At 38.1% G+C, this 57,671-nt stretch carries 39 protein-coding genes and 2 pseudogenes (1 of these 41 only partly in view); 8 read left to right on the plus strand and 33 right to left on the minus strand.

Features of this window, described 5'->3' with window-relative positions:
• Positions 1-96: 96 nt before the first annotated feature.
• Positions 97-1,341: an MDR family MFS transporter gene (locus BLR86_RS08965; protein WP_090760479.1), complete on the minus strand. Its 1,245-nt coding sequence runs from the start codon at positions 1,339-1,341 to the stop codon at positions 97-99.
• A gap of 101 nt (positions 1,342-1,442) precedes the next feature.
• On the opposite strand from BLR86_RS08965, the gene BLR86_RS08970 reads away from it, so the two are divergent.
• Complete coding sequence (locus BLR86_RS08970; protein ID WP_090760481.1) at positions 1,443-3,098, plus strand: ABC transporter substrate-binding protein; 1,656 nt, start codon at positions 1,443-1,445, stop codon at positions 3,096-3,098.
• 35 nt (positions 3,099-3,133) lie between these two features.
• Here BLR86_RS08970 and BLR86_RS25975 read toward each other — a convergent pair whose 3' ends face one another.
• The 12 genes from BLR86_RS25975 to BLR86_RS09025 all read right to left on the minus strand — a co-directional run bounded on the left by BLR86_RS25975 (position 3,134) and on the right by BLR86_RS09025 (position 21,256).
• Positions 3,134-3,310 carry a hypothetical protein gene (locus tag BLR86_RS25975; protein ID WP_175492832.1) on the minus strand — a complete coding sequence of 59 codons (177 nt, stop codon included), beginning with the start codon at positions 3,308-3,310 and terminating at the stop codon, positions 3,134-3,136.
• 63 nt (positions 3,311-3,373) lie between these two features.
• Positions 3,374-5,176, minus strand: coding sequence for an ABC transporter ATP-binding protein (locus BLR86_RS08975; protein WP_090760483.1), 1,803 nt, complete (start codon positions 5,174-5,176; stop codon positions 3,374-3,376).
• Positions 5,173-6,912 carry an ABC transporter ATP-binding protein gene (locus BLR86_RS08980; RefSeq protein ID WP_090760485.1) on the minus strand — a complete coding sequence of 580 codons (1,740 nt, stop codon included), beginning with the start codon at positions 6,910-6,912 and terminating at the stop codon, positions 5,173-5,175. The genes BLR86_RS08975 and BLR86_RS08980 overlap by 4 nt, the downstream gene beginning before the upstream one ends.
• A 130-nt stretch (positions 6,913-7,042) precedes the next feature.
• Positions 7,043-7,732, minus strand: a complete 690-nt coding sequence (locus BLR86_RS08985; protein ID WP_090760487.1) for an ABC transporter ATP-binding protein — start codon at positions 7,730-7,732, stop codon at positions 7,043-7,045.
• Positions 7,732-9,375, minus strand: coding sequence for an ABC transporter permease (locus tag BLR86_RS08990; RefSeq protein ID WP_090760489.1), 1,644 nt, complete (start codon positions 9,373-9,375; stop codon positions 7,732-7,734). The genes BLR86_RS08985 and BLR86_RS08990 overlap by 1 nt, the downstream gene beginning before the upstream one ends.
• A gap of 1 nt (position 9,376) precedes the next feature.
• On the minus strand, positions 9,377-10,456 hold the full coding sequence (locus BLR86_RS08995) for a Fe(3+) ABC transporter substrate-binding protein (protein WP_090760492.1): 1,080 nt from the start codon (positions 10,454-10,456) through the stop codon (positions 9,377-9,379).
• Positions 10,457-10,683: 227 nt separating this feature from the next.
• On the minus strand, positions 10,684-13,050 hold the full coding sequence (locus tag BLR86_RS09000) for a polyprenyl synthetase family protein (protein ID WP_090760494.1): 2,367 nt from the start codon (positions 13,048-13,050) through the stop codon (positions 10,684-10,686).
• Positions 13,051-13,211: 161 nt separating this feature from the next.
• A complete protein-coding gene (locus BLR86_RS09005; RefSeq protein WP_090760496.1) occupies positions 13,212-14,417 on the minus strand; it encodes an ABC transporter permease in 1,206 nt (401 codons plus the stop codon).
• Positions 14,414-15,094: an ABC transporter ATP-binding protein gene (locus tag BLR86_RS09010; RefSeq protein WP_090760498.1), complete on the minus strand. Its 681-nt coding sequence runs from the start codon at positions 15,092-15,094 to the stop codon at positions 14,414-14,416. The genes BLR86_RS09005 and BLR86_RS09010 overlap by 4 nt, the downstream gene beginning before the upstream one ends.
• Positions 15,078-16,301 (minus strand): efflux RND transporter periplasmic adaptor subunit, encoded by a 1,224-nt coding sequence (locus BLR86_RS09015; protein ID WP_090760500.1) that lies wholly within the window; start codon positions 16,299-16,301, stop codon positions 15,078-15,080. The genes BLR86_RS09010 and BLR86_RS09015 overlap by 17 nt, the downstream gene beginning before the upstream one ends.
• A 189-nt stretch (positions 16,302-16,490) precedes the next feature.
• The gene (locus BLR86_RS09020; protein ID WP_090760502.1) at positions 16,491-17,960 is read right to left on the minus strand and encodes a protein adenylyltransferase SelO; all 1,470 of its coding nucleotides are present in this window, start codon (positions 17,958-17,960) and stop codon (positions 16,491-16,493) included.
• A 434-nt stretch (positions 17,961-18,394) separates the two neighbouring features.
• On the minus strand, positions 18,395-21,256 hold the full coding sequence (locus BLR86_RS09025; RefSeq protein ID WP_090760503.1) for a sensor domain-containing protein: 2,862 nt from the start codon (positions 21,254-21,256) through the stop codon (positions 18,395-18,397).
• 317 nt (positions 21,257-21,573) lie between these two features.
• Here BLR86_RS09025 and BLR86_RS09030 point away from each other — a divergent pair, with 317 nt between their 5' ends.
• Positions 21,574-22,770 carry a DUF4085 family protein gene (locus BLR86_RS09030; RefSeq protein WP_090760505.1) on the plus strand — a complete coding sequence of 399 codons (1,197 nt, stop codon included), beginning with the start codon at positions 21,574-21,576 and terminating at the stop codon, positions 22,768-22,770.
• Between the two features lie 106 nt (positions 22,771-22,876).
• On the opposite strand, the gene BLR86_RS09035 is transcribed toward BLR86_RS09030, so the two are convergent.
• The 9 genes from BLR86_RS09035 to BLR86_RS09075 form a co-directional block, all read right to left on the minus strand.
• A complete protein-coding gene (locus BLR86_RS09035) occupies positions 22,877-24,106 on the minus strand; it encodes a sulfite reductase subunit alpha (RefSeq protein WP_302847213.1) in 1,230 nt (409 codons plus the stop codon).
• 202 nt (positions 24,107-24,308) lie between these two features.
• A complete protein-coding gene (locus tag BLR86_RS09040; protein ID WP_090760509.1) occupies positions 24,309-24,776 on the minus strand; it encodes a GreA/GreB family elongation factor in 468 nt (155 codons plus the stop codon).
• A gap of 228 nt (positions 24,777-25,004) precedes the next feature.
• Positions 25,005-25,370, minus strand: coding sequence for a monovalent cation/H(+) antiporter subunit G (gene mnhG / locus BLR86_RS09045; RefSeq protein WP_090760511.1), 366 nt, complete (start codon positions 25,368-25,370; stop codon positions 25,005-25,007).
• Positions 25,348-25,632, minus strand: a complete 285-nt coding sequence (locus BLR86_RS09050; RefSeq protein ID WP_090760514.1) for a Na(+)/H(+) antiporter subunit F1 — start codon at positions 25,630-25,632, stop codon at positions 25,348-25,350. The genes mnhG and BLR86_RS09050 overlap by 23 nt, the downstream gene beginning before the upstream one ends.
• The gene (locus BLR86_RS09055) at positions 25,629-26,108 is read right to left on the minus strand and encodes a Na+/H+ antiporter subunit E (RefSeq protein WP_090760516.1); all 480 of its coding nucleotides are present in this window, start codon (positions 26,106-26,108) and stop codon (positions 25,629-25,631) included. Before BLR86_RS09055 ends, BLR86_RS09050 begins: the two co-directional genes overlap by 4 nt.
• A gap of 31 nt (positions 26,109-26,139) precedes the next feature.
• Entirely contained in the window at positions 26,140-27,636 is a 1,497-nt protein-coding gene (locus BLR86_RS09060) for a Na+/H+ antiporter subunit D (RefSeq protein WP_090760518.1), read from the minus strand.
• Positions 27,629-27,967: a Na(+)/H(+) antiporter subunit C gene (locus tag BLR86_RS09065; protein ID WP_090760520.1), complete on the minus strand. Its 339-nt coding sequence runs from the start codon at positions 27,965-27,967 to the stop codon at positions 27,629-27,631. The genes BLR86_RS09060 and BLR86_RS09065 overlap by 8 nt, the downstream gene beginning before the upstream one ends.
• Positions 27,967-28,392: a Na(+)/H(+) antiporter subunit B gene (locus BLR86_RS09070; protein ID WP_090760522.1), complete on the minus strand. Its 426-nt coding sequence runs from the start codon at positions 28,390-28,392 to the stop codon at positions 27,967-27,969. Before BLR86_RS09070 ends, BLR86_RS09065 begins: the two co-directional genes overlap by 1 nt.
• The gene (locus tag BLR86_RS09075) at positions 28,376-30,793 is read right to left on the minus strand and encodes a Na+/H+ antiporter subunit A (protein WP_090760525.1); all 2,418 of its coding nucleotides are present in this window, start codon (positions 30,791-30,793) and stop codon (positions 28,376-28,378) included. Before BLR86_RS09075 ends, BLR86_RS09070 begins: the two co-directional genes overlap by 17 nt.
• 146 nt (positions 30,794-30,939) lie before the next feature.
• Between BLR86_RS09075 and BLR86_RS09080 the strand changes: the two genes are divergently transcribed.
• A complete protein-coding gene (locus BLR86_RS09080) occupies positions 30,940-31,632 on the plus strand; it encodes a universal stress protein (RefSeq protein ID WP_090760527.1) in 693 nt (230 codons plus the stop codon).
• 58 nt (positions 31,633-31,690) lie between these two features.
• Here the strand turns inward: BLR86_RS09080 and BLR86_RS09085 are convergent, their stop codons facing one another.
• The 3 genes from BLR86_RS09085 to BLR86_RS09095 all read right to left on the minus strand — a co-directional run bounded on the left by BLR86_RS09085 (position 31,691) and on the right by BLR86_RS09095 (position 34,024).
• Positions 31,691-32,254, minus strand: a complete 564-nt coding sequence (locus BLR86_RS09085; protein ID WP_090760529.1) for a tyrosine-type recombinase/integrase — start codon at positions 32,252-32,254, stop codon at positions 31,691-31,693.
• 237 nt (positions 32,255-32,491) lie between these two features.
• Positions 32,492-33,331 (minus strand): aldo/keto reductase, encoded by an 840-nt coding sequence (locus BLR86_RS09090; RefSeq protein ID WP_090760531.1) that lies wholly within the window; start codon positions 33,329-33,331, stop codon positions 32,492-32,494.
• Positions 33,332-33,361: 30 nt separating this feature from the next.
• Complete coding sequence (locus BLR86_RS09095; protein WP_090760533.1) at positions 33,362-34,024, minus strand: bifunctional 4-hydroxy-2-oxoglutarate aldolase/2-dehydro-3-deoxy-phosphogluconate aldolase; 663 nt, start codon at positions 34,022-34,024, stop codon at positions 33,362-33,364.
• A gap of 169 nt (positions 34,025-34,193) precedes the next feature.
• Between BLR86_RS09095 and BLR86_RS26785 the strand changes: the two are divergent.
• Together BLR86_RS26785 and BLR86_RS09100 are read left to right on the plus strand one after the other, a co-directional pair.
• Positions 34,194-34,331 (plus strand): annotated as a pseudogene (locus BLR86_RS26785) (helix-turn-helix domain-containing protein); the annotation flags it as partial.
• Positions 34,332-34,418: 87 nt separating this feature from the next.
• Entirely contained in the window at positions 34,419-34,946 is a 528-nt protein-coding gene (locus BLR86_RS09100; protein WP_254782283.1) for an IclR family transcriptional regulator, read from the plus strand.
• A 100-nt stretch (positions 34,947-35,046) separates the two neighbouring features.
• Here the strand turns inward: BLR86_RS09100 and BLR86_RS09105 are convergent, their stop codons facing one another.
• The 7 genes and pseudogenes from BLR86_RS09105 to BLR86_RS09135 form a co-directional block, all read right to left on the minus strand.
• Entirely contained in the window at positions 35,047-35,997 is a 951-nt protein-coding gene (locus BLR86_RS09105) for a sugar kinase (protein WP_090761079.1), read from the minus strand.
• A gap of 359 nt (positions 35,998-36,356) precedes the next feature.
• A complete protein-coding gene (locus tag BLR86_RS09110; protein ID WP_090760537.1) occupies positions 36,357-41,921 on the minus strand; it encodes a 5'-nucleotidase C-terminal domain-containing protein in 5,565 nt (1,854 codons plus the stop codon).
• A 795-nt stretch (positions 41,922-42,716) separates the two neighbouring features.
• Positions 42,717-44,954: an ATP-binding cassette domain-containing protein gene (locus BLR86_RS09115; protein ID WP_090760538.1), complete on the minus strand. Its 2,238-nt coding sequence runs from the start codon at positions 44,952-44,954 to the stop codon at positions 42,717-42,719.
• A gap of 152 nt (positions 44,955-45,106) precedes the next feature.
• Positions 45,107-46,375, minus strand: a complete 1,269-nt coding sequence (locus BLR86_RS09120) for a mechanosensitive ion channel family protein (RefSeq protein WP_090760540.1) — start codon at positions 46,373-46,375, stop codon at positions 45,107-45,109.
• Positions 46,376-47,133: 758 nt separating this feature from the next.
• A pseudogene (locus tag BLR86_RS09125) lies at positions 47,134-47,244 on the minus strand (TasA family protein); the annotation flags it as partial.
• A 148-nt stretch (positions 47,245-47,392) separates the two neighbouring features.
• Positions 47,393-47,959, minus strand: a complete 567-nt coding sequence (sipW, locus tag BLR86_RS09130; RefSeq protein WP_090760544.1) for a signal peptidase I SipW — start codon at positions 47,957-47,959, stop codon at positions 47,393-47,395.
• Positions 47,960-48,090: 131 nt separating this feature from the next.
• Positions 48,091-48,537: a hypothetical protein gene (locus BLR86_RS09135; protein WP_090760546.1), complete on the minus strand. Its 447-nt coding sequence runs from the start codon at positions 48,535-48,537 to the stop codon at positions 48,091-48,093.
• A 1,686-nt stretch (positions 48,538-50,223) separates the two neighbouring features.
• Here BLR86_RS09135 and BLR86_RS09140 point away from each other — a divergent pair.
• The 3 genes from BLR86_RS09140 to BLR86_RS09150 all read left to right on the plus strand — a co-directional run bounded on the left by BLR86_RS09140 (position 50,224) and on the right by BLR86_RS09150 (position 55,834).
• A complete protein-coding gene (locus BLR86_RS09140) occupies positions 50,224-52,884 on the plus strand; it encodes a M14 family metallopeptidase (RefSeq protein WP_090760548.1) in 2,661 nt (886 codons plus the stop codon).
• 230 nt (positions 52,885-53,114) lie between these two features.
• Positions 53,115-53,690 (plus strand): TasA family protein, encoded by a 576-nt coding sequence (locus tag BLR86_RS09145; RefSeq protein ID WP_090760550.1) that lies wholly within the window; start codon positions 53,115-53,117, stop codon positions 53,688-53,690.
• A gap of 503 nt (positions 53,691-54,193) precedes the next feature.
• Positions 54,194-55,834 (plus strand): M28 family peptidase, encoded by a 1,641-nt coding sequence (locus BLR86_RS09150; protein WP_217642373.1) that lies wholly within the window; start codon positions 54,194-54,196, stop codon positions 55,832-55,834.
• 497 nt (positions 55,835-56,331) lie between these two features.
• Here BLR86_RS09150 and rlmD read toward each other — a convergent pair whose 3' ends face one another.
• Positions 56,332-57,671 carry the 3' portion of a 23S rRNA (uracil(1939)-C(5))-methyltransferase RlmD gene (rlmD, locus tag BLR86_RS09155; protein ID WP_090760555.1) on the minus strand. The gene runs 49 nt beyond the window's last position, so only the last 1,340 of its 1,389 coding nucleotides appear in the window; the start codon falls outside the window, past its right edge; the stop codon is at positions 56,332-56,334.

The raw sequence follows: 57,671 nt of genomic DNA on the forward strand, positions 1-57,671 counted from the left end.
CCTTCGTTGATCGTTTCCAAATCATATGATCTTGACCTTGGACCCAATAATCCTTTACTAAATAATCAGGTTCTACAATTTTCGACACCTACTGCGTCATGCTGAAATATTCTTTTGTACACGAATTTTATTTGCAACAAAAAGTCCACTATATAGCAGGAATGTCCCAGCCATTAAAATAATCCCTACGAAAACAGACATCATGGTTGGTACCAAAAAAGCCCCCAATATGATCGCACCACGTGCGATTAAATCTGCGCCGCTAAAGCTTAAGTTAGAAAAGGCCGAGTAGGAGCCACGCTTGTCCTCCGGCATCATATTTGCTTTTTCTGCATTCATAATTGGAGAGTAAATCAGCTCTCCAATAGTGGCCAGCGCATTAAATAAAACAAGAACATACCAAATATTCGCCGAAGTGACAATCGTGTATCCTGCACTATATAGCAATAATCCTAGCAAAAGCATCTTCCGTTTTGAGAATTTATCCGTTATTTTTGTAATAAAAAAGGTAAGCGCTACTACCATCAGCATATTTTCGATATTTAGAAAACTCAACATCCTTACCCCTGCGATTTCAAAATTCCCAACAAATACCGATTTGAATTCCTCTGCTAATCGTACTCCGATATAACTATTTAGTGAAAATTCGGCCGCAAAAATAAACATTGACCCAGCAACTGCCATGACGAATGGTTTATCTTGAAATGCGACTTTGTAGTTTTGAATGAGATCCACAAAAAGGTTTTCATGCTTTTTTTCCAATAGCTTAACACGTGTATCTTGCAGCCATATGCCATAGGCGATTGGCAAGCTAATAGAAACAATCGTTAACGCAATGAAAAGTTCTATTTGATGGTTCACATACAAAAGTCCACCTAAAGCTGCACCGATTGCCATCGATAAATTAGTAAACCAATATTCAAGTGCATAGACACTCTTGCGATTTTCCGGTGTGGTGGAGTCGATAATCACGGCATGAATCGCGGGCCTTCCTAGACTGCTCGTTATCGTGAATACTACATAACTGATGGCAAATAATACAATCCATTTTTGGTCAGGCAATAAGCTTACAGTCATAAGAGCAAACATAAGCGCACTTGCCGCTGATGAAAGAATAATAATCTTTTTCCGAGGAAAGCGGTCTGAAATATAGCCACCGATAAAGTTAATAAAAAAGCCTATTATTACCGTAATCGCTAAGAAAATACCTGCCCAAACCGCACCTTTGTGCTGTGCAAAAAAGAGCGCCATAAACGGCATGACAGAGCTGAAAATCGCCCGGCTAAAAAACGAGGTGATCAGTCGAACCTTAATATTTTGAGGATAGTCTTTCCATGCCATATTTAACAACACCTTTCATACTATCTATAGTAAACTAGACGTAATAATAAAAAAATGACCAATTTTCAAAAATATGTCTACTTTTAAAGGGGAATGAGCAGATGGACCACTATTTATTAGCATTATGGAATACAACCTCTTCTGGGGAGGTTAAAGTTAAACAGCTGGCAGAAAAATTAGCTCTTAGTACAAAGCAAACCCGCCGGAAACTGAATCAATGGCAGGAAGAAGGCTGGCTGAACTTTCAGGCTGGAAGAGGCAGAGGAAATGATTCTAAACTGTGCTGGATTAAGGAAGTGGAAACAGAGTATGAACAACAATTTTTATCTCATTTAGAAAAATACTCCATTGAACAAGTTAGTAAACTACTATTATATAAATGGTCAGCGGAAACCAAACAGCGGTTAATGACCAAGTTTCAATCCAAATTTGGGTTTCATCAAGAAGGGCAGGACCGGTTAATTATTCCGAGATTTTACCGTTTCTTAACATATCACCCATTAAAGGCTGCGGACGTCCATAGCGCAAACTTAATAGCAAACTTATATAACAGGGTTGTTGCATTGAAGGAAGATAATACAGTCATGCCTGAACTTGCACATAGCTGGGAAGTAAACGATAAGCGGTTAACCTTGTATCTAAGAAAAGATGTTACCTTTCATGATGGTTCAATTTTAAAGTCGGAGGACGTCGTTCAAACTTTTTTGCGTATGAAGCAGGATGAAATCTATGCTGAACTCTGGAAACCTATTAACAGAATATCTTCTCCTGCACCACTAATCGTAGAACTTGAATTTCCACATGGCTGTACCTATATTTTACCGCTTCTTAGTATGATCTCCGCGAGTATTTATAAGGAAACAACAAACGGATCAATTATCGGAACAGGCAGCTTTTATTTGGAAAAAGATACGGAAGAAAAAACGATTTTACATGCTTTTAAACATTATTACGGTGAGCGTCCGCTGTTGGATACGGTGGAATTTATTCAGGTTTCAAGAGAATTTGGAAATGTCTATTATGGCGCTCATGAATCTAAAGAAGTCGGAACCTTTGAAGTGGAGAGTGATTCAGGCTTTGGTATCGTCGTGATGAATGCTTTTCGTCAGACCGATATTGCTAGAAAGGAAGTAAGAGATTACATTCATATGCTGATAGATAAACATCGCACAGAAATTTCAACAATTGATGCGCGAATATCGGAAAATTCCAATGGCTGTTTAATTGGTTATTCGAAGACTTACTCGATGCCTAACATACCAAAACCGACCCTTACAAAGCCATTACGGATGAAGTATACTGGTTATTCAAAGGACGCATCCTTTTGGTTAAAAAACATCCTTGATGATGCTGGACTCAGTATAGAATTAGAAGAAGTCTCGTTTCACGATGCCCTGTATCATGACCATTTAAAAGGTGCGGCAGATTTATTTATTCATGGAGAAATTTTTGAGATGAACCAATGCTTTTCCTATTTTAATTTTATGAAAAACACCGTTTCACCACTCCGTAAATTAACACAAAGTGATGACCGATTGCAAAAATTAATCCAAAACTACGATTTAATCCCCTTTGAAAAATGGATGGATCAGCATTTAAAAATAGAGGATTATTTGATAAAAAATTCTCTCTGTATTCCACTCTATTACTCAAAACGGCAGATACCGTTTTCCATTAATCTAATGAACGTCGAAATAAAGCATTTTGGTTATGTTGATTTATCGAAATTATGGATGAAGCCAAAAAAGGAAGCCTGACTTTGCTCGTCAGGCTTCCTTGCCATTATATAAAATTAATCCTGATATCCAGTGAGTTGGTCCTGCGCGGAGTTAAGCGAATTAATAGCTTGTTGGATTTTGTTTTTGTTCTCTGGTTTTTCAGCATTGCTTAGGGCTTGCTGCAGGGTGTTAACTGTATTTTGTACAGAAGACATACTTTGATGTACGTAATCTTTTGCGTTTGGCATCATTTAGCACCTCCTTGTTAATGTCAAGGATAGTATCTACATATATTGGAAAAATATGAGCAAGATTTATCTCGCATGAATACTAGAATTACTAATTGTTTCTTCACCCATTTCGGCTTCTCTTCCAAACAATCTTGCATAGACACCATTGTTATTCTCGAGCAAATCAGCGTGCCTACCTGTTTCTACAATTGTTCCATTTTCAAGAACAATGATTTTATCTGCAGAAAGTACCGTAGATAAGCGGTGAGATATAATTAATATCGTTTGTTTTTTTCCTGTTTTTAAAACCGCATCATTGATTTGCGTTTCCGTAATTGGGTCGAGAGCGGAACTTGCTTCATCAAGAATAAGGATAGGTGCGTCTTTTAAAATAGCCCTTGCCAGCGATAACCGCTGCTTTTGTCCCCCAGAAAGCAGGCTTCCTCTTTCTCCAACCTTTGTATTCAAACCTTCCGGCAGACTTTCAACCAATTCATCCAGCCCGCTATCGTGTAACGCCTTTCGTAACTCTTCCTCTGTGGCGTTAGGTTTTCCAATTCTTAAATTATCTGCAAGAGAACCATTTCTCAATTGAACATCTTGGGTCACGATCGCCATTTGCGAACGAAGCCAGCCTGTATCCCACTTTGTTATGTCTCTGCCATCGACTTCAATCAAACCATTATTCGTATCATAAAGTTTAAACAGCAGATCGACAATCGTTGATTTACCAGAACCACTTGGTCCGACTAAGGCCACTTTCTCCCCAGCATGAATGGCAAAAGAAACACCTGACAAAACATTCTCTTCTTTTTCTGGATACGCAAATGTTACTTCTTTTAGGCTTACATCCCCCCTAGCTCTACCGCCGCGAATCCCCTCCACTGTTTCCGCCTTGGATGGCAGATAGGCGAGAAGAATATCTGAGCGATCAAGTGCCGGTCCTGTTCTTCTAACAGAAAGCCAATTCCGCAAGAGTCTTTGCATTTCGTTCGCAGCTATCGTTACTAAGCCCCCAGCGGTAAGCATTTGTCCGCTAGTCAAACTATCGTTCCAAATTAATAACGTACTAATAAAATAGACTATCCCTAATGCAAATCCATTATAGCTGGCAATGACGACAACAGACTGCATTCTTGCCTTTAGTTCCTTAATTGAATGCTTTACAAAGGAATTTCGGATGGCAATAACACTTTCCACTTCATTTTCAGAAACACCCATGACTCGTGACAAATGAATTCCCGTAACCGATTCCCTTAGCCTTTCAAGATAGCGGGAAGCCTCCATCCTCGCGTCAGCGGAAGCAGCTCTCGTTCTTGCTCCCAAATAATTGGAGGCCCAGTAAAAAATAACACCCAAAATAACACTCGTAATCATCAAATAAGGATGAATCCATAGCAACACCAAACTATAAATGATAACCCCCTGGACACTTGCCATGAATGTCGATCCTTCCCACGCCAGGAAATTATGGAGTGTATCCGGGTCATCCGAGACTCTTGCCAAAAGTTCTCCAGATGAATTGTTATGGTAAAAGGAATAGGGCAGCACTTGTAAATGACTAAACAGCCGGAGCTTTTGCCAATTGGTTACTGTCTTTGCTGTTTGATGGCAAAAATATTCGTCAATGACCATCATGACTAAATCAAAGACGGCAGAAAAGACTAGCAGCCACATTAACCCCCATAACCAAGAGTGATTTTCATTCGGAATGATCGTATCAACGAGCCAGCTAAAAGCTAAGGTTGGGATTAATGCTGAAAATACCTGACTAATCGCAATGACAAATGAGTCAGCAAAAACCCACTTTTTATAGGGTCTTAAAAATGCGAGGACCCTTCTACCATCACGATTCTTTTTTGGCTGGGAGACAGTATTTACATTCATCCAATCATCTCCTTTTCCAACTCGCTATATTGCGCTTTGTATAATTCATAATACTGACCTTTTAATGAGAGAAGTTCTTCATGTGTCCCCGCTTCCGCCACCATCCCCTGGTCTAAAAGGAGAATTTTGTCTGCATTTCTGACCGTCACAAGCCGGTGAGCAATCGTTATCGTCGTTCTTCCTGGAATTAGTTGTTCCAGGGATTCCTGGACTTTTTCCTCTGTTTCCCCATCTAAGGATGAAGTAGCTTCATCAAAAATCAGGACTGGCGGCTGGCGCAGAATCGCCCTAGCAAGTGCCACCCTTTGCCTTTGTCCTCCGGAGAGCTTTAAACCGCGTTCGCCGACAATCGTTTCATACTTTTCTTCCAGTGACTCGATGAGCTCTTTTAAGCCAGCTGCATCCACTGCTCGATGTAACTCTTCATCGGTAGCATTAGGCTTTCCATATAAAAGATTATTCCGAAGTGTACTATTTAATAGAAATGTTTCTTGGGAAACAACCCCTACCTGCTGTCTAAAGCTATTTCGATTGTAGGAGAAAAGGTTCTTTCCATCGATAAGCACAGACCCTTTTTCAGGTTCATATAAGCCTAGTAGAATTTGGATAAGTGTACTTTTCCCGCCTCCACTTGTGCCAACAATCCCAATGTGGTTCCCTTGTTCCATTGAGAGCGAAACGCCTTTAAGGATTTTTTTATCGCTATTAGGGTACGTAAACCAGATGTTCTCTAAATCTATTTTTCCTGCTATCTTTCCAAACGAAGGCAGATTTTCTTCATGTTCTTCCGGTAAATCAAAATATTCGTAGATTCTCTGCAAAGCCGGTATTGCCTGTTGGATGGTCAGCGCATTTTCAGCCAACGAGCGGACAGGTAAAAACATAATAGGGATAAAGTTTAGACAGGCAATCAGGGTTCCAATCGTAATCGTCCCTTCCCATATGGAAAAGCCTCCGACCAGCATGACAACGCCAGGAGTTGCGATATTAAATAAATTCCCTAGGCGCCAATTTACCTTTCCAATCAGGGCTGCACGAATCGAGTAGTTTTTCCATTCTGTTTGTTTTTTGCGCTGTGTTTCAATTTCCTTTTCTTGTGTCTGGAACGTCCTAACGAGCCTAGTGCTTTCAATACTTTCTTGCAGATGCTGGTACATATCTGCACTCATATCCCGTTGGACGGCACTCATTTTCCGCATCGTTTTACCGAGCTTAAATGATGGAAGTATGTAAATAGCGAATACAGCAAACATGACAATGGCTGCTGGCCAGTATAACGCAAATACTGCTGTAAATGCGGCGACTGCACCAATCACTTGCTGTAATATACGTGGAACAACCGTATTATTTAAGTTTTGAACAGACTCGACATCATGCGTTAACCGATACAACATATCCCCTCTAGGTGTCGTTGTAAAAAATGACATTGGGGTCCGATGGAGCTTTTTAAAGGCCCGAATCTGCATATCGGTTATAACATCGAGCCCGATTTTCACCTGCACATATTCCTGTAACGTCTCAAATAGTGACTTCCCTAGAAAAGCGACAAGAACACCGGCGACAAGCCATAGCAAAAGGGTCGTCTCTCTAGCCCCAATTACTTCGTCCACTAATTTCCCTGCCAGTATCGGAGGCACAATCGTTAATGCACCACCTAATAGTGAAAATAACAAAGCTAACAGCAATTTCCTCCAATATGGTTTAAAATGCAATAATGTAGTTTTTAATAAGTTCATAAATATCCCCCTCGCAAAAGTTTATTTTATTACAAATAATAGAAATATTCATTACTATTTGAAAAATTTTTTTCTATTTACCTCTTGCAAAATAGAAATGCCTCAATTCCATATAGGAATTGAGGCATTTCTACTTTATATTCTTGAATTTTTCTCTATTAAAGCTAGTAGGAACATTCAACTGGCCAAGCATAATACTATCATTACATATCGCCTCAACATCATTTCGGTCATGTGTGACTATGATACAAGTCATGTTGGCTTTTTTTAAAATCACTCCTAGTTCCTCTCGAATCGACGCTTTTAAATCAGTGTCTAAATTGCTAAATGGTTCATCCATTAGCAACAAATTCGGTTTTGGTGCCAGCGCTCTAGCAAGTGCAATCCTTTGTTGCTGCCCACCACTTAATTCATGCGGGTATCTTTTGTGAAAATCCTCCATTTGAACAAGCTGCAGCATCTCATCTACACGGGATTTCCGCTCTTTTCTAGGTAAACGTGATAAACCAAAAAGAATATTATCCTTTACCGTCATATGAGGGAAAAGGGCATAGTCTTGAAAAACCATCCCCACTCCCCTTTGCTCCGGCTGAATAAATACACCTTCACTTACAACTGTAGTACCAGCAATTTTAATGGTTCCTTTTTTCGGCATTTCCAGTCCCGATATCAAACGGAGTAATGTACTTTTTCCACTTCCACTTTGTCCTAAAATGCCGACAATTTCCCCTTTATTCGCAGAAAAAGAAAAATCATTAATTACTGGTTTCTCTTTTCGAGAAAATGAAAAAGTAAGACCCTTAATTTCGACAAAATTCATTATTTCACCCTCTTACCTACTGTCTGAAAAATGATTACAGATAAAATACTTATTACAATTATTAGAAGCGAAGAAATAGAAGCCTCATGTATTTGCTCATCGTTTGCATATTGAAAGGTCTTTGTTGCTAATGTTTCAAAATTAAAAGGTCTCAACAACAAGGCCAATGGTAATTCCTTGCAAATTTCAACAAACGTTAAAATAAATCCACTAATTAAAGAGCCTTTTATTAAAGGAAGGTCCACTTTAAAGAACGTTTTTGTCACACCCAACCCAAGCATTCTTGAAGCTTCCATATATTTTGTTCCCACTTTCTCAAATCCCACTTCAGTAGCATTAAAACCAGTCGCCATAAAACGAATAAAATAGCCAACAATTAACATTATTAAAGATAGACTTAGGATGAGAGGTGAATCACCCATCCCCATAAAAGAGTATACAGGAGCGAGCCAATTATCAAATGTAATAAACATTGCCAGTACACCAATTGCAATAATTGGGCCAGGAATGGAATAACCTGCGGTTACGAATTTTGATAAGATGAAAGAAAATGTTGAATGAGATCGGCAAACGTTTGCGACAACAACTGCAAGAACAAGAATAAGCAAAGTAGCTATTACGCCTACATAGACCGTTTGGTAAATCAAAGTAAAAAATGAAGCATCCCAAACTTTATGAAACGTCATTTTTGCCCATGCCATCAACTGAATGAATGGAATGAGAAATCCGAGCAGAAATATGATTCCACAATACATGAAAGCGGCTGTTCCAGCTATTCCTGTCAATTTCATCGGTACAAGGGTACGCGATTTATTGCTTAAATGATATCGTCGCCGGTGCCTAAGAAATCTTTCTAAAAAAAACATACCAATGATGATAACCATCAACCAAGATGCGAGTCTCATGGCTGAATTCACATCGTACATCCCGAACCAGGTTTGAAAAATAGCTGTTGAAATGGTATGAATGCCAAAAAAGCTAGTGACTCCATAGTCACCCAGCACTTCATAAATTACTAATATGGTCCCCCCAACAATAGCTGGCCTTGAAAGAGGAAGTACTACTTTAAAAAACACTGCTAATGGTTTCCGTCCTAACAGTCTTGCATTTTCTATATAGGATGTACTTTGACTTTCAAGGAAAGCTCTCGTTATGATATACACATACGGGAATAGAAATAGAGTGAAAATAAAAACTGCACCTCGTATTCCTGAAATCGTTAACCATTCAGCATTAATATGATAATTAAAATGATTCCTTAACGTTGATTGTACGACCCCAGTAAAGCCTAACATCGTTCGATAGGTGTAGGCAGCGATAAAAGTCGGGATCGATAGTGGCAAAATTAATCCCCAACGAAAAAAACGTTTCAGTGGAAAATCGTAAGCTGCAATCAGCCACGCCAAGGTTACACCTAAAAAGGATGTAAAAATAGCTGTTAGAACCACAAGGATGATGGTGTTTGAAACATAATTTTTCAGCAAGTACTGGCGAATATGAAGCCAGTTTTCAGTTGGCTCTTGGAAAATGGAAGAGAAAACAAAAAGGATAGGCAGTAGAATAACTACTGCCCCAATTAAACTAATGATCCACCAACCGTTAATTTCCTTTTTGAAATTACGTTTAATTAAATTTGCCTTCATTTTACTTCCAGCCTGTTTTATTAAAGATTTCGATAGCCTTTTTATTATTCTTTCCTAAAGTATCAAAATTTAGTTCTTGCATTTTGAAGTCGCCCCAGCTCTCTAGCAATTCTGGTTTTGAAGCCTTAGGGTTTACTGGAAATTCATAATTTTTGGCTGACAACAACTCTTGAGATTTAACATCAGTCATATACTCAATTAGCTTAATCGCATTTTCTTTATTCTTGCTGTGCTTCGTCAAACCAATTCCACTAATATTCACATGAGTTCCATTTGTTTTTTGGTTAGGGAAAAAGACTCCGATACTTTCAGCAACTTTTACTTCTTCAGGATCTTCCGAATTTGCTAGGAGACCAACATAGTAGGTGTTCATAATGGCTACATCGCCAGTGCCTGCAGCAATGGCTTTTGCCTGGTCACGGTCACCGCCATCTGGCTGGCGGGCAAAATTATTTACTATTCCTTTGGCCCATTTTTCCGCTTGTTCTTCTCCGTTTAATTCAATAAAGGAAGCAAGTAATGATTGGTTATATAGACTAGTGGAAGAACGAACTAACAATTTCCCATTCCATTTTTCACTTGTCAAATCCTCATAAGTAGACAATTCATCAGGTGTTACTCTGTCTTTTGAGTATGCAATTATACGTGCTCTTGTTGCCAGTCCAATCCAGTTATTATCAACATCACGAAGGTTCTCCGGCACGTTTTTATCAATAATTTTTGATGTAACGGGTTGTAGGATATCATTTTGCTTAGCGTTAGTAAGGACTCCACCATCTACTGTAACAAATAAATCAGCTTGTGTACTTTTACCTTCACGTTTTAATCTCTCAATGAGTTCTTCTGCTTCCCCTTTTACAACATTTACTTTAATGCCTGTATCTTCTGTAAAATTCTTATAGATCTCATCATCAACCTCGTAATGTCTTGCTGTGTAAATATTTACTTCTTGGTTTTCTGTTGTTTTAGGCTTTGAAGCAACTTTATTTTCTGTTTCAGTTTGATTTGTACCACAACCTGCTAGGACAAGTGTCAGCATCGCACTCGCCATTAAAGGTTTAAATAAATTTGATAAAGTCATGATATGTAACCGCCTCTTCGAAATTTTAAATGATAATGATAATTGTTATCATTTGATATATTTTTATTCTACTTACCTCTATTTCTTTTGTCAACAATATTTTAAAGCCTTCAGAAAATTTTCATAAAACTACTGGTGGAAATAAAAAAGGTGAGCGAAATTTATTCGATCACCACTTCCATTATATTTTTGCTTTATACATTTAACTTCCATTTGATAGTACCTGCTTAATGATCCCGATGAACAATATAATTTAATAAATGCTTCAAAAAAGTAGTATTGAGGGTAACCTCTTTGAGTGAATCCATCGCAAGACAGTAGTGATTCCACATTGCTTTCTTTGCTCCATCCTGTCCCAAGATAGACACAAATGTCGAGGTTTTGTTTTCCAAATCTTTACCAATTTGTTTTCCTATTAAAGCCTGTTCCCCTTCAATATCGAGCAGGTCATCCTTTATTTGAAACGCTATTCCAGCATGATAGGCAAATTTTTTCAATGCTAGTAGTTCGATTTCATTTGTATTTGCGAGAATGGCAGGCATGATTAAGGCAGCTTCGAAAGCAATCCCGGTTTTATAAAAACATAACAAATTCAATTGTTCTAGTGTTAGTTCTTTCCCTCTAGAATCCAAATCCATCGCCTGTCCCTTACACATCTCCCCTGTCATTTGGGCAGAATAGTGAATCACGCTTAGTACAGTTTTTGATTCAAACTGGTCAAGTGACGCCTGCTCTTCAATTGCCTTCTGAGTTAGGAAGAGACCTGTTAATTCAGCTATAGAATTATTGTAAATCACGTGCAGGGTAGAACGGCCTCTCCTTATCGAGGCATTATCTTGAGAAGGTAGGTCATCAAAAATGAGGGAAGCAGTATGCATATATTCCAATGATCGTAGGAGCGGCACAATGGCTGATTTTTTTAATCCATATTCGTTAATTCCCATGATCCAGGTTATGATTGGCCGTAGCCGCTTACCATCGCCCTCTAGGCTATAATTTGCCGCCTCTGTAATCGGTTCTTTCAAAAAGGAATCATTTTTATGGATTGGTAACAGGGTATTAATCTCTGATCGTACTGTTTCGATTGTATCTAAAAATTCTTCCTGTTTTTTTCGATCTTTTTTTAGATTTGAAATCATCTGATCCCGTAGCAGCTTATCAAAAAAATCAACATCATTCGCTTTTGCCACCATTTTTTGTATAAGCGTATTGAATTTAGGGTTTCCAGACGAAAATAATTCCATCACTTCATTGTATTTTTTTGTTCCCATTCGTTCTTTATACCTTTTTAAACCGTTGATCGCCCTGTCTAAAATCACCTCACATGCTTTCGAATCAGAGTGGTATACATTATGAATCAAATGGCTGATGACACTCCAATACAACTCAAAAGGGTTAATGAGGTCGTTGCGTTTTTGATGATAGGTTAGATAGTAGGTATAGGGTGTAACTGCACCATTCTCCAAGTCATCAAACATATCTGCAAAATCATCGGCAAGCTGATTGTATATGCCATAGTAGAAGGTACGGTTGTCAAAGCCCTGATCTTCAGGAACACCACGAACAGAATGAACAATCAATCGTGAAGAAGAGGATTTTAAGATAATCGGTATATAAATATCTTCATTGCTATAGTTGTCATGGGATAGTTGCTTTACACGATCAACTTCCTGAGAGTGAAAAAATACATAGGATTGCTCAAAAAATGAATTCAATGTCTCAGAGCGCTGATTGGACCTAATGAACTCAAAGGCTTCACGAAGTTCTGAATGGATATTTGCTAGCAATTCTACGTTATCTTTAGCCCAATCACCTAATGCCGGAACAGTTCCTGTTATAAGTGTGGTACGAATCAAATCGGAATAGTGTTTTTTCTCGGTAATAGATAAAACATTGGCGTCGAGTAAATCGTCAATAAAGGGATAAGTCAAACCATAGAAATAGCCTAGTCTAATCGCTTTTGCAAGTTTAAAAGAACGCTCTTCGGAGGATATTTCCACACCCATTTCTTCGATTTCTTGCATCACTACCCCAGCAATGATTTTAATGAGTTTTCGCTTGGCATGGTCCTCATCCATCCCTTTGGGAATATAAGCGGATACGGTCTTTAGTTTTTCTAACAGCCAAATTATCGTCGATTCTATGCCCTCTTTTTGAGCCCATTTGTACATCTCAACTACGCCAAACATATCTGTATCTGATGAGTTGGAAGTTGTCAGCCGTTTCTTTAAACTAGCCACGACATTCTGGATTCTTATCTGTGTGCCCTTTGAATCAAGTGCTTTACCTAAGTCACGCATAAAGATGTATGAAATGCTTCGATCCAAGTAAGGAACTAGTTTACCAGTGTAATCGAGATACTTAATATGATTATTAAAATCACGGGTATCTGGTTTTCGCTTACCACTTGAAAATAAAGAGAACAAGGAGTGATGATGAATATGATTGTGTTTCCAGGACTGGAAATCCTTTGTTAAGTTATGGACATACGTCTTTTGGCTGAGCTGAACCTGAAGTGTTTTAAAATAGGTAAGAGCCCTCTCCTCTGCCATCCGGTAACATCTATCTGCGTTTATTACTAACTCCACACTCATCTATACATTACCCCATCTTCGTTTTCTCTTTTTTATCTATGTATTATTAATAATAATACACTTTAGCGGTATCTTTATAACTAGAAAACTCAAATTATTAGACAAAATAAAAATTACCCACAGATTTTTTATCTGCGGGTAATAGAAAGTTGAAATTTTTGTTATTCATATCTCAGTGCATCAATCGGACTAAGTTTCGAGGCTTTGTTCGCAGGAAGTAATCCAAATATAATACCAATCAACGCAGAAAAGCTAACTCCAATTAAAACGATTAATGGACTAATCGTAGCCGTAATGGGTGAGAATTGTGAAACAGCAATACTTCCAATCGAAGCTAGACCGATACCTATCAACCCGCCGATCGAGGTTAAGGTAATAGACTCAATTAAAAACTGTAGAAGGATTTTCCTTCTTGTCGCACCAATGGCTTTTCGGAGTCCAATTTCTCTTGTTCTTTCCGTTACTGATACGAGCATGATATTCATAACACCAATCCCTCCGACCAAGAGAGAAATACCGGCAATACTCCCGATGAGTAACGTGAGTAAAGAAATAACTGTATTTAATTCTTTTTCATAATCCGCAAAACTATTGGTTCTATACTGCCCATCCTCTAGCTTTTTGGTCTCCGTCAATGTTTCAGCAGCCAGTCTTCCTGTTTCAGAAATGTTTTCAGAGTCACTAGCAATGACCGACAATTGTTCGATTTCTCGATTACCAAACATCATTGAAATAACAGAACGCGGCATCAGCATTTCACCCGTTTCCTTATTTCGAAATTGTTCAGGGAGCGGTGATTCATACACGCCCACAATCTTGTAAGGATTATCATTTAAATCTATAATTTCACCAATTGGATTTTCAGTTTCCTTAAAGAACTTTTTCCTGGCGATGGTATCAATAAGGACTACCCGATTCAAACCATCATTATCTGCGACGTATAATGCCCTTCCTTCTACTACTTGAATGTCTCTTGCAGGAAAGAATTCCGCACCCACACCTGTAATTTGCATATCTCCTTGTACTTCATCATGCCTCATCATTCCCCAGCCTTGATTCGTTGCAAGCACAGCTTTAACACCCGGAACCTCTGCGAGCACTTGAACATCATCTGTGGTTAATTCAGGCTCCTGCCAAAACATTCCTTCCTCACCTTCAGGTGGCATGTATTCATAATAAATTTGGATGGCATTCTTATCGGTTGCAAACAATTCATCGGTCATTTGTTTCTTCGTACCTTGTCCAATCGCAACAATAATGATGACAGCGGCCACACCAATAATAATCCCCAGCATGGTTAAAATCGATCTAATCTTATGATTCCAGATGGACGAAAGGGCGATTTTAAAACTCTCCCAAATATTCATGTCGTCACCCTCCGATCATTCGTTATCCTGCCATCTTTTATCGTAATAATCCTTTTAGCATATGCCGCAATTTCTTCTTCGTGGGTAATAATAATAACGGTTTTTCCTTCTTCATTGAGCTGTGAAAATAGTTTCATAATTTGACCGCTTGTTTGTGAATCAAGGGCTCCAGTCGGTTCATCTGCTAATAGAATGGTTGGGTTATTAACCATTGCCCTAGCGATGGCAACACGCTGCTTCTGCCCTCCGGATAATTGATTAGGCAAATGCTTCATCCGGTCTCCTAAACCGACCTTTGTCAGCATGTTTTTCGCCCTCTCCGTTCTTTCCCGTTTGGAAACTCCAGCATATACAAGTGGAGCAGCCACATTTTTTATGGCATTGTCTCTTGGAAACATAAAGAATTGTTGAAAAACAAAACCAATGTGTTCATTCCTAAGCCGTGCAAGGGCACTTTCTTTTGCAGAGTCAATGTGTTGCCCGTTTAATTCAAATGTTCCCGAGGTTGGGTAATCTAAAAACCCGATAATATTCATCAAAGTGGATTTTCCTGATCCGGATGGACCCATGATGGCAACAAACTCTCCATCTTCTATCGTCAAATCAATCCCATGAAGGACAGGCACTTCTAATGGACCTTTCCCGTAAACTTTGGTAATGTTACTCAACTTCATCAAATGAAGTCACTTCCATTCCATCATGCATTTCTGGTGTTGGTGTAATAACAACAAGCTCCTCTGGCTTTACCCCATCCGTTACTTCTATGTAGGCATCGTTCATAACTCCAGTTTGAACTTCTCGTCTTTCAAGCTTCCCATCTATTAAAATATAAACAAATTTGATACCAGCTTCGTCTATTAACGCAGGATGTGGAATCGCAAGCTTTTTATCAGAACTGCCAGCTTTAATTTCTAAAGAAACATGGAAGCCTTGGCGCAACTCAGTGGTATCATCGGTAATGGTAACTTTAAATGGATACATGGTTACATTGCCGCCTCCACCGCCTCCGAATTCTTCGCCACCGCCACCTTCGTTCGGGAATTGTGAAATAGATTCAACTGTACCGTTCCATTCACGATCTTTAAAGACTTTCGGCCGGATAATCACCTGCTGCCCTTGTTGGATTTTGACCGTATCAAATTCACTCATTGTCCCAATCACTTTAAATGGTTGACTGGAAATAATATGGATGATAGGTTCAGAGGCTCCTGTTTCCGTTTTTGCTACATTCTGATTAACCTTTACAATTATTCCATCCATTTTGCTAACAATCGTCATTTCTTTTTTTTGTACATTTAATTCTTTTATATGGTCGTCAGAGGAAGCAATTTCAGATTTAGTACTCTCATATTGCATCTCTAGTTGTACCTTTTCGTTCGAAAGCTGGTTAACGTCTTCTTGTGAAACAAGTTCTTCTGTGACACCTTCTGTTACAGGAGCCTGTGTGCCCAATTTCTTTTTCGCTTCAGCTAATCTCTTGGTAATATCAGCAATTTGGTTTTGTTCCGTTTTGCCTCTACTTTGTAACAAGTCTTTTTGACGAACTGCCTTATTAAGTTCATTATCTATTTTTGAAGAATCATAGACTACTAGAGGATCACCAGCTTTGACGGCTTGGTTTTCTACCACTTTAAATTCATTTATTTCCCCTTTTTCCGGTTCTAAAAAGACCTTCTGCTCACTTTCGGGGACAATTTTGCCCGTTACTAGTATCGATTCTACCAATTCCTGTTCACTAACCTTTTGAACACTTATCCCCATTTCAACATTTTCATTCCCTGCAGTTTTTACATTTGTTTTTCCCAAAAAATAATAACTACCCGTGCTGGCTATAATCAGTATTCCAACAATTGCTGCAACCCAAATCAAGATCTTTTTCTTCACGATATACCCCCATAAATCTATTATTTTATCATCTCTAACTATAACAATAATGGAAATATTTTCAACAAATATACTTTTATATTTCTAGTTTCTAATCGAATTGACACGCGACAAAAGACCTTCCTAAACGAAAGGTCTTTTGTGGTGTGTTATTATTTCTAAATTATAATTAAGTCTAATTTCACCAGATCAAGTACCACAAAAGGTCTGATATGGACGAATAGAAGGTGCAGGCAACGAGCAGTATTCACTCTGTTCCGGAGCGTATGAATAGGGATTTGATAGAACTTTCAGGAGACGCTCCATCACGCTGTAATCTCCACTATTTACTGCCGCCTCCAGTGCCTCTTCTACTCGGTGATTTCGAGGGATTACCCCAGGATTGCTGTTCTTCATTAACTGGATTCGTGCTTCCTTCGATTCCAGCTGTCTGCTAAGTCTTGTCTGCCATAGCTGATGCCACTCTGTGAATTCCGATATTCCATGCAGAACTAATTCTCTTGTTGAATCAGTCGTTAACGCTCTGAATGTATTGGTATAGTCGGCACCATGCTTCTCCATTATTTTGAGTAGGCTTTCAACAAGAGATGCATCCTCTTCCTCTTCATTAAAAAATCCTAGTTTCGCTCTCATTCCCTTAAGGAAGTTCGATTTAAATAAACCAGCAAATTCAGAAAGCTTTTCCTGTGCAAGCGTGACAGCCTGTTCTTGATCCACATGGAGCAGCGGCAACAGGGATTCTGCTAACCGTGCAAGATTCCAAACGCCAATATTCGGTTGATTTCCAAAAGCATATCGTCCTTGTCTATCAATGGAACTGAACACTGTGGCTGGATTATAGGTATCCATGAAAGCACAAGGTCCATAATCAATGGTTTCTCCACTTATCGTCATGTTATCAGTGTTCATCACTCCGTGAATAAAGCCAACCAGCTGCCATTTTGCAATCAGCGCCGCCTGGCTTTTGATCACTTCCCGAAGCAGGGAAAGATATCGATTTTCATCCTCTTCAATTTCAGGATAATGGCGTTTTATCGCATAGTCTGCAAGTTCCTTTAGTTCTTCAGCGGTCCCCCCGCCTGCAGCATATTGGAAGGTTCCGACACGCAGATGGCTGGCAGCCACACGAGTTAGTATGGCACCGGAAAGTTTGGTTTCACGGATAATAGGCTCACCGGTAGTTACTACTGCTAAACTTCGGGTGGTAGGGATACCAAGTGCATACATTGCTTCACTGATAATGTATTCTCGCAGCATCGGACCCAGTGCAGCTCGGCCATCGCCACCGCGGGAGTATGGCGTTCTCCCAGGACCCTTTAGCTGAATATCAAAACGCTCACCTTTTGGTGTAATCTGCTCCCCAAGCAATATAGCTCGACCATCACCTAACATCGTAAAATGCCCAAATTGATGTCCCGCATATGCTTGAGCTAAAGGAGAGGCACCATCTGGTATTTTATTACCAGCAAATACCGCTGTACCATCTTCGCTTTGCAAATCCTTTAACTTCAGCCCTAATGACGTTGCCAATGGTTCGTTGAGAATGATTAATTTGGGTGAACGAACAGGCGTTGGATTCTGACTTGTAAAAAATGTTTTCGGCAGACGAGCATAGCTGTTATCAAGGTTCCAACCCGTTTCGATGAATTCTTTTGTCATTGTATCCTCTTTTCTCTTTTTGTCTTTTTACTTACTAGATTATCCATTTACTATAACTTTATCTTCATACCGTTTTTTTAAAAATAAGGCTGTGTTAAAGGTAAATGTTGATTTCACTCAATTTGAAAAATAGGCGGGGAATTCCGCTTATTTCGGGAAATTCCCATATTTCCCTTAAAATAAGCGGAGTTTTTCCGGTTATACGTTCCAAATCGATGGCTTTTGTCTTATTGTGAACAGTTAGTCGGAATATCTCCGCTTATATCTGCTCCTTAAGCCTCCACTATCGACATTAGCCGGAAATTCTCCGCTTAAAAATTTTACTACACGAAAATCAACAATGAATAATAACAGAGCCTAAAATAAAAAGACCATAAGAAGATGTTCACTTCTCCCCTTCCCCAAGTTGTAGGACTCTCATCTGTCCTTTTATATCATTTTTTGTCAGACTTTTGTGGGGTTTTTATTGTCCGTTTCTTTAACAGTGCAGCGAACTCGTTGGCAGGGACCGGTTTAGAATATAAATATCCTTGAATAGTGTCGCATTTATATTCCTTTAATATTTCCTGTTGTTCGACTGTTTCTACACCTTCAGCAACTACATCCATATTCAGATGATGGGCTAATTCGATAATCGTCTTTGTAATAAAATTTGAACCTTCACTATCTGTTAGCCGTAAACCATTAATAAAGGATTGATCCATTTTTAAAGTATCTATCTTCCCTTTAAATTTCATCAAATAGGAGAGAGAGGAATAGCCTGTACCAAAATCATCAAGCGAGATTCGGATTCCAATATTTCTCAATTCATCTAAAACAGAGAGTACCACTTCTTCATTCGCTAGGAGAAAGGATTCAGTTATTTCAATTTCTAAGTATTTGGGATCGAGCGCAGTTTTCGCTAATATTCTCCCAATATTTACAAGTAAGTCCTTTTCTAGAAAACGATGGGCTGATGCGTTAACGGATATTGGTATCGCTGGTAAGCCAGCATCTTGCCATTCTTTATTTTGGATGCATGCTTTTTCTTTTACCCATTTTCCAATATCTTTAATAATCCCTGTCTCTTCTGCCAAAGGAATAAACTCTCTAGGGGAAATCAACCCCAACTTTGGATGATTCCAACGAACAAGAGCTTCTGCACCCACAATCTGGTTCGTCCTAACATGAATTTTAGGCTGATAATATAATTCCAATTGATTTAATTCCAACACTTTTCGCAAATCTGACTCTAGTGTCAATAGTTTATAGGAGTCTGCATCCATGGAAGAAGTATAGATATGATAGGTATTCCGTCCTTTATCTTTTGCTTTATAGAGGGCTGAATCAGCGTGCATTAAAATTGTTTTAGAATCCTCTCCATCATTTGGAAAGATACTGATCCCAATGCTTGCTGTAACAAATAGCTCATACTTCTGAATAAAAAATGGATCTTCCAAAGACTTTATCATATTTTTGGAATACTCGATAACCCGGTTTATATCGTTGATATTAGGTAATAGAACAGCAAATTCGTCTCCGCCTAATCTGGCAAGTACATCATTTTCTCCAAGAAGTTCTTTTATTCTAGTTGATATTTTTTTTAATAATAGGTCCCCAACAGAATGACCTAGTGTATCATTAATATACTTAAACCGATCCAAATCTATATACATGACAGCTAATTTCGACTGTAAAGTTTTGCTAACATCTAAGGATCGTTCTAATTTTTCCTGGAATAACCTTCTGTTTGGAAGGTCGGTCAAAGGATCATGATAGGCCAAAAATTTATTTAAATCCTCTGTTTTTTTCCGTTCAGTAACATCTTGAAGTGTCCCTACAATTGTTGGTCGGTTATTTTCAAAATAAACCTTTTTTGAATGGGCTTCTATATCGATTAGTACCCCATCTTTCCGTACCATTCTAAAAGAATGATCAACCCCGTCTTCTCCATTTTTCAAGTGATCAAAAATAGATTTCTGACTACGTTGGTCATCTGGATGAATATAATTCCAAATACGTAATTTCTCAGTAAACCCTTCACCCAAAATTTGATAAAATTTACGATTGCCATAACTAATATGACCATCTTCTTCAATAATATAGAGTCCAATGAAGGCCTGCTCTACCATACTTTTAAATTTTAACTCAGTCCGAGTTAGCTCTACTTCAATTTTCTTTGCTTCTGTTACGTCTGTAGCGATTAGGAACATTCCTATCACTCTGCCATTAACGAATGCTGGTATACCTTCGATAAGAATTTGAATGGGTATTCCTGTTTTATGTAAAAATACTGTATTCTCCTGTTTTTGGTCACCAGAAAGAACGGTTTTTATAAATGACTTAAATTTTGAAATCTCACTTGAAGGAATAAATCGTTCCACTGAACTCAAAACGATTTCTTTATTTGAATATCCAAGAGCTTCTAAAAATTGATCATTCGTCTTTACTATGTCCCCATTCGTATCAACAAAGAAAACCATACCGAGGTTATTTTCAAACAGTGAACGGTAAAATTGATCAGAGTCAACTAATTGATGTGCTAATATAAGATCCGAGATTTTCCGATTTTTAATATCTTGAATCATACCAAAAAAGCCTTCTGGAAATCCGTTTTGATCAAGAATAATCTCTGCCGTTTCGTATACGTAACGGATCGTTTGATCACTTCTAAGTATTTTATATTCTAATTCATATCCAGATTTAGTCTTAATGGCATTTTGAATCGTATTATTTACTACATCACGATCGGAAGGATGAACGTAATGTAATAATTCATCAAGTGTAATTGGCTTATTTTTTGCTTCATTCATTTCAAAAAAGTGAGGTAATTGCTTAGAAGCCTGATGTTGATCATTAACGACATCATAGTAAAAATGACAAATATCATTCATGTCATCGAACGTGGCCAGGTTCTTTTTTAACAGTGCTTCTTCTTTTTCCTGTCTTTTTAATTCTGTAATATCTTTTACTATTACAATTATATTAGTTTCAACAGGAAATAATGTTACGTTAATGTCAATGATCCTCTCGTCCTTACATCTGCCTAAGGTATCGAATGATTGCATCTTGCCTAAGATGGCTTTAGATAAAAATTGTTTTTGTTCAGAGGATTCATATTGTATAAAAACATCTAAAAAGGGTTTATCAAAATCGTCCTTATTATATCCAAATTGTTTAGCGAATGCTTGGTTATATGTAATAAGGTTACCGTTCCGATCTAATTTGATAATCGAGTTTAAATGGTCATAAATTTCCGAATTCAAGTTTATTTCATCCATAAATTGTTCCTCTGTCCTCTCAGGATATCTTTTCATTCTATAGATTATCTCCTAACTTATAATAGAATATAGTTATTCTTCAGTTAGATAAAAAATCATCGTATATATTCTTGTTAGCCCATCAGGCTTCCTCGTCGTTTGATAGGGTTTTTCCTACAGTCTCAAAAGTTTTTGTGCACCTTACATATTTCGACATTTTGAGGAGGTATTCCTTTATTTTATAGGAAATTACAGTGAATTTGAAACCAGGGCTAATTTTTCTAAATAGATAGAAAATGCTATGATACCAGTGATTACGTTTTTGTTACGTTAACCAATGAAGTTATAATACCAACCCCTCCTGAGGTGATGTTATGTGGAATCTATCGAAAGAAGTGAAAGAAAAATTCCTAAAATGTACTACTCTACCCATTCATGAATCAGATGAAGACTGGGAATATGCATTAAGGGATGCAAAAGAAGAAGGTGAAGATCTCATTGCGCGTTTAAAAGAGGAGCTTGAAGAAGTAAAAGACGAATTGTTACGCATCTTGCCTAACCGTTTCATTCATTACGTAGATAATGGAACATTAAATCAACCGACATTACCAAAAACAGTGCGGGAAGATTACTTACAATGGGTGCAAGAAGCATACAAGAAATTCGAGCAAATTTTAGATGCTGCATATGAAAATACGAAGCAGAGCGTTACATTTTTATCCTCTGCGGTTCAGGATGTCTTTGCGGAAAGTTTGCATGATTCAACGATTGAGCGAATTGAACGAGAAGGGGATACGCTTCATCTTTACATTAATACAGATGGCGGTTTTTCATCGAAGTCACATGTTCACTTCATTTTTCAAAATGTTAAAGCGGAACAAGTTGATGAACCAATACAAGTTGGCCAATGGTTAATTTACTACGAGTTACAGAAAACGGTTGATGGGTTTGCGTTCCGCGTGTTGTTTGATTGTCCGGATTCAGAGTGGACAATTACACTGAAGAGCATGGATGCCGAGTATTATTATCGTCCTGTTACATATGCGACAATGAATGATGAAGGAAAGGTTGAAGAGACATCATTTGCAGACTATGTTTCACAGTTAAATCCAGATTATCGTTATTGGTTGATAACACCGCATGTGACCTGTGCCATCAAAACATTATCAGAGAATATGACATTAGAAAACGGAAAGATTGAATTCGGACAAAATGAAATGGTTGTTATCACAGGGAATGAACGTTTTACCTATAAATTAGAAGAATACAATCCAATTAAGTTCATTTATACGGACGTATACGAAGATCCTTATGCACATTTTAGTGAACCTGTGCCAAGAGAAGAAATCGAAGCTGCTGCCTTTAGTGATGAGTTAGAATTACAAGTGCGGGCCTGGAATACCATGTATGCAAATCCCGAAGAACTAGCAGAGATTATCAATCGCGTATTATCGAAAATGGAGATTACGGACGAAAATGAAATGATAGTTAGCGTTTATGCTAATCATTTTTATAAAAGGGGGATTTTGACAGAAGAAGTCGTCGAACTGTATCACAAGTTTATTGATTAGCTACATATTTTACGGATGAATAATCTGATTGAATAGAAGCCCTTCGAACCAACCGGAACGAAGGGCTTCATTCTAAAAAGCTTCAAATCTCTCTATACTTAAAGCCTTAATAAACATCGCGTTGATAACGCCCTTGCTTCTGCATATCCTTTAGGTATGCTTCGGCTGCTTCGCGGTCCAAAGCACCTTCTTTTTCAATCACGCAAATAAGTGCTTCGTTAACGTCCTTCGCCATGCGTTCTTTATCTCCACAAACGTAGAAATAAGCTCCATTTTCAAACCACTCAAATAATTCCTTGCTGTTTTCAAGCATTTTATGTTGAACGTAAACTTTTTGATCCGAATCACGGGAGAAAGCAGTATCAATCCTTGTCAATACCCCATCCTGTTGATATTTTTCTAATTCATTTTGATAGAGGAAATCTGACGCTGCATGCTGGTCACCAAAAAATAGCCATGACTGCCCAGTTGCTTCCGTTACTGCACGTTCCTGGATAAATGAACGGAATGGCGCAATGCCTGTTCCCGGACCAACCATTATAATATCTGTTTCCGGTGATTCTGGCATATAGAAATGTTTATTCGGTTGTACAAAGACCGGAAGCGTATCTCCCTCTTGAACACGTTCTGCACATAAGACAGAACAAACACCATTTCGGTCTCGTTCGTTCGCCGTATAGCGTACTGCACCAATGGTTAGATGAACTTCGTCAGGGTTAGCAGTAATGCTGCTTGCGATAGAATAAAGTCGCGGTGTCATTTTCCTTAATAACGAAACGATTTCCTGTGCAGAAGCCTTCCATGGCCCAAAATCACGTAACATATCAAGCAAATCCCGCCCATAGCAATACTCTTTTAGCTGAGTTGCATTTTCAACTAATACAAGTGTTTGTAACTCCTCGTTTTCAGTAAAAGCTGCTGCCTGTTGTAAAATCTTCTTCGTCAATAGTGTAATTTCAAAATAGGTTGTCAGCGCTTCCTTAAGCATTAGTGTTTCACTTTGCTTATTAATCAGTACTGCTGTTTCTTCATCCCATCCCATTTCCTCAAGCAGAGTGGCCACAAGCTCTGGATCATTTGCAGGGACAATCCCTAGTGCATCTCCAGGAACATAAGAAAGTCCTGAACCTTTTAAAGATAGTTCAATATGTCTCGTTTCTTTACTAGAGCCTGTTCCATTTAAATTTATATTTTTAAGAACCTTTGCTTGAAATGGATGGTTCCTAGAGAATGATAGATTGTCACTTTTGGTATTTTTAGGATTTTCCATAGTAAGTTGCATAGCTCTCGACCTCCAAAAGTTAATATAGTTTAAGAATAGCACAGCTATTATCATATCAGATGTATATTTTGACACACAATGTCTAAATTGCTAAATTAAATTGTTCCATTATTGAGAAAAATACCCACCTCTCAATGAATAGTGACCATAAAAAAGGAACAGGTTAATATCCCATTCCCAATTGAAAAATTATTTACAAGTCTCGACGATGAAGACGGCTGACGTCCGCATAGTCACATTATAAAAAAAAAGACGATCATGCCTCTTTTGAATGTTTTTGTTCCATTAACAAACTACCGCCATAGGTAATTTCCTTAATTATCACAGGCACTTCTCCAGTTGGAATTTTTAACAACAACTTTTCATTGATATTCTTTAAGAGAAGCTGCTTGCCTACCGGAGATAAAAACGAAATAAAACCTGTATCAGGATCTGATTGTTCTGGGTAACAAATTACATAATCCTCTGCTTCCTGATCCTCTTCATACCACACTGTTACCTTTGTCCCAATATATACTTTTGGAAAAGATGAAATAATCTTTTTCTTGTTATTGTCTTTTAATAGCTCTTCCACTTCTAGGATGTATAAATTAAAAAAGTGTTTTATGCGTTCTGGCACCGGGGTTGATGAGATATAGAGGTTCGTTAGCTCTTTGATATTTTCATCAATATAGTCAAACTGCTGTACGAAATATTCCTTATTTTGTTCTATACTATGGTTCATAATAGATAACCCCCAAACTTGGATTAATCCTTTTGAAAATCTTTGGAAACCCTTTCATTTTAAATTCCTCCCTATAAAAAAATAAGACCTCCTGAAATAATGGCGGTACATCATTCCTGTTCAGGAATGAAGCAATGGCCTTTTAACCAAGAAAAAGTCTTATGTTAATAGTATCATATTTAGGTTAATAAGTCCTATTTACTACTGATGCAGGTCTATTATAGGTGACTATTTGTGATTATATACTTCTTCCTGCAACACTTCTTTCAAGTCATCTCTAACACTTTCTTTTGCAAGAGGAACATTTGAACGGTAAGCGGCACGGACGATCACATGTGCTGAAACAGGTGCGGTAAGAAAGACAAAGAGAATTCCAAGAAATAATCGGATGCTAAAATATCCATCTATGAAAAAAAAGAAAAATGTCCCTACCAGAATAAACAGAACACCCATCGTTGAACCTTTTGAAAGTGCGTGAGCACGGGTATACAGATCAGGAAGACGAATAAACCCAATTGCACTTAAAAAACTAGCGATTGTCCCAACTAAGATTAAAAAAACGGCAGCCAGTTCAATCTGATTGATTACGTTCAATGACCACACCTCTTTCAATAAATCTCGCAAAGGCAATTGTCCCGATAAAGGAGAGAATTCCTATTAATAAAATCACTTCAAAAAATCCCGTACTTCTTATGAAAACTGAAAATATTGCTACTCCTGATATTAAATTAATTCCTAATGCATCCAGAGCCTGAACCCTATCCAGCGCAGTTGGCCCCTTCACTAAACGGAAGACAGTAACAAAAATCGCAAAACTTAGAAAGGTTAAGGAACATAGTAATATACCTTGTATCATGATCGGGTCACCTTCTTTATCGCTTTTTCAAATTTAATTGTAGATAGAAGAACTGAGTCACTTGATTCCGGAATATCCATCGCATGGATATAAAACTTTTTACTGTTTGAAGCCACTTCAACGACAACCGATCCTGGTGTCAACGTTAACAGTAAAGCGAGTAAAGTTACCTCCAAATCCCCTTCTAACTCCGTTTCGAGTGTAAAGATACCTGGAGTGATATTGATTCTAGGGCGTAGCACCTGACGAATAACTAAAATGCTGGACGTAAATAATTCATAAATAAAAACGAGAATTAGTTGAATAATGGCCAGTAAGGTAACTAAATAAAATTTAGTAGGAAGATATCTTCTCAGGATAAAAAGAACCAATAATCCAAATAGATAACCGCTAAAAAACGTTAATCCACTCCAATCATCCTGAAGAAACATCCAAATAATACCGATAAATAAATTAACTAATACTTGCATGGGCATTGCTACCACCTCTTTCCATCATGCATACTGATTAGTCCATTGCCCTAAACTCGTTACCCAATACCGCCTCAATATAAATACTCGGATTCATTAAGCCCTCAACAGCATGATCAACATAGGTATGAATTCCTTCTGCCCCTAATCCCAGGGCAATCGTTAACATGGTAAGAATTCCAATAGGTAACAATAATCCCTTGGTTGTTCCCTTCTCCATCTCCTCCGTTAAATACGTATAACCCCAAAAGCTATTCATAAAGACTTTCATAATCGAATACAAGACCATAAGGCTGGTAATTAGTCCAATTCCCCCCAACCAAAAGTATCCAGCTACAAAGGTTCCTTTTGAAATGAGTATCTTTCCTAGAAAGCCGCTTAATGGCGGAATTCCTGATAACGATAAAGCAGCTATAAAAAACATCCAGCCTAATCCAGGGTGTAATCGGATAAGCCCACTTATTTCAGAAAGTTTACTCGTTCCTGTAAGGTGGATAATCGTCCCGCCTAATAGGAAAATAAGCGCTTTGACAATCATATCATGGATCAAATAATACATGGCACCTGTCATCCCTTCCGGTGTAAAAGAAGCGACGCCGGCTAAAATAAATCCCACACCTACAATTACGTTATAGGTTAAAATCTTTTTAATATCCCCATACCCGACCGCACCAATTGCTCCTAATAGCATGGTGACAGCAGCCATAATCCCGATTAACAAATGGGTTACTCCTGGATCATGATAAAAGATAAGCGTGAAAACTCTAATAATCGCATAGATTCCTACCTTTGTTAATAATGCAGCAAAAACCGCTGCAATGGCAGGGGGCGGCGCACTATAGGAACCAGGAAGCCAAAAGAATAGAAATAAACCAGCTTTTAAACTAAACACAATTAAAAATAAAATCGCAACTGTATTCATAAGCCCCTCTTGCCCAACCTCTGCCACGCGTATGGATAGATGAGCAAAATTCAACGTTCCAGTCATTGCATATAAAAAGGCAATGGCAACAAGAAAAAGAAAAGAGGAGATAATATTAATCAAAATATATTTAATGGACTCCCTAAGTTGAATTTTAGTCCCACCAAGGGAAATTAACACATAGGAAGAGACGAGCATAACTTCAAAACAAACAAATAAATTAAAAATATCTCCTGTGAGGAATGAGCCATTTACTCCCGCAACAAGGCATAAGAACAACGGGTAAAAGTAGTAAGATTCTCGTTCACTCCCAATAGAGTGAAAAGCAAATAATAAACAGCACACGGAAACGATACAGGTCACGAGAACAAGTACAATTGAAAACATATCCGCCACCAAACTTACACCAAATGGAGCTTCCCATCCTCCTAAATAAAGGATTTGAATCCCCTCTTGGTCAATTTGGACCATCAAGGACATAGCTATGGCACCGACCAACACGGTAGAAAAAATACTAAGAAACCTTTGAACTTTAATCTTCTTTTTCAAAATCACCATGAGCATTCCCATTAGAATTGGAATGATGATGGGCAATATTACTAAATTATTCATCCTCTATACCTCTCAGTTGCTCTGTATCATCTGTGCCTAAGACTTTATAAGCACGGTAACTCAGTACTAGAAAAAGAGCTGTTGTAGCAAAATTTATTACAATCGCTGTTAAAAGAAGAGCTTGTGGCAATGAATCAGCATAGGTTAAATTCTTTATTCCAAGGAGCGGCGGACCACCTTTTTTTAACCCTCCCATCGTGATGATGAGCAAATTAACCCCATGTCCAAGAACTGATGTTCCTAAAATGATACGTAATAAAGTTTTACTCAAGATCAAATACACACCAATGGCAAAAAATATTCCAACAAGGAAAGACATTAAGGTTTCCATTATCGATCATCACCTATAGTCAAAATGATCGTGATAGAAGTTCCAATTACCGCCAATGCTACTCCAATATCAAAGATGACTGCTGTCGCCAGCTCAGTCTTTCCGAAAATAGGAAGGTTAAAATACCCGTAAGCTTGAGTTAAGAAAGGGACATCAAACAACATCGACCCGCCCCCTGTAGAAACAGATATCAATACCCCTACAGCCGCTAGAATTTTAAAATCTAACGGAATATTCTTCCGAACGGTTTCAATATCAAATGAAAGAAATAATAGGATTAAGGCAGAAGAAAAGGCAAGTCCGCCGATAAAACCACCTCCGGGATTATGGTGACCAGAAATAAAGAGATTAATGGCAAACGTAAGGATGATTACCACCGCAACTTTTGACACGCTTCTTATAATTACGTCATTTGGTTTCTTCATTTTGATCCCTCCCTGCTATTCTTAGCTTGATTAAGGTATAAACCCCTAGTCCAGCAATGGTTAAAACGAGAATTTCTAGCATCGTATCAAACCCTCTAAAGTCAACAAGAATGGCATTTACAATATTTTTCGCACCCGCCAGCTCATAAGAGTTTTCATAATAACCCGAAATCGATTCAAATACGCGATTTCCATTTGCAGATAATGCAACGATGGTAACGACCATTCCAACACCAATCGAGATAATAGCATTAACCGCCTTAAATCTTACTGTGCTGATTTCCTTCCGCAGCTGCGGTAAGTGGTAAAAACATAATAGAAATAGGGCAGTTGTTACGGTCTCAACTACTAATTGAGTTAAAGCCAAATCCGGAGCCCTGAATAACACGAAGAAAAATGAAACAAGAAAACCTAGGCCCCCAACTGTAACGATGCTTGTAAGTCTATTTTTTGAAAAAAGAACGGATAATGCTGTAATAACCATGGCAATCATCAATCCTGCTTCAAATAAATTTACAGGTGCGTCATTAGAAGGATCAAAATAAAACCCATCAAAGACCCACATCGTTCCACACGTAAGAAGGATGATAAATAAGAAAATATATACTAAGTAATCACGAATAAATCCTGTCATATAACGATTTGTAAAGAGTCGAGACATATTCTCTACCGTCTCTAAACTTAGATTATAAAAATTATTTAATGTTAGCTCATCTGGATAAATACGATAGATTCTATACCACTTTTTCAAATAAACATACATAAGGGTTCCGATCCCTATTACCCCGATTGTCATAAAAAGCTCTGCATTCCAACCATGCCAAGCACTTACTTTCACATTGAGTTCGCCCGCTTGAGCAAGAGTTGGCAAAACAGCAGCTAAAGCTGGTTTTAACAGATATTGGGACAGGACATTTGGAAAAAAGAATATCACAATAACAAGGGAACCGAGAACAAGCGGGGGAATTAACATCCCAATCGGAGCCTCATGCACTTCCCTGCCCAGTTTTTCGGGCTTATTTTTACCTCTAAAGGTTTTAAATACCAATATCATGCTATACACAAACGTAAATACACTGGCAATCCATGCTACGATAGGAATGAACAGCATAACGTAGTCCACGTTAAAAACAGTCATTTTTGAAGCATTTAGTACTGCTGTAAAGAACATTTCTTTACTTAGAAAACCATTAAACGGAGGAATGCCTGCCATTGCAAAACTGCCAATGACCGTAAGCGTAAAGGAGATTGGCATAAGATGCATTAACCCGCCTAACCTTCGAATGTCGCGCGTTCCCGTCTCATGGTCAATAATTCCGACAACCATAAAAAGACATCCTTTAAATGTTGAATGGTTTACTAAGTGAAAAATGGCAGCAAAAATCGCTATAGCATAAACAGATGAATCATCGCCAATCTTGTAATACAAGGACGCTGATCCTAAACCAAGCAGGCTCATGATTAGTCCGAGCTGACTTATGGTTGAGTATGCTAATAACGCTTTAAGATCCGTTTGCCGTACAGCATTGACAGAGCCATATAATAGAGTGATAATCCCCACACCTGATACCACCCAGAACCATTCTGAGGATCCACCAAAAATTGGTGTTAGTCGGGCAACTAGGTAGATACCTGCTTTTACCATCGTTGCGGAATGTAGGTAAGCACTAATTGGCGTAGGAGCCTCCATTGCGTCTGGTAACCAAATACTGAATGGAAACTGTGCTGACTTTGTAAACGCACCAATAAGAATCAAAATCATTGCCGGAATAAATAAAGGTTGTGATGGAAATATAGCTGCATTGCTCACCATTTCACGGATACTATACGTATCAGACATCATCGCAAGCATAATAAAACCTGCCAGCATTGCCAGTCCGCCAAAAATCGTAATTAACATTGACTTTTGGGCTCCATAACGTGATTTTTCTCGTTCATACCAATAGGCAATTAATAAGAAGGAAGATACACTGGTCAATTCCCAGAATACGTATAAAACAAATATATTATCCGAAAACACCACTCCGAGCATGGCTCCCATAAATAACAGCAGATAAACATAGAAATTATGAAGCGCCTCTCGATGTTTTGACATATAGTAAATAGAATAGAGGATAACCAAAGCGCCGATGCCGGAAATTAACAATCCAAACACGAGACTTAAACCATCCACATGAGTGGTAAAGTTAATATTATATGATGGCATCCAAGGAACACTTTCAGATACTGTATTCCCACTTGATATTTTGGGAATAAAGGTTATTAAATAAGCAACGATCAATAACGGTATGATGAGCACAAACCATCCCGTATGAATCCTTGGAGTAAATTTCTTATAGATGTACGGCACTGCCATAGCAAAAATAAATGGTAGCAATATTGTTATATGTAACCAAGACATCGTAACCCTCCCTTAAAGATGAATATAAAAATGACATTTAATTTAATTGATTGACTGAAACGAAAGCATGCGTTATAGTCATACATAATTATGGTAAGTGGTAGATTACTGGATTTTATTCATATCCAGCCTGAGGTGAACAAATAATGAAAAAGATTAAAGGACGCATGGATGAAAGTATCCTCGTCTGTGTATATTATGGTCCTAATGGTGAGCGTCTCATTCAACGGGGCTGTAAGATTGCTAATATGCTTGATTGTCCTCTTTACATCCTTACCATTGATCCTAAACCGTTTGATGATTTGGATGCTGAAAAGACAAGTTATATTACAAGATGGAAACAATTAGCAGATCAGCATAGTGCTGAAGCCTTTATTATGAAAGATGATGAACACAGACCAATATCAAAGGTAATTGCAGAGGTTGCGAGAGAAAAGAATATTACTCAAATCATTCTTGGGCAAACAGCACAAAGCCGTTGGGAACAAATTGCTAAGGGGTCTATTATTAACTCTTTACTCCGTGAAATTCCCTTTGTTGACCTGCACATTATTTCAGTATCACGGTATCTTAAAAATCCTGATAGACATTTTGAAAAAGGAGTACGTGCTTATCTAATAAAGGAGCACGACCAATACTGCCTTATTTTTAAACATACAAAGGATATTGAATTTGAAGGAATTTTCTTTAAGGAATTTGGAACTGATTTTAATAACGGCATTTTCAAATTTATGAAAGACAAGGAAACATTACAAGTCCAAGTGCATGAGGACATCGTTTCAGACTTAACAAATGTCGAAATGAATACAGACGCAGATACTGATGACAATTACTTATAATAGCTTCCCCCACTTTGGGTGGAAGTTTTTTTGTACTTTTCTTTAGCGATGGGGAGATTCATAAGTTAATATCTACTTTAATAATATATTGGTCATGCTTATCTATCCCTATATAGCGTAATGTTTCTGCGGGGGAAGTATGGTGATAAATATCCTTAATAATTGAAATAGCAATCCCCTTGCGATAGGCATGATATCCAAATGTTTTACGAAGTGTGTGCATTCCTATCTTTTCTTTTATTCCAACCTCTTCTGCCGCATTATGGATAATTCGATAAGCTTGCTGTCGCGTAATGGGTTGATTGTTTTTTTTCGACTTAAATAAATAATCATTTTCAGTAAATGCTAGGTTCCTCAAATACTTTTCTAGCTCGATTCGTATAGCATTACTTAAATAATGCGCACTCGTGTATCCACTTTTTTCATCTTTTAAATATAAAAATTCCTTATTTTGTTCCCCGTCCCATACATCGATAATTTTTAAAGAGAGTAAATCACTAACCCTTATTCCTGTATTGATACCAAATACAAAAAGCAATAAATCTCTTTGTGATTGTTTCCTTAGTATGTTCTTTATGGCATTAATACTTTCTATATCTCTTATGGGATTAACATACTCCATCAGTGTTCCTCCTAGAACAGGTTACATAACTAAATACTAACATAGGTTAAGTAACATTAGCAACGAATAAACATAGCATACTATTCAAAGAATTTATCCAAAAAGGAGCATATCTATGCGCTGACTGCAATCTGGAAATAAAAAAAATGTGGCTGTCCAATATAACCTAAAAAAAAACACGTGGAGAAAAACGAATCGTTTTTCTCCACGTGCTTTTATTTTTCGCAAACAACTTCCTCAATTAAACCCTACTCTCATGATATCAGGATTGGATCCTGAGCGGCTGTTTTGGTTGAGTCCGTCGATTTTCACCATATCTTCTGCAGTTAGTTCAAAATCGAATACGTTGGCATTTTCAATGATGCGGTGTTCTTTGATGGATTTTGGAATGGTAACAACGCCATGTTGCAAATCCCAGCGCAGGATTACTTGTGCAACGGATTTATTATGTTTAGAAGCAATATCTTCAAGAACTGGTTCACTTAACAGTTCTCCTTTTTTTAATGGCGACCATGCTTCTAGTTGAATTCCTTCATTTTTACAATAAGTACGAAGCTCTTGTTGCGTTAAATGGGGATGGAATTCAACTTGGTTAACCATTGGTTTAATTTCAGCATCCCGAATCAAATCTTCTAAATGATGAACGTGGAAGTTACTGACGCCAATGGCACGGACACGACCGTCTTTGTAAAGCTTTTCGAATGCCTTCCACGTTTCTTTATATTTATCAACACCTGGCCAGTGAATTAAATATAGATCTAAATAGTCGACTCCAAGCTTGTTAAGACTTGTTTCAAACGCTTTTAATGTGGAATCATATCCTTGATCGGCATTCCACAGCTTTGTTGTAATAAACAAATCCTCACGAGGAACACCGGATTCACGAATCGCCTGCCCCACACCTTCTTCATTTAAATATATCGCAGCGGTGTCGATGCTGATGTATCCATTCCGAATGGCCGCCTTCACAGACTGGATAACCTCTTCCCCATCGTTCACTTTAAAAACACCTAAACCTAACCATGGCATTTGCACTCCATTTGATAATGTAACCGTATCTTTTAAACTTGATGGCATACTGTACCCTCCTAAAGGACAAATTTATCATTAAATAATTGGCTGCATTGTATTTCTTGCTTCTTGGACTTTCGTAACGTATTGTTTTGCATATTCCGTAATTTGGTCAAAATCTCCGGTTTTAGCTGGTGCAACTAAATTACCGCCTACTCCAACAGCCACGCATCCATTTTTAATCCATTGTCCAACATTTTCAAGATTTACGCCTCCAGTTGGCATAATGTTTACTTGTGGCAGTGGTGCCTTAACAGCCTTCACAAAATCAGGACCAAATACACTTCCAGGGAACAATTTTACAACATCCACTCCTAATTCCAATGCACGTTTAATTTCTGTGATCGTCATGCAGCCTGGCATATAAGGAATTTGATATAGATTACATAGTTTGGCAGTTTCTTCATCAAATGCAGGGCTGACAACGAAATCGGCCCCAGCTAAAATGGCAATTCTTGCTGTTGTCGCATCAAGCACTGTTCCTGCCCCAATCACCACATTGTTATCATTTTCATAAAGGGATGACAACTCTTTAATCACTTCGTCTGCACCTTCCACAGTAAAAGTAACTTCAATTCCGTAAACGCCCCCTTCTACACACGCTTCGGATATTTTAACAGCCTCTTCCTTTGAATCTGCCCTTACAACGGCAACGACTCCACATTCAGCAATTTTCGTTAGTACTTTTACTTTTTTCATTACGTCTCATCTCCATAGTCATTTTTAAATTACTTTATTTCTTTTTATTAATTTTACAATAGTTTGATTTAATGCTACCATATTGTGGAACGGTGTTTCAAAATAAATGTTTCACTACCATTACTATACTCATTAAAGGAGGTAGATTACTCTGTCTAATGTTCAATCAATTGAAAGGGCTTTAACGATCTTAAGTAAACTCTCTGAATATCCAGATGGCCTCCAGATTGCTAGACTATCAGAACAGGTGGGACTATCCAAAAGTACCACTCACAGACTCCTGGCGACTTTATCCAATTTTAATTATGTGATCAAAGACGAGGAAACAGATAAGTACAAACTCGGATTACAAATCCTCTTCCTTTCTAGAAACCTGTTAAACAACTCCAATATTGTGTCAACAGCAAAACCCTATCTCCAAAAATTATCAAAGGAAGTTAATGAAACTATCCATTTATGCATCGAAGATCAAGGAGAAATTGTTTACATTGATAAAATTGAAAGTAATCAATCCATCCAAATGTATTCAAGAATTGGAAGCCGGGCTCCTATGCATAGTACAGGAGTAGGGAAAGTAATCCTATCTGACAAAAATCAGCAGGATTTTGAAAAATTACTTTCAAAGATGAAATTCGTTCGCAGGACCCCCACCACCATCACTTCTAAAGAAGAATTTGTCAAAGAAATCGAAAAGGTAAAGGTGCAGGGATATGCCTTAGACAATGTCGAAAATGAAGAAGTCATTCGTTGTATTGCTTCTCCCATCTTTGACCATAAAGGAAAAATCATTGCCAGCTTTAGTATCTCGGGACCAAGTAATCGAGTGACCATGGAATACATTGAAAGTACATTGATTGATAAAGTTAAAACCTATACAAAAGAAATCTCGAGAAACCTTGGGTATACAGGTTCACGAATCTAATTGGTATTTACTCACAGAGAGTAAATACTTTTTTCCATTGTAGAAACAAAAAGCAAAAGTAAAGAAAACGAAAGGAATTGTTTTCTTTACTTTTGACAAGTTATCTAGTGGTCAGTGATTGTTTCATATACTTTTCTAGACCATCTCGATCTGGTAATCCGTCATTATCTCCCGGCGACATAACTGCAAGTGCACCAATAGCAGCCCCGCGGCTTACCGCTTCTTTCAAAGGCAGACCTTCTAGGATGCCGCTCACTACTCCAACAGCAAAGCCATCGCCTGCACCGACTGTGTCGACGACTTCATTTACAGGGAAACCTTCAGTGTAGAATTGTTCCCCTTCAGAGCTTGTAAACGCACCTTTAGCCCCGAGCTTAATGACAACGGTTTTGACTCCTGCAGCATGGTAGTATTCAGCAATTTCATGAACACCTTCTTTACCTGTTAACAGCTTGGCCTCTGATATGCCAGGAAGAACGATATCAGCCCGACACGCAAGGTCGTTAATAACTTGCACCATCTCTTGTTTATCTGCCCAAAGCCCTGGGCGCAAGTTAGGATCGTAAGAAATTTGCACCCCTCTTGCCCGTGCCTGTTTCACCAATTCATAAACCATCTCACGGCAGCCTGCAGATAATGCTGGTGGAATGCCTGTCAAATGGATATGGTCAAAGCCATCCCAATTTAAATTAGCTATTGTTTCTAAATTCATATGCGATGCAGCGGAATTTTTGCGGGCTGAGAACACTTCTGGATCCCCACTTGATACCTTTTGCTTCCATTGCATACCAGTTACATACCCCGGTGCATACGCTGCATATCTCGTATCAAGCCCATTCTGCTGAAGAAATTTTTCAATGTATTTACCAAAAGGGTCATTTCCCAATTGCGTAATATAGGTAACCGAATGTCCTAAACGAGACATCCCGATTGAAAAATTAACCTCCGCTCCGGCAACAAATCGACTAAATTCTTTAACTTCTTCTAATACCCCTTCTTGCTTGGCTACAAAAAGTGCCATCGGTTCACCAACAGTAAGAATTTTACTCATGATCTCCTTATCCTCCTTTGAAAGAAAAGGAGACATAACCACTTGCATATGTCTCCTTTGTTTTAATGATTAAGCAGCTGCATTTGTATCGTTCGGCGTACCTGAAACATTGCCCTTCTTTAGCTGCCATTTATTGTTTTGATTCATATTTTAAATCGTTCCACATTACGGAACTAGGTTTCATAAATTAATTATAACGCTTTCATTTATTAATTACTAGCAAAAAATCTTAAAAAAATAATTGACAAAAAAACCTTTTATTAATCGGCTACTATAATTGAAGGTAAGAACTACAAGAAACGGATAAAGGCGTGCCTCAAATTGGCACGCCTTCCCTTTTTTAATTTACCTATGAATTTCTAATAATTTGATTTAGCATTTCTTCTGTTAAAGATGTATAAGACACTACCAGCTAAAGCTAATATTAACCCTGCCAGTAAAATGTTAAAGCTGTTTGTTGCTGTGTTCGGAAGTTCATGATTAGCTTGAGTTGGAAGCTTAGTAGAATCTGGATTACCTTCGAATACACCAAACGTACTGAAGTGATCGGTATAAGCTGTGACTTCACCATTATTGTATTCTCCACCGATTAATTCCCATTTTCCTTCCTTTTCATTCCAATAATAAACTTTTACATTTTTTGCATTTTTAATTTGTTTTGGTTCAACTTTGAATGTAAGTTTAACCTTTTCAGCAAACTCATGATACAATTTGCCATCAGCTTCAATTGTAAAGTCATAGACTGCTAGTGCACCATTTGCTTTCATTTTCTTCACTTTAATATCTAGATTTTTTGCTAATGGCAGGATAGAAGCAGGAATTTGTACATCTACATTTCCATTTCTAACCACAATTACTGCACTTGCATCTTTTAAAGCTTGAATTTGTGCTTTAGTAAGTGTAATGGTTGCATTTATTTTATTATCAACTTCAACAACAACCATTGCCTTTTCTTCAAGATTTTTAAGTGTATCTTCACTTATTGTATACTTGTTACCTTCTTTAGCTACTGACGGTTTAATTACTTTTGGCTTATCTGATTTGCCTGGGTCTTTACCTGGGTTTTCACCTGGCTCTTTACCTGGCTCTTTACCTGGCTCTTTACCTGGTTCTTCACCTGGCTCTTTACCTGGCTCTTTACCTGGCTCTTTACCTGGTTCTTCACCCGGCTCTTTACCTGGTTCTTCACCTGGTTCTTCACCCGGCTCTTTACCTGGTTCTTCACCTGGTGCCTGGGTCACATCTACAATTCGACCTTCAACTTTGGTAGGGATTCCTTCACTACCAATGCTTACTAAATGGTCACGGAAATTTTCCCAATCTGATAGACCTAAGTCTGTTACACGGCCTTCTCCATAAGCTTTCGCAAACACACCATAGCCGTCTCCACCTTTAGCTGTAAAGGCATTTGTTGCAACAGTGTACATTACGTCGTCTTTAACTTCTACGTATTTCCCATTATCATCTAAATATGAAATGGAAACGATACGTTCTTTAGCTGGTTTCGTAGCATCATACACGACTTTACCACCAGCCATATGAAGGAATCCACCATTTTCTGCTGGGTATTGAGATAGAGAAATTTCAAATGCTTCTCTTAACTCAGCACCTGTTACATCCATCGTTGCAAGAGTGTTATTAAATGGAAGAACAGTAATTACTTCACCAACAGTGATTGGACCAGCATCGATTGATGCACGGATACCACCACCGTTTTGTAATGCCATTATAACTTTCTTACCAGTAAATGATTTTGCCTTTTCAAGCATTGCATCTGTAATTAAGTTACCTAAAATTGTTTCATTTTTACGTACACTTGGTTTTGTATTATCACCGTTTGTACGTGGAGATTCCAATGCAATTGAAGTAGATACACCAATTTCAGCTTTAGATACAGCATCTACTTGTGCTTGATAAGGTTTCAATACTTCCACTGCTTCAGGGTCCTCAGCGATTGTTTTATCGATTGCTATTAATTTGCCATTATGAGCGATTACAACTCCATTATCATCAAACTCAACATTTAAGACACCTAGGTTGCTGTTTGAGTTACCAGTTTGAACAATGATTGTTGGAGTTGTATCTTTATTAACAACAACTGGTTTTGTTAATGTAGTATGGCTATGTCCGCCTACGATAACGTCAATGCCCTTTACTTGTTCAGCTAAGATTAAGTCATTATCGATTGCTGCATTGTCGTCATAACCAATATGAGTCAATGCGACAATCCGGTTGACACCTTGAGCTTCCAAAGACTTTACTGACTTTTTCGCTTCCGCGATATAGTTTTCGAATACAATCGAACCTGGGCTTGAAATATCCTTTGTTTCCTCAGTTGTTAAACCAAAGATACCGACTTTCTCACCGTTTACTTCTTTGATGATTCCATTGTAGATTTTACCACTTTCAATTTCAGTTGCGATGGAGTCATTGAATAAGCCATCAAATTTAGCATCTTTTGAAAAATCAACGTTTGCACTCACGAATGGGAATTTAGCTCCCTTAATAAAGTCAACCAATTTTTGATGGCCTTGAGCTGAAGAACCTAAGTCAAATTCATGGTTACCAAAGGTCATCGCGTCAAATTGCATCAAGTTCATCATATCTAAGTCTGCTTTTCCTTGGAATTCATTAAAGAATAATGTTCCAGTAAATGCATCCCCAGCATGAAGAAGAAGTGATCCAGGATTTGTGCCTCTTACATCCTTCAGTGCTGTTACAGTTCTTGGCATATTTTCTAAAGCTGCGTGTGTATCATTCGTATGAATGATTGTTAAGTCAGGTAGATCAGGTAATTCCGGGAAATCAAGTTGAACCAAGACAGGGTCATGGTCAGATGCTTGTCCCTGTTCTACTGTGAAATTCGCATTGATATGAATCATATCAACTGTAGTATTTGATACTAGATTATTTGTAACTAGAATATGGTCTAATACTTGATTGTTTCCTTGGAAGAAGTAAGAGAAACGATCTTCAGCTGGAACCAGATCAACCATATTTGTTAAAACATCGCCTTTAAGTGCCTCTAGTGCTGGTGTGAATTCGAAATCATTCATATCTCCAGCAACAATTACATTGAGCTTAGGGTTTTTCGCCATTCCTGCTTTAACAAAGCTATTAATTTCTTGAGCTAGAGCAATACGTTGAACTTCAGACCCTAATTTAGGAGGTTGACTTGAACCCCATAGAGATTCGTCTCCGCCTTTAGAATTTAAGTGAGCTCCAATTACTACTACGCGCTCACCTCTGAATTCAAATTCCGCAGCGATTGGTTTACGTGTTCCAGCAAATTTTTCAGGGTTAATAACACCTGGGTTAAGTGTTAAGTTACCTTTTTCTGTCCAAGCGTTTGCGTCTGTTCCTGCACCCTTAGTTCCATGTACCAATGAAACTCTTTTTGGGTTATACAGGTAACCAACACGGATATTACCGCCTGGAGCACCACCGTTTGTATTGTTTAAAGGTTCAACATCTGTCCATTTATATGTTGGACCACCAGCAACTTCGATTGCTTTAATTAAACGATTGTAACTTTCAGATGCGTCTGCATTTCCTGAATCAGTTTCACCGTCATTATCCTGAACCTCAACTAGCGTAATGATGTCAGGGTTTTTCATATTTTTCACAAATGATTTTGCAATTCTAGCAACTTTTTCATCTGGTGTGTTAGCTGTGTTATTTGAGAAGTTTTCAATATTGTAAGATGCAACAGTTAATTTGTCCTTTGCAGGTTCAATATGAGTAACTTCTGCTTTTAAGTCTGCTTTGATTAAAGAAGGTAATTTTGTCGTCGGATCCACTTGATATCCGTTACTTGAATAAGTAATAATACCGATTACATCACCATCAAATTTATCACCGGAACGGAAATCAGCACCAACATTATTCAGGAAAATCTTCTCAGGATTGTAGTCGTCTTTTGCAATATTCATTCCGCCCATTACATTCAATTCATTATTAGTAGTCCCTGGAACAACGATAGGAACATCGTTATTATAAGGAGGTCCAACTACAAGGGCATTTGGGAAAGAAACAAGCATAAATTCAAGAGATTCCCAGAAATCAATACCATCTTCTTCTGGATCAAAAGATTTCATTTCATCATTATCAATTATTTTGTTTGGAGGAAAAACATCTACGCCTACAACAAGTGCTTTAGGTAGATCTGCTGATCCTTTTGAAGTACCGGCAGTTGCCTTAATGGTTGTTTTAGAAATGTTAGTATTAACTTCTGTAACGGTTCCGTCAACAGATACTTTAGTACCAACAGTAAAGCCGTGATCTGTTAAGGATACTTCAATCGCTTCTGATGTTGCAGGATCATCGTCTGAAGTATCAACATCTTGCATTACAAAGCTATTTTTATTGAAAACATGTGTTACAACACCTGTAATGTTTTTAACTGAAGCTCCATTAAATTCGGAAACATGTCCCTTCCCTTGAATATCATGGATTTTTACGCCTTCAGTATTTAGAATTTTGTAAGTAAAGCTGAACACTTCACTTACTACACCGTCATTTACCGCAATAGCTTTAATTGTTGTTTCACCAGTTTCTAATGCAATTGGTGCAACATATTTTGTGCTTGTTGTTTTTGGTGCAGAGCCATCAGTTGTGTAATAGATTTCTGCGCCCTCATTGCCTGATTTCAATTCGATTTTTGTACCAGTTGGAACAACACCTTGTGTTTGAGTTGCATAAACAGCTGGTTTGTTAACTAATTCATAGCTATCTAGACCAGTAGTTTTTAAGTGGAATCCAGTGGTATCAATAGAACCAAATCCAATTATATGAACGAGGTCGCCTTCTTTATAATGCTTTACTAAATCATCATAAGTAGCGCCTGCACGATTATCCTGAATAACCCTTACTTTTTCGCCACTTTCAAACACAGCTTGGAAGATAGCAGATCCGTAGTTGTCTTTAGTCAATTCAGAGATTGTAACCTTTTCCAATTTGAGTAATTCAGCCTGTGTTGCTTCATCAACTTTCTTTACAGACTGTACTGCAGGAAGCATATTTCCACCGGAAACGATTTCAACATTCGTTGGTACAATCTGTTTTTGAGCTTGGTATTCTGCTGTTTTACCAGTTATTTTTACTTTATCACCCTTGGTTACATTTTGTGGGCTTCTATAGACGTATAAACCGCCAGTTTCATCTTGTACAAATAACTCTCCACTGCCCAAAAGACCTGAATTGGTTGTTGCGATACCTTCAATTGTTACAGTATCACCTAGAGGAGCTTTTCGAGCATCTGCAATCGAAATCAATTCTGGAGCGGGAGCAGGTGGTTCGCTTGGTGCTACGTTGCCAAACTCATGTTTTCCAAGGTCAGTTGATACATTTGTACCTTTATCCGTCCATTCCGTCTTCCAATCAAACTCATCTGTAATGTTTGTATCACCAGATACAATAGTACCTTTTCTGACAAGAGATACGTCAGCTAAAACATTTGCTACTGATCCCACTTGTCCAATGGAATCAATAACTTGTCCATTTTTCCTTAAAACGATTTGATCATTACCGTTGAAATTAATGACACTTTTAGCTTCGTCAAACTTATCTGTTACTGCAATAATGTCTGCATTTGCATCTTTACGGCTAATAACATAGGTGTCACCAGGAGCAATTTCCCCATCTAATTGTAAAATTAAATTCGTGGTTGTAGCACCGGTGGTAACTGTTGAATTATTACTATAAAGTTCTAGCGTATAACCCGTTAGGTTAATCGGTGCACCCGTACCATTGTAAAGTTCAATTGCTTTATTAAAACTAGTTCCCTCAATATATTCTGAGATAATCAAATCCGTTGCTACAGCCGTTTCAGCCTTTGCGCTAATATTGGCCACAGGTGCGAATAAGCTAAAAAGCAAAGCTAGTACCGTGACAATATTCAGACTCTTTTTATGTCTTCTTCTCATGTTTCTCCCCCTAGATAAAAATCAATAAGATCTTGTGTAAACTTGTTCGTAATAGTAGTTTCTTGCTAGGTAATTTCTTATGAAGCTTTAAGAATGCTTGTTATTCAAAAACATGATATTGCAATTTTTCAGGGAAATTTGCTGTTTATCATGGCATGTTAGAACACTTGGGTCAAAAGGCACCGCTTCGCACACATGATTTTACATTTCATGGCATTGTTCTGCATGACCACTCTAAATTTACAAGTCTAGCTATATCTAAAAGTCACATCCTTTTATTAAGTAAGTAGTGTGATGTAGCGCAGAATTATTTATAAATCTACTTAGGTATCTTAAAATCAATAGTTACAATAGAATAGAAGGAATCTAACAAATCCCCTACTTTTCTATTGTTAAAATACCAGCAAACGCTTCCCTTTGATTATTATATAATTATATAATTCTATTAACAAGAAAAATTAAGAAAATTGTCGATTTTAACACTAACGCAAAAATGCCTAATTAATATCAGTAGATTTATCATTAGAACTTCATTCGACAAAATCCTTTCCCTATGCATCTCTCCAAAGATAACAAAGGACATCAAAGCGAAAAATGTTATACTGATCGGTTAAGTTTTAATCAAAAATATTTATACTCGAAATCCCTATATTCATATATTTAAAAAGGACAGTTTCACGAATTGTGAAATCTGTCCAAGGAAAAAGATATTTGAATAGAGTTGAAATTTTCTTCATTAGTTAATACTTATCGATTAATATTTGACTAAATGAGTGGAGACAAAACTCCACTCATTTACAAGTATTTTGCCGTAATAGACTCCTTGCAGTTTTTCAAATCTGCAGGTGGTCCTTCAAAAAGAATCTGTCCGCCTCTGCTGCCACCCTCAACTCCTACATCAATAATCCAATCGGCATTACGAATGACATCGAGGTTGTGTTCGATGACAATAACGGTGTTGCCTTTGTCAACAAGACGGTTAATAATGGCCAAAATGCCAGTAATATCGGACATATGCAAGCCAGTTGTGGGCTCGTCCATTATATAGATATTGCCCTTTTTACTTAATTCCTTGGCAAGCTTTAAGCGTTGACATTCTCCACCGGATAGGGTGTCTAACGGCTGTCCAAGTGTCATATAATGCAGACCGACATCGACGATATTCTTCAGTTTGTTTTTTATTTCCTTTTGAGTAAAGAACTCAACAGCTTCTGCGATTGTCATTTCAAGCACGTGGACAATGGTCTTGCCATTATACTTATACTCCAAAACATCATGTTTAAATCGTTTGCCGCCACATTCCTCACAGATCGTTTCAACCGAATCCATAAAAGAAAGATCTGTTTCTATATAACCTCGCCCTTTACAAGACTCGCAGGCACCCTCGGAATTGTAACTGAATAAGCCGGCACTTACCTTGTTTTCTTCAGCAAATAATTTACGAATTTGATCCATAATTCCAGTATAGGTCGCCGGATTTGATCGTAAATTTGCGCTGACTGCGGACTGGTCAATCATGATGGCATCATTAAATTCTTTCGCAAAGACACCATTAACGAGTGTAGATTTGCCGGAACCGGCGACACCTGTAACAACCGTGAATATACCTTTAGGTATTCTTAAACTGACATTTTTCAAATTGTGTAAACTACTCTTTTTCGTTTCATAGAAATCTTTGCTTGTCCTTGGATCACTATTTATTGGCAGGCTCTTTCCAATAAATTCTCCTGTAAGTGTCTTGGAGTCTAGAAGGTCGGTATAGCCACCCTCAAACATGATCCTTCCGCCGTTTTTACCAGCTTGCGGCCCCACATCAACAATATAATCCGCAACCTTTATCACATCTGGGTCATGCTCAACCACAATCACCGTATTGCCTTTATCCCGTAATTTTATCAATAGTTCGTTAAGCCTGTGAACATCTCTGGGGTGTAATCCGATGCTTGGCTCGTCGAAAATATACATGACATCCGTCAAGCTGCTTGTGAGGTGCTTGACCATTTTAACACGTTGTGATTCGCCACCCGATAATGTAGAGGTTTCCCTATCCAAGCTCACATAATCAAGCCCAATTTGAATTAAATCATTCAATCGCTCAGTTAGATTTTTGATAATAGGATGTACGTTTTGATCATTAATTTTTTTGATTAATTCCAGTAGCTCATCCACCTGCAGAGCCATAAAATCGGCAATTGAATACCCCGTGATTTTCGACGATAATATACGATCGTTAAATCGTTTGCCCCCGCAATCATGGCACTGTTTTTCAGTAGTAAAGGGAGCAATTTTCTTCTTTGACGACTCCGACTTTTCAAACTCTGTTTTGATGTACTGACTTATGAATTTCTCAACGAGACCTGCATAGGTGGTGTTCATTCCTTCAACGATGGCCGAATTGATTTTCTCTGGTTTACAGTATACAAGTTTGTCATATTCCTCTTCCGAATAATCCTTGATTTTCTTGTCACAATCGAAAAAGCCTGATCCAGCATACATCTTCCACTGCCAATTACCAGGTTTATAGCCCGGCAACAAAATCGCCCCTTCGTTTAACGACTTTTCTTTATCCAACGCTTTGTCAAGATCAAGTGTTACGATCCTTCCGATCCCCTCACAGGTCTTGCACATTCCATGTGGGTTATTAAACGAAAAATAGGAGGATGGACCAACATGCGGCTCTCCGATTCGTGAAAACAACAGCCGGAGTAATGGATTAATATCCGTTATAGTGCCGAGAGTTGAACGAGAGTTACCGCCAATCCTTTTTTGATCAACAATAATCGCGAGCGACAGGTTTTCAATGGCATCCACATCCGGATGACCATACTTAGGTAAGTATATTTGTACAAATTTGCTAAAGGTTTCATTCAATTGCCGTCCAGCCTCCTGGGCAATTGTTTCAAATACAATCGATGACTTGCCTGACCCGGACACTCCAGTAAAAATGGTTATTCTCTTCTTCGGAATGTTCAAACTGATATTCTTTAGGTTATTCGCACGTGCACCTACTATCTCGATATACTCATGGTTCATAGTTAGCCTCCTTATACAGAAAAAAATTTTGTCTCACTTTATTTTTAATGTTAGCAAAAAAGCGTCTCCACTTATAGTAGAAACGCTATTCTTAAGTGATTTTTTGGAAAATGCCCTTTGTAACTCTTTGCAATAGACTATTTAAAATTATTTCAATAGCTTTTTTCTCCAATCAAGGCTTTATTGCTCGATTCTTCTACCATGTTTCTTAAATCTGCCCCAGACGGGTTCTGGAATACTCTTAGTCCAAACTCTGGTGCAACGGCAAATAGATGGTCAAAGATATCAGATTGTACCGTTTCATACACTGCCCACTGTACGGAATTTGTAAATCCATAAATTTCTATCGGCACCCCGTGTTCATTATGTGCAAGTTGTCTTACCATTAAGGTCATATTCTGATTGATTCCATCGTGATTTTTGAGGTAATTGCTGATATATGCCCTAAAAACACCGATATTGGTAAGCGCCCTCCCATTCACAGGATTATTTCGATCGATTTGATTTTTCGCATTGTACTCCGAAATTTCCCTTTCTTTATGAATAATGTAGTCCGAAAGGTAATCAACATTTACAAATTTCTCAATCATCTCTTCGGTGCAAAACGTGATACTACTTGTATCGATATTTAAAGAGCGCTTAAGTCGTCGGCCTCCTGAGCTTTGCATCCCTCTCCAATTGATAAAAGAATCGGAAATAAGGGCATAACTTGGAATCATCGTAATCGTTTTATCAAAGTTTTGAACCTTAACCGTATTTAAAGAAATATCAATAACGTCTCCATCCGCTCCATATTTTGGCATTTCAATCCAATCACCAACCCGAACCATATCATTGGACGTTAACTGAATTCCGGCAACTAATCCTAATAACGAATCTTTAAAGACTAACATCAAAACGGCCGAGAGAGCACCAATCCCACTTAATAGAAGAAGAGGACTCTTACCGATTAAGTTGGAAATCACTAAAATGATCCCTACAGTCATAATTATAATGTTAACCACCTGAATATATCCTTTGATCGGCTTAACCTTGGATATATCAAAGGTTTGATAAATATCATTAAATGCATTAAGTAAGCTTTGAATAAACACTAAACCGACAATAATGAAATAGGCAATGGCCAATTTTTCAATAATTGATTGATAGGTTGGAAAGGTTGAAGAAAACGAATAAATAATAATCGCAGGAACAATATGGGATAACTTTCGAAAAACTTGTCTTTCCAAAATGATTTTACCCCACTTGACTTTGGAGTTTGTCACGACACGAGTAATGATCCGAATCACGATTTTCTTTGAAATAAAATTTGCTGCAATACAGATAAGCCCTATTAGTAGAATCTTGATGATAATCGAAAGATATTCTACTAATCTAGGATCTAGTTCCATATCCAGAAGTAGATTATTAATGAATTGCATCTGTTCTCCTCCGTTTTAATTTGAGTCATAAGCAACTTTACGGGTAAAGTATCTAAACTGTCAATTCCTCTTTATCAGTAACGAAAAAATGGTTCCTTAGACCTCGGCCAAATGGATTTGTTCATTTGTTGTTGGAAACAAATGACTAAGGACAAAGAATGAAATTGCAAGGATTATCAAGGCTTTGAATACGAAAATACCCTGATTTCATTAATGAAATCAGGGTCGGAGTAGTAGTGGATTACACCTTCCAAATAAGTTGCGCAACACATACAACGTGCATCATCACAATATTCCAATACAATTACGCAGAATTATGCTCGTTAGCTCCACTTTTATTTTCCACAAAATTCCACACCATAAAACTATGGGAGCACAATATAACACCATGTAAAACAATCAACGATAGTAATGTGCAATTTTTGATTTTTTCTCGAAGCATACAAAAAAAAAAGCCAATTATTGCATCAACTTCTGAATCAATTCTTTTCCCCGCTCGGAACTTATCACTTTTTTATATAGATCATCTTTTGTGATATTTCCGTAGTCCGTTTTAACAAGTACCTGGCTCCCTTCAACCAGAGGTTAGAGCCGAACAGGCATTAAGTAAAAATACCAATGATATACTGGCTAAAACGGTGATCATTTTCTTCAATTATCTTCACTCCTACTTTTGACAACTTTCCAAAGTCATTGTTGCTGATGGATCTGACTTGGGTTTACCATCCAAATCAAATGCTGAATAAGCTTTAATAATCTTATAGGTCTCTGCCATGGCCTTGTGTGGCCTTAAAAGTCCATGTTAGTTGGAGCTTATCCCCCTGGAATTGGTTTTGATCTTTATCGTTATTAAGGAAATTGAACCTCACTACCAAATTAACGACATAATTCCCATACCTAATTTCTGTTTCAATCCTATGTTTACTCCTCCTTAAGTTTTTCCCCATTTACTGGGCGTTTATTTTTGAACGCCTTATAAGTTGGAGTTTTATAAACTGATTCGAACAGGATAATAGGCTAAAAAACTTTTGTTCCTTCATTTTTTTCTTTACTTTCAATACCCCTTAGGGCCTGCCAAATAGTAAAACCTGCATGGCAGAGTAACAACACTCCCGGTAGAATAAGAAGTAAGGCGCTACCCTCACGTGAATTGGCAGATTGAGCGATATAACCGATATAGGGAATTGTAAACCCCGTATAGATGCCCACGATATTTTGGGGAAGAACGGGTTCCATATCCGGTGCATTGTTGTTATCGCCTTTTGTAATATATTGCTTCTCCGCCCCTTTTACCTTGAAAATTCGGTGGGTAATCAGTATTCCGTCACTTGTTTGATAAGTAACGATCTCCCCTTTATTAAAATGGATTTGTCCACTAACCGGCTTAATAGCGATAATGGAGCCCGTTTTTATCTTTGGTTCCATAGATCCGGACAGAACCGTCTTGAGCTGATAACCGAAAATTCCCGATCCTTCACCCGATGCTTTCGAAGAAATGAAGACAAATATTGTCGTGATTAACACAATGAACAACAGTGCTGTTATTGTGTTACTGATCACTTTCAAAACCTTTTTTCCATACATTGTTTTACACCCTTTTGTCCGTATTTGATTACTGTAGATCTTTTCGCACAGCTTTGATAATTACTCACCTATTCCTTCTTCATTGCATCATCTGTGTTGGACTTGCGTATGTAGAACCTAGATTGACAATTCTAATTTCGGTGCGCCTCGGTTTCGGAGATTTTGTCTTTTTCCAAAGAAATTGAATTCTCTGGATCCGAGTGCTTTACGTCCATTTCCCCTTGCGACGATCTAAACGTATCGCTTGATCCGGAACCCTCCATGCTTGTTTCTATTTGCTCAGCTTCTAAGTTCGTTTGGCGGGCCTGCTTATCGGCATCTTGATTTTTATCCGGCTGAATATCAACATACTCATTTGACTGTTTCTGATTGTTATTAAACCGCTTAGCGGCAGAAATGGTTCCTTGTATCTTTTCTTCATCTTTGAAATACGCCGTTGTAGGTGTCGTTAGGAAACATACCATAAAAAAAAGTAGATAGGTGATGATAAGAAGTTGGATTGATAAAGTGATACACCATTTCTTAACTTTTGAAAACTGGCAATATTGCTTCATCAAAACGGGCGCTTTTCTCTTCATTAAATTGCCACCTTCACGTTTAAAAAGTTTTTATATTTGTTCCCCCCCCTGTGCCAGGCCACCCCCCGCACAGAAGGTATATCCGGAAATCTTACTTATTTCCAGACCTCAATCATTGCATCGGCATATGCTTTTAACTGTTATACGCCTTCGGAGAGATCACACTCGTATCTTTTTCATGAAATCTACTGATTGGTTAGCTTGGCAACTCACAAATAGAAGAATCTTCCATCAGAAGTTTACAAGATGCGTAAATATGATGATGCCTCTATTAAATATGTAATAAATTCTTTTAGACCTTGGTGTTAATTCTATGCATTCCTAAATAAATATTTTGCCAATTATTGCTGTTATAAAAAAAATTTTATCGACAATCCCCTTCATGCAACTTGTTTAATAGATAGGATTCGACGTATTTAATGGTTACCTTTCAAAGCATTTGTCAATTGTTCTTGGATTTTGACCTGTTTTGTAGTGATATTTTAGTATAAATAACTTGCCAATGTCTTTAATGATCAAGAAATTTAGAGCCTAATATTTTATGCTCTGGGAAATGGCAAGCTATGGAATAGTTAGGAAAGTCGATTGTTACTGAATGTGAAATGAAATACTAATCTAAGAATGTCTGAAATTGCAGAGTCGGAGGATAAAGGACATAATTTTACCAAGGAGAATATTGCTCATATGATGTCACTATGATCATTGCCACTTTTTATTGATTCGAATTGAGCTATTATTGGTAAGGATGCCTAGTGCACCCCGAATTATCTTGGTTCACAGAATATTCCACAGACACAAAAAGTTTCTCAGAAGCAAAAACAATATCTTTCGAAATTTACCAACACCTGACATGTAGCACCGCATAATTGATAGAATTGAAAAAAGTTCTTCCATATTCGTTTTTTTATAATAACCTCCAAAAATATAAATAGATTAAACATATATTCTATCTATACACCGTATTTGAGAGTCTTCCCAGGTACGGATAAACTTTTTGAATTATGTGGTGTGTGAATACACAAGAATAAAAAATTGCCTTTTACTTTTGAATTTGTAGACTTCTCCATAGATTCCTTTCAACCCCTTTTTACAGCCAGCATTTTGGTATCAAAACAATAACGTTAAACATTAACCAATAAAATTAAACTACATCACATAAAATCGTAAGCGGTGAGATATTAGGTTAATTATCATAACTTGTTCAATGAAGGAAAAAAAGCAATTGAACACTTAGAAACAGAGTTGCCATGCAAGCCATGGGATCGAATCTAGTTGGTATTGATGTAAATGAGCACATATTTCAGATTCTAATTTTTACATTCATCCGGCATGACTTAAGAAAAGTACTAATAATGTTTATTTATTTTTATGACTGAATCCTCTATTATTCTTTTTTTTTCGATAAAAAATATTTAATAAGTACAAAAATAAAGAAATTCAAATTATTTCAGTAAAAGATATCTTGTTGGTTTTCTTTATAAAGAAAATTGAATTCTCTCGTTGAGAGGTACTTTATTCTTAAAGATTAAAGTATTCACAAATATTATACTAAATCCCAATATTTCAATTTTATGTAGGTATTTGTAAAACTGTTCTGTGGTTTCGTGACATAATATGACTGAAAATTCCCAATTTTACACTTATACTAAGACTTGCTTTACCAAATCTATTAGGGGGTGTAAATAGTTGAGGAAAAGGACTTTGAAAGACAAATTAGTAGTTTTAGCGACCGGTACAGCACTTGTAGCATCAACCTTGTTCACTGGTCTAGGCTCGCCTATCTTTGCTGAAACTGTAAACGAAGAGTTAATCCAGCAAGAAGAAAGCTTCTCAGTTGTCACACTTGAAATTCCTAACGAAGCAGCAGCAAAAAAAATCAGGGAACTCGAAATCGATTTTGATCACGGGATCCATGAGCACAATGGAGTGTGGGAAGTAGAAGCAGTCGTTACTCCATCGGAAGTTAAGCTGCTAGAGAAACTTGGAATTAAAGTGACGGAAACATTAATGACTGAGCAGGTATGGGAAAAAAGAGTAGATGAAAGAAACAGAACGGTTCAACGGAATGCAGGTCTAGCTGCTCAGGAAGAAACGATGCAAATTCTTCGTGCAAATCATTACACGAACCAATCAGCAACCTTCCTTTACGTTGAAGCGAAATCCAGTGTTGGAGAAGTAGCGGGAACAGTACTAACCGCTCGCTGGACAGAGAATGGCGTAGAAAAATCGGCAACATTAGCAAAAAGAAGTGATTATGGGGCGTATCTATACCACTATTTAGAACTGCCTATAACAGGCATTCCATCAACTGTTACAATTGTTAGTAATAAAGGAGCAACTGGGACAAGTAATGTAACAGAATGGCTTGGCGGGGAAAGGCCTGAGCCAGGTGAGCACTATGTAACTGGGTTTGTTGATCATTATATGACGCCTGCAGAAATGAATGCCAAAATGGATCAATTGGCGGCAGAATTCCCTGAGCTTGTAGAGATCGTTGTAATGCCAAATAAATCAAATGGCTACAGACGTCATGCACAGGCATTAATGGGAACTCTTACAAATGCTTCCGTTTCTGTTACATCGAAAGCTTGGGGACATGAAGGCGGTAACGGTGTTGAAGTCAGCTTCGTGAACCCTAATGCAGCAAATCGCACTATAAATGTAATCAAGACAGATAAAAAGATTGTTGTTCAATTGGCAACAGATTCTTCTGGCAAGATTACAAGTACTGCTAAACAAGTTGTTGATGCTCTAAACAAGGATGCCAGCGACCTTGTTTCGGCAACGACATACCGTGGAAACAGCGGAACTGGAGTTGTTGGGGCACTAACGGCAAAATTAACTGATGGCCTAAAAGCTCCTGCAGAGGTTTCCCGTGAGCCTATGACGGTAAGAGCATTCCGTATAGGTAAAGTTCGAGATGGTTCTAAACCGGGTGTACTTGGTTACTCACAAGAACATGCTCGTGAATGGGTTACACCGCTTGTTTCTATGGAATCGGCAGAGCGTTTGCTGAGAAACTATGCTCATGACGAAGAAACAAGAAAACTGGTCGATAATCTTGATATTTTCATCGTTCCAACGGTTAACCCTGATGGTGCCAATTACAGCGTCTACGACTACAATATGCAGCGCAGAAACATGACAAATCACTGTGGACCAGAAGGATCTTCAGATTATAATGCCCGCAACAGCTGGGGTGTCGACCTTAACCGAAATCACTCTATCGGGTCATTATTCGATGGTTTTATCGGTGCTTCAACAAGCTGTACAAGTGACACATTTGCAGGGCCTTCTGAAAACTCTGAGCCTGAAGCAAAGAATCTCGTATGGTTAGCGGATCAATTTGATAACCTTAAATTCTCTATGAATATCCATAGCCATGGCGGCTACTTTATGTGGTCTCCAGGTGCATATGATGCAAACCGTGTAATGCTCCCTCGTCCAACAGCTGGGGAAGAAGCATTTTATTGGAAAGCATCTGAACATATCCTAAAGGTTATTCAGGATCACCGCGGAACGGTCATTCAACCAACACGGACAGGCCCAATTCCTGATGTATTGTATTCCGCTGCAGGTAACTCAGCTGATTATTTATGGTATGCAAAAGGCATCTATGCTTGGAACTTTGAAGTAGGTGCACCATTATGGAATGGTAGAAGTTGGGTTTCTGTCGGATTCCAGCCTGTTTATACAGAAGGTCATGAAGAGGCGATGGAATTTGCAAATGGATTTATCGGAATGCTTGAAGTGGCGTTAGAACAAGCTGGGGATAAGACAAACCCTGAATCAAAGGCTGTACCTGGAAGTGGAAGATATGCTAAACCAGTTGAGGTGGATATTGAAACAAGTGAACCGGCTACTGTTTATTACACATTAGACGGAAGCCGCCCAACGTTTGATTCAGCTAAAATTCAGCTTTCTGGAATTCGTGAGGGTGCAGAAAAACTAAAAATTGATGCCACTACAACGATTAAATACTTCTCCGTCGATGCGGCAAGGAATGTTGAAAATAATTACGATCCAAAAGGTAAAGATAATAACTATAATTCTGTAACACTTACAATTGGCGGCGACCAAACTAAAGAGCCTGGAGCTGCAGACTTAATAGCCCTTGTAAACCGCTTTGACAAAGAAGGCGGATTCACAAATACTCCGGCTGTTCGTCAGCTAACAACACATTTAAGTGCATTAGAGGTTTATGAAAAACAAGGGGCTACTGAAAAAATTCTAAAGCATTTGGGAACCTTTAAGACATTGCTTGACAGCCAAAAGAAAACTGGCGTGATTTCAGAAAAGGCATATAATTCTATCCTTGCCTACGCTGACTATTTAACTGTGAAGTGAGACACTAGTTTTGAAATTGATAGAGTAATGGCCCACAACTAAAAATGGTGCCACTGCTAAAGCATCCTAGCTTTATCCGCTAGTGGACAAGCTATCTCCTTGTGACAGTTCACCTTGTCACAAGGGGATAGAATCAATAATTTAAGGAATTACGGATTTAACTCCTCAAATGGAATCTCAACCATGATGAGGGGACAAAAATACGCAAAAATTATGAGGGGGAATTATTAATGGGTTTTAAGAAAAGTTTAGGAATGGGCATTATGTCTGGAATGTTGGGTCTAGCACTAGTAGGTGGAGCTACATATGCTTACTTTAGCGATACCGAAACATCAACTTATACATTTGCTGCGGGAACATTGGATTTATCTGTTAACCCTACTGAGTTCGTTAATCTGGATAATCTTAAGCCTGGAGATTCTATGTCTCGTACTTTTGAACTTATTAACAAAGGTTCCCTTAATATCAAGGACGTGACATTGAAAACAGATTATACATTGATTGATGCAAAAGGGGATAACACTGAAGACTTTGCTAAGCATATCCAAGTGGAGTTCTTATATAACATGGATAAGTTAAATGAAGTAGTTTATGAAACAACATTAGCTGACTTAAAAAACATGACCCCGGATGCAGTTGCGGATAATATTTTCGGTAACAATGGACTTGCTGTTGGTGATTTGAATGATCTGGTTGTTAAATTCAACTTTGTTGATAATGGTAATGATCAAAATCAATTCCAAGGTGACTCTTTAAAACTTACTTGGACATTTGTAGCTAACCAAATGGGTGGCGAGGAGAAATAAGGTTTAAATTAAAGGAAGGGTATTCACCGAAAGACTTGCCTTTTGGTGGGACCCTTCTCTTATGAATTTAAGTTTAAGAGATAGATTACTAGACTTGTATTGTTTGACCAAATTGGAATTCGAGCCTCATTATGATGTGTTTGCAATTTTATAGTATCTCTCTATGGAATGATTACACCACTCTTGAATCTTGAGAAGAGGGACGTAGGAAAATGGATCATAAAAAAATGAAGGGAGGTGATTTGCAAGCGCTTTCCCATTAGGTTGCTTAAGAGGCACTTCCCTTTAGTTACATAGGAATTGAGGTTAAATAAAAGGTTCTTGGATTTCTTTGTAAAATGATACGGGTATGGCTGCCTTAAGAGCCTTGTTAAGAATTTGGGAAGAGTGGAAAGTTTACCACGCTGCTAATGTTTTCAACTTAAAGGCGCGGAATGTTACAAAAAGGCAAGTATTAGACTGAAAAAAAAAACAAAGGGAGGATTATGATGAAAAGGTTTGGTTTGAAAAAAAGTTTTGTCATGGCGATCATAATGGCACTTCTGCTTGGTACGAACCTAATGAGTTCTACGGCTGCGGAAAATCGAATTTTCAATGATATGCCACATACAGGAAATGTTTTCGCGGACATGGAAAAACAAATTGATTATTTTAAAGAAGATGGGAATATCCGGAATGATATCGCGGTCCGTACCTTAAAAATGCACCTTAGCGGAGTAGCTCTTTTTCAAAAACAAGGACAGACTGACAAGGTAATTAAGCAAATGCAGAGTTTTAAACGCCTGCTTGATAATCAGAAAAGCAACGGAGGCATTTCCGGAATAGCGCATGATGTTCTGAATACGTACACGCAATACGTGATTGGAAAAATTAATGGTCCATTTAACTCTGATAATGTTATGCAGCATATCAAACATCTAAGTGTTGATATTGGGCCAAGGGAGGCAGGCAGCGACGGAGAGAGAGCAGGTGCTGAATACATTGAAAGTGTGTTGAAAAGTTACGGCTATGAGACCAAAATCGAGGAAGCCCCAAGAAGCAATCGGACAGAATTGCTGCTTAAGGTACTCTCTGATAATAACAAGATCATTCCATTAAGGGCAGTTAGCAATGCCCCGCAAACGACCGGAAACGGGATCACTGGAAATCTATATAATGCGGGTACAGGCCAACCGGGTGATTTCACTGCGGCAGCGAGTGGCAAAATCGCTTTAATACAAAATGGTGGAATCACTGCCGGGGCCAAGGCGACCAACGCAATGGCTGCAGGTGCGATAGGTGTCCTTATATATGACAACCAGGATCGTTTTACCCTTCCATCTGTATCCCTAGGCACCGTACGCCCTAACATTCCGGTTGGGGCAATTACCAAGAAGGATGGGGAAGCATTTGTTTCTCAACTGTCAAAGGGAAATGTGGAAGTCCAACTTTCAATTAAAACACTTACGAATCAAAAAACAGTCAATGTAATCGCTGTTAAAAAGCCAAAAGGCGTTGCAAATCCTGAAATATATTACATTGGCTCACATTTGGACAGTGTTCCATTCGCGCCAGGTGCCAATGATGACGCCTCTGGAACGTCTACACTAATGGAGTTGGCAAGGATCTTTAAGGACTATGATGGCGATAAAGAATTACGCTTCGCTGCATTTGGGGGCGAAGAACTTGGATTTGTCGGCTCGCGATACCATATCGGTAATTTGTCACAAGATGAAGTTAACAGAACAAAAGCTCAGTTTCAGATGGATATGACTGGTACCGCTTGGGTTCCTGCCTCGCAACTTTTTATTAATACTGTAGATGGGAAATCGAATCTTGTTTCGCAATCAACACACCAGGCTGCTGAAAAACTAGATATTAATAAAGATTTATTGCCTGTTCATATGTTGAGTAGGTCTGATCATGTTCCATTCCACGAGAAAGGGGTATCTTCAGCACTGTTCATATGGATGGAACCTGGAACACCACCTGGGGGAGCTAATATCGAGCCTTATTATCACTCGTTAGAGGATAAAATAGAGCATGTTAGCCCTGAAAGATTACAACTTACCGGGGATGTAGTTTTTAAAGCCATTTCTGATCTAATTGGTTTCCAGAAAAATAGTGGTAAGAATGAAGATGCATCACTAAATAAAGCTTCATAGATTCATAGTCAAACAGATGAATGCCTGGCGAACAGCGTGATTCCTAAGGAATCTCCAGATAAGCAACCAAATATCCTTGGGAAGCCCCAAGGATATTTGATATTTTAATAACTTGATTTCAATTGCCAGCATGGGTTTAATAATTAAAGAATCTAATTGTTGTATTTGCTTCGGTTACATTATTTAATGCTTTCGCTATGTCCCTTTTTCATTAAATGGCTCAACGTAGTTCTTGAATATTTTCTTCATAACATCTTCCACAATCGAGCCGAATAAGAGGAAGATTGAAGAATGTAAAATAGCTATAAAAATCAACTTGATTTTTATAGCTATTTGTCTTGCTTTAATATCTTTTACTCAAGCTGCCGTTTCTAATCTCCAGTACAATATCAGCATATTCCGAAACAGAAGCCGAGTGAGTAACAATATTATTCTTTTCTCCAATAAATATTTTCCGCCTTGTGATTGATTCCATCTATCCAAACAGAAGCTAAGGGTTAGTTGCCTTCTTTTAAAATGAGCTGCGAGATACACTCGACGTGCGCCGTCTGCGGAAACATATCCACAGGCTGTATATATTTGACTTCATATTTGGCACTTAACATTTGAATATCTTTTGCCAACGTGGATGGGTTGCATGAAATATAAATAAGCTTTTCTGCTTCTGACTGCAAGATGGTTTGGATTAATTGTCCGTCAAGGCCTGTCCTAGGTGGATCGACGATGATGACATCTGGCTTCCAACCCTTTTTTACCCATTTAGGCAGGACTTCTTCTGCTTTTCCTGGTACATACTTTGTATTGGTGAACCCGTGGCGCTTTGCATTTTTCTTAGCGTCCTCAATCGATTCCGGAATTACATCCATTCCACGCACTTCTGCCGCCTGATCTGCCAGCCATAAGCCAATCGTTCCCACTCCACAATAAGCATCGATTATCTTTTCCTTACCTGTCAGTGCCGCAGCATTTTTCACTTCATTATAAAGCTTAATAGTTTGCACAGGATTCAACTGAAAGAACGTTCTTGCTGAAAGCTCAAATTGCAGGTCACCCAATGTTTCTTGGATAAACTCTTCTCCTGCTAACGGCATGGTTTCCTCGCCAAAAATCAGCGACGTTTTTTGCTCATTGACGTTTTGGACGATTGATTTCACATTTGGAAGACGTTTTTGAATTTCCTTGATAATCTGCTCTTTCTTCGGTAATTCTTTTTGATTCGTAATGAGCACAACCTGTAGCTCGCCACTTTGCACTCCTACGCGGGTAACTATCGTTCTAACAATGCCTTTGCGTGACTTTTCATTATAAATCGTTATTTTTAGCTCTTCGAGAATTTTTTTAACTGCATTAACCGCTTCATTCGTTTGGGAATGCTGGACAGCACAATGTTCAATATCGATGAGTTGATGCGAGTTCAGACCATACAATCCCGCCAACACCTTGCCGTCCCTTCCTGCAAGTTGAAAACTGCTCTTGTTGCGATAGCCCCATGGGTCATCCATACCAATGGTTTCACGGATATCGAGTTGATCAACGGCAAGTCTCGTATGCCGTTCAAGTGATTGGATGACAATATCACGTTTTTCTTTCAATTGCTGGTCATATTTTAAATGCTGCAACTGGCAGCCTCCGCATTGTTCATATACCGGACATGGCGGCTGAACGCGATGCGGTGATTGGATGCGAATCTTTTTTATTTTTGCCTCTGCAAATTTAGGATTGATCTTAGTTGCCTCGACCACTACCTCTTCACCTGGCAGTGCACCAGGCACAAATACTACCTGCTTTTTAAAATAACCGACCCCTTCACCATTAATACCAAGTCGTTTGATGGTAA

The sequence above is a fragment of the Bacillus sp. OK048 genome (genome assembly GCF_900103525.1).
Taxonomy (GTDB): Bacteria; Bacillota; Bacilli; order Bacillales; family Cytobacillaceae; genus Neobacillus.

Excerpts from the sequence above, each read along its gene's own strand:
- BLR86_RS08980 (WP_090760485.1), bottom strand. The coding sequence starts at position 6,912 with ATGAACTTATTAAAAACTACATTATTGCATTTTAAACCATATTGGAGG.
- BLR86_RS08970 (WP_090760481.1), top strand. The coding sequence starts at position 1,443 with ATGGACCACTATTTATTAGCATTATGGAATACAACCTCTTCTGGGGAG.
- BLR86_RS09085 (WP_090760529.1), bottom strand. The coding sequence starts at position 32,254 with ATGGAGTATGTTAATCCCATAAGAGATATAGAAAGTATTAATGCCATA.
- BLR86_RS09000 (WP_090760494.1), bottom strand. The coding sequence starts at position 13,050 with ATGAGTGTGGAGTTAGTAATAAACGCAGATAGATGTTACCGGATGGCA.
- BLR86_RS09095 (WP_090760533.1), bottom strand. The coding sequence starts at position 34,024 with ATGAAAAAAGTAAAAGTACTAACGAAAATTGCTGAATGTGGAGTCGTT.
- BLR86_RS08990 (WP_090760489.1), bottom strand. The coding sequence starts at position 9,375 with ATGAAGGCAAATTTAATTAAACGTAATTTCAAAAAGGAAATTAACGGT.
- BLR86_RS09070 (WP_090760522.1), bottom strand. The coding sequence starts at position 28,392 with ATGAAGAAACCAAATGACGTAATTATAAGAAGCGTGTCAAAAGTTGCG.
- BLR86_RS09075 (WP_090760525.1), bottom strand. The coding sequence starts at position 30,793 with ATGTCTTGGTTACATATAACAATATTGCTACCATTTATTTTTGCTATG.
- BLR86_RS09025 (WP_090760503.1), bottom strand. The coding sequence starts at position 21,256 with ATGAAAAGATATCCTGAGAGGACAGAGGAACAATTTATGGATGAAATA.
- BLR86_RS09030 (WP_090760505.1), top strand. The coding sequence starts at position 21,574 with ATGTGGAATCTATCGAAAGAAGTGAAAGAAAAATTCCTAAAATGTACT.
- BLR86_RS08975 (WP_090760483.1), bottom strand. The coding sequence starts at position 5,176 with ATGAATGTAAATACTGTCTCCCAGCCAAAAAAGAATCGTGATGGTAGA.
- BLR86_RS09060 (WP_090760518.1), bottom strand. The coding sequence starts at position 27,636 with ATGAATAATTTAGTAATATTGCCCATCATCATTCCAATTCTAATGGGA.
- BLR86_RS09050 (WP_090760514.1), bottom strand. The coding sequence starts at position 25,632 with ATGATACAAGGTATATTACTATGTTCCTTAACCTTTCTAAGTTTTGCG.
- BLR86_RS08965 (WP_090760479.1), bottom strand. The coding sequence starts at position 1,341 with ATGGCATGGAAAGACTATCCTCAAAATATTAAGGTTCGACTGATCACC.
- BLR86_RS09135 (WP_090760546.1), bottom strand. The coding sequence starts at position 48,537 with ATGAAGAGAAAAGCGCCCGTTTTGATGAAGCAATATTGCCAGTTTTCA.
- BLR86_RS09110 (WP_090760537.1), bottom strand. The coding sequence starts at position 41,921 with ATGAGAAGAAGACATAAAAAGAGTCTGAATATTGTCACGGTACTAGCT.
- BLR86_RS09090 (WP_090760531.1), bottom strand. The coding sequence starts at position 33,331 with ATGCCATCAAGTTTAAAAGATACGGTTACATTATCAAATGGAGTGCAA.
- BLR86_RS08985 (WP_090760487.1), bottom strand. The coding sequence starts at position 7,732 with ATGAATTTTGTCGAAATTAAGGGTCTTACTTTTTCATTTTCTCGAAAA.
- BLR86_RS25975 (WP_175492832.1), bottom strand. The coding sequence starts at position 3,310 with ATGATGCCAAACGCAAAAGATTACGTACATCAAAGTATGTCTTCTGTA.
- BLR86_RS09040 (WP_090760509.1), bottom strand. The coding sequence starts at position 24,776 with ATGAACCATAGTATAGAACAAAATAAGGAATATTTCGTACAGCAGTTT.
- BLR86_RS09105 (WP_090761079.1), bottom strand. The coding sequence starts at position 35,997 with ATGAGTAAAATTCTTACTGTTGGTGAACCGATGGCACTTTTTGTAGCC.
- BLR86_RS09035 (WP_302847213.1), bottom strand. The coding sequence starts at position 24,106 with ATGATAATAGCTGTGCTATTCTTAAACTATATTAACTTTTGGAGGTCG.
- BLR86_RS09055 (WP_090760516.1), bottom strand. The coding sequence starts at position 26,108 with ATGCCCATGCAAGTATTAGTTAATTTATTTATCGGTATTATTTGGATG.
- BLR86_RS09115 (WP_090760538.1), bottom strand. The coding sequence starts at position 44,954 with ATGAACCATGAGTATATCGAGATAGTAGGTGCACGTGCGAATAACCTA.
- BLR86_RS09020 (WP_090760502.1), bottom strand. The coding sequence starts at position 17,960 with ATGACAAAAGAATTCATCGAAACGGGTTGGAACCTTGATAACAGCTAT.
- BLR86_RS09080 (WP_090760527.1), top strand. The coding sequence starts at position 30,940 with ATGAAAAAGATTAAAGGACGCATGGATGAAAGTATCCTCGTCTGTGTA.
- sipW (WP_090760544.1), bottom strand. The coding sequence starts at position 47,959 with ATGTATGGAAAAAAGGTTTTGAAAGTGATCAGTAACACAATAACAGCA.
- BLR86_RS08995 (WP_090760492.1), bottom strand. The coding sequence starts at position 10,456 with ATGACTTTATCAAATTTATTTAAACCTTTAATGGCGAGTGCGATGCTG.
- BLR86_RS09145 (WP_090760550.1), top strand. The coding sequence starts at position 53,115 with ATGGGTTTTAAGAAAAGTTTAGGAATGGGCATTATGTCTGGAATGTTG.
- BLR86_RS09005 (WP_090760496.1), bottom strand. The coding sequence starts at position 14,417 with ATGAATATTTGGGAGAGTTTTAAAATCGCCCTTTCGTCCATCTGGAAT.
- BLR86_RS09065 (WP_090760520.1), bottom strand. The coding sequence starts at position 27,967 with ATGGAAACCTTAATGTCTTTCCTTGTTGGAATATTTTTTGCCATTGGT.
- BLR86_RS09120 (WP_090760540.1), bottom strand. The coding sequence starts at position 46,375 with ATGCAATTCATTAATAATCTACTTCTGGATATGGAACTAGATCCTAGA.